Raw genomic sequence first — 52,837 nt, 5'->3', positions numbered from 1 at the left:
CGGACGGATAAACGACGCGCGCGTCCGCGCCGCGCTCGACCGACTCTCGGGCCGTCACGACTTCGCGAACTTCACGCCCGACGACGAGGGGACGGTCCGCGACCTCTCCGCGAGTGCGACCCGAGAGGGGGACGCGCTGGTGTGCTCCTTCGCCGCCGACGGCTTTCCGCGGGCGTTCGTCCGGCGCGCGGTCACGCTGGTCCGTGCGGTCGGGACGGGGGACGCCGACCTCGCGGACGTGGACCGAGCGCTCGACCCCGAACCGCTGACGGGGCGACGGGCGTTCGGCGCCGCGCCGCCCGAACCGCTGGTGCTGTGGAACGTCGGCTACGACGAGGCCGCGGTCAGAGACGGCCTCCCGCGTCCCGACTTCTCCGTCGACCGCGAGGCCGCCGAGAGCGCCCGAGCCGCGTTCGCGGAGCGCCACGTCGACGCCCGGACCGCGGCCCGAGTCACCGGGGCGATCCGGGACCGCGTCGGTCGCGGGCCCGGCGACGGATAGCCGCCTCAGTCCGCGCTCAGTCCGCGCCCAGCCCGACCCGCCGCGGGTCGGCGGTCGGCGACGCGGTCGTGACCGCCGAGACGGCGACCGTGAGGGCCGCGGCCAGAACCATCAGCGCGAGCGCGTAGTCCCACCCGGCGTAGCTCCGGGGGAGCGCGGGGACGAGAACGAGCAGGAGATACGCGACCTGCGGGACGACGATGCCGGCGACCATCCCCCACAGGGTCGCGCCGCGCCAGTAGAGGGCGAGGATGACCGGCGGGGCAAGAAGCGCGAACCCGGAGAAGGCGGTGTCGCCGACCTCCACGAGCGTGCCGGGGCGCGTGAGGCTCGCGAGGAACGCCAGCGTCGCGAAGAGGGCGACGCCGACCCGGGCGACCCACGCCTCGCGCCGCTCGCTCGCGGCCGGGTCCACCAGCGGCCGGTAGAGGTCCCGCGTGAGGTACGACGACCCGGACAGCAGCATCGAGTCGGAGGAGGACATCATCGCGGCCATCGCGCCCGCGACCACCAGCGCCGCGAACCACGTCGGGGTGTACGCGTTCAACAGCACCGGGAGCACGTTCGCGCCCTCGGGCACCTCGACGGGAAGCCCGGCGGCCCACGCGCCGAGCATGAACGCGGGGACGAAGAGCAGCAGCACGAGGACCGGCCACAGCGCGAACGACCGCTTCAGCACGCGCTCGGACCCCGCGACGAAGAACCGCTGGTTGATCTGCGGGAACATCGTCACGCCGAACGCGATGGTGATCGCCGAGGAGACGATGAACCCCGGCGTGTACGTGCCGCCGCCGAGGCTCGCGAAGTCGGGCCGGGCCTCGACCATCGCGCCCGTCGCGGCGCCGAGGCCGCCGACCGAAGAAAGCACCCAGACGACCGCGACCCAGACGACCGAGAGCATGAACAGCCCCTGGATCGTGTCGGTCCACGCGACGCCTCGCATCCCCGCGATACCGACGTACGCGACCATGAACGCGGTGATCAGCGCCGCGCCGCCCCAGTAGGGAATCGCGCCGCCGGTGAGTCCGGCGATGGCCTCGCCGGCGCCCATCTGCTGGAGCATCACGTACGGGAACAGCCACAGCAGGCTCACGCCCGCGACGAGCGCGCGGAGCCCCGCCGAGCCGAACCGGTCCCCGAGCAGTTCGCCGAGCGTGAGGTAGCCCTGCGCTCGCCCGATCAGCCACTGGCGGTAGCCGATGACGTACCACAGCACCGCGAACAGGACGCCGTCCATGACGCCCATCACGAGGATCCACTCCGGCCCGGCCGCGTACGCGAGGTCCGGCCCGCCGAAGAAGGTGAACGCCGACAACAGCGTCGCGAACGTGGTGAACAGCAGCACCACGGTCCCGAGCGACCGCCCCGCGAGGTAGTAGTCGGCGGCCGTCGACTCCGCGACGCGGTAGGCGGCGAGCCCGACCGCGAGCGCCACCAGCAGGTAGCCGACGACGACGCCGAGTTGCACCGCGAGGCTCACGCGCGCTCACCCCCGTCCGGTCGGTCACCGCCGCGGTCGCCGGTCCGCCCCCCTCCGGAGGCGGGCGCCTCCGCGCCGGACCCCCCGTCCCCGTCCGCGCCCGCGGTCGGTCCGAAGTCCACGGTCATCCCGCGGTCCCACGCGCCCCCGGCGAACCGCGCGAACAGGACCGCACACAGACACATCCAGCCGACGTGCCACCAGACCCACACCGGGAGGCCGGCGACCACGCGGTCGACCCCCCAGAGGAACCAGGGCACCGCGAAGACGATCAGCACCGCGAACGTCGGAATCCAGACGAGATCTCGATTCAGATCTGCCATCGTCGACGGGAAACACACCAACCAGTAATAAATTCTGCTGAAGTCCACCGAATAGCTCATTCGAAGAAATTTTTTCTTCGGACGGGGCGATCGGTGGCCGACACGATAGCTATTTCCCCGGCTCGGACCAACTTTACGAGGTGGCGGCACGGCCGCCATTCATCATCATCAACACGCCCCGGAAGGGAATCTCACATGGAAGACACAGCAAAATATCTCATTCACGCGACCATCGCGGCCGACGGGGTGGTCGAGCGGTCCGACGTGGTCGGCGCGGTCTTCGGACAGACCGAAGGCCTGCTCGGCGACGAGTTGGACCTGCGCGACCTCCAGCAGTCGGACAAAGTCGGCCGGATCGACGTTGCGATCGAATCGGAGAACGGACAGTCGTTCGGAGAGCTCACCGTCGCCTCGAGCCTCGAGAAGGTCGAGACCGCCATCCTCGGCGCCGCCCTCGAGACGATCACGCGGATCGGCCCCTGCGAGGCCTCCGTCGAGGTGACGAGCATCGAGGACGTCCGCGCGGCCAAGCGCCGCGAGGTCGTCGACCGCGCGAAGGAGCTGCTCGCGTCGGGCTTCGAGGAGACCTCGCTGTCCAGCGACGACGTGCTGGAGGAGGTCCGCGACGCCGCACGCGTCGAGGGCGTCACCGAGTACGAGGGCCTGCCCGCGGGCCCGCGGGTCGGCGACTCCGACGCGGTCATCGTCGTCGAGGGGCGCGCGGACGTCTCGGCCCTGCTCGACGCCGGCATCAAGAACGCGGTCGCCGTCGAAGGGACGAACGTCCCGGACGCGGTCTCGGACCTGACCGCGGACCGCACCGTCACCGCGTTCCTCGACGGGGACCGCGGCGGCGAGCTGATCCTCCGCGAGCTGGGACAGGTCGGCGACGTGGACTACGCCGCGTTCGCGCCGGCGGGCCGGTCCGTCGAGGACCTGGACCGCGGCGAGGTGCTGGAGGCGCTCCGCGCGAAGGTGCCGTACGCGACCGTCGCCGACGAGCCGAACCTGCGCGAGGCCGCCATCGAGGCGGACGACGGCGGTTCGGCGGCCGACGGGTCGGACGCGGGGGCCACCGAGGAGCGCGGGGACGGAGCGTCGGCGAACGATCAGCACGCGGCCCACGATGCCGACGAACGGAGCGACGACGACCGCCGCGCCGAGGAACGGGATGCTGACGAGCGGAACGCCGAGGGATCGGCGGCGAGCGACTCCGAGGCGACCGAAGGCGGTGCGACCGAAGACGACGCGACCGAAGGCGACGCAGTCGAACCCGACGCGACCGATCGGGAGGAAGAGCGGTCCACGGCGGGCGAGTCCGAGAGCACCGAGACGCCTGCCGCGACCGGATCGGCCGACGACGGCGCGCGCTCCTTCGAGGAGCACGTACAGGAGGTGGTCGACTCGGGAAGCGGCCGCGCACGGCTCCTCGACGCCGACGGAGGCGTGCTGGCGGAGGTAGACGCCGAGGACGCCTTCGATGCGGTCGCCGACGCCGCGGAGCCGCCCCACACCGTGGTGCTGGACGGCACCGTGAGCCAGCGCCTGCTCGACGTGGCGGCACAGCGCGGGGTCTCGGAGCTGTTCGGCACCGCGACCGGCGACTTCGTCAAGAAGCCGGTCGGGACGCGCGTCCGGACCTCGGGCGACCTCCGCGCCGAGGCCGCCTGAGGGCTTACTCTTCGTCGATCCGGTACAGCAGCGCGTCGCCGTCCGGGTACGCGTCCGCGCGACGCCCCGCGATCTCGAAGCCCGACCCCTCGTAGAGCGCCCGCGCCGCTTCGTTCTCCGGAGCGACCAGGAGCGTGACGGGACCGGCCGCCGCGGCTATCGCGGTTTCGAGCAGACCGCGGGCCCGACCCTGTCGCCGGAAGTCAGGTGCGATCGCGATCTCGCCGATGTGGAGCGCGTCCGGACCGTTGACGGGCAACAAGTAGCCGACGGGCGTGTCGGGTCCCGCCCCGGCGTCGGCGTCGGTGGCCCCGGCGGATTCCCTCCCCGCGACCGAGACGAGCACGTCGCCCATCGCGAGCCCGTACGCCAGCAGGTCCGGGCTGGGGTCCCGAAGGTGCGTCTGGAGGCGTTCGACCGCCGCGGCTTCTGCCGGCCGGGCGTGTCTGACGCGCGGGTCCGCGGTCGCCTCCGCGGCGGTCACGACAGCATCACCCCGAACGCGAGGGCGACCGCGACGAGCGCCCCCGAGAGCGTCGCGAGGAAGTTGACGGTCTGGTTGCCGATCCGGTCGCCCTCGACAAGCGCGCCGAGAAGGCTGTCGACGGTCATCCCCGCGAAGCCGGCCCCCACGACGACTCCGCCGCCGACCAGGGGGTCGCCGACGGGCATCCCTATCGCGGCGAGCGCGCCGACGAGCCCGGCGCCGGCGATGCCCGCGAGTTCGCCCTGCAGGGTGATCGCGCCGTCGGTCCCCGGCGGCACGCGTTCGAGCGTGGTGACGAGCCGAGGGTTGTCGAAGAGGCCGCCGATCTCCGAGGAGAGGGTGTCCGCCATCGCGGTCGCGACCGCGCCCGCGAACGCGAAGACGAAGGGGTCGGCGGGCATCGCCGCGTGGTCGGTCGCGGCGTAGCCCACCACGGCGACGAGCGCGACCGCGGAGTTGGCCAGCACGTTGCCCGTGCCGCGGGCACCCTCGTTCTCCTGTGCGACGCCGCGCTCGGCCTTCTCCTCGAAGCGGAACTTGGAGGCGAGCCCGCCCACCGCGTAGAAGGCGATAAGCGCCGCGAACCAGCCGAACCCGCCGAGCACGATGGTGACGAGGCCGAGCAGCACGCCGGTGAGCATCCCCGCGACCGAGGCGGTGCCGAGCGCGTAGGAGACGTAGCCGAGCGCGGCCGTGACCGCCAGCGCGACGCCGATCCTCGCGAGCGTCACGTCGCCGACGAGCGCCGCGAACAGCCAGCAGAGCAGCCCCACGGAGACCATCACGACGGGGTCGTCCTGCTCCAGCAGGACGCTCCGCAGCAGCGCGGCCGCGAGCGCTCCCGAGGTGGCGAGGAAGACGAACGCCGGCAGCCGGACCGCCTCGCCCGCCCCCGCGGAGACGACGACGAGCGCGAGGAGGCCACCGAGCGACCCGAGCAGCACGAAGCCGGTCGCGTGGAGGAACCCCTCGTCGGTGTACTCGCGGGACGCCTGCGTCCCGAGGTTGCCGACCCCGACGATGAGCACGGCGGCCGCGAACACCGAGGGCGAGAGCGAGACGGCCGGGATGCTCGCGAACACCGCGAGCCCGGTCGCGCCGAGCGCGAAGCCCGCCAGCCCGTTGAGCCGGCGGTCCCGGCGGTCGCCGGGGCGCGCGAACAGCTCAAACAGCCGACCCTCGCGGACCGCGAACGCCGCGAGGACGGCCACGGCCGCGAACGGGGCGGGGGTCGCCGGACCCAAAAGGGGGGCGGCGAGCGCGAGCAGCGACACCGCCGCGAACGCCGCGGCGCGCCGTGTCCTCCGATTCACACCCCGGGATTCCCCCGACGCGCACTTAACGGTCCCGAACCGCACACTCCGTGCGGCCGCCCGGATCCGGCGGACGGACGCCGACGCCGGGATCAGGACCGGACTCGCGAACTCCGGGATCCGGACCGGACCCGCGAACTTTTGGCCCGGGGTCGCCACGAGTCGAGCGTGGGAATTTACGACGCGTACCTCGCCCTCCGCCACCGGTTCCACGACGCCGCCCCGCCGGCCCACGTCGCGGTGGTGATCACCGAGCGCGACCTGCTCGAACAGGGCGCCTACGAGACGCTCTCGGACGCGCTCCGATGGGCCGTCGAGTACGGGGCCGAGCGCGTGACGGTGATGGTCTCGGTCCTCGACGAGGCGGTCGTCCCGACGCTCGAACGCGAGCTCCGCGGGGTCGACGCGCCCCGCGAAGTCGCGGTCCGCGCGCCCGACGACACCGAGCGCGCCGACGCGCCGATCCGGATCAGCATCGGGCTCGGCGGCAAGCGGGAGTTCGCGGCCGCGGTGCAGTCGATCGCCGAGGACGTGGCGGCCGGTGATCTGTCCCCCGACGCCGTCGACGAGGCGGAGATCTCCGACCGGCTCGTCTTCCCCGCGGAGCCGGACCTGGTGATAAAGACCGGCGCCGAGCGCCTCTCCGACTTCGCCATCTGGCAGTCGGTCTACTCGGAGCTCTACTTCACGGACGTGAACTGGCGGGACTTCCGGAAGCGGGACTACCTGCGGGCCGTCCTCGACTTCCAGAACCGCCAGCGCCGGTTCGGCCGCTGATCGGAGCGGTCGACTTTTCACCCCGAGTCGCCCATCCGGAAGCGTGGAGCTTCACGTCCGGTACGAGGGCGACGACGACCCCGACAAGTGCACGGCGCGCAAGCTGGCGCGCTTCGACCTGGCGACCCTCCACCGGTCGGACCGTGCGACCCCCTACGGCGTCGTCCTGAACCCGCACGCCGAGCGGGCGCTCTCGCCCGCGGACGCCGACGCCGGCGAGGGAGTCCTCGTCGCGCTCGACTGCTCGTGGGAGTCCGCGGGCGAGAAGCGGTTCTCGATGCCGGGCGAGCACCGCGCGCTGCCGTACCTCGTCGCCGCGAACCCGGTCAACTTCGGGCGCCCGATGCGGCTCACGACGGTCGAGGCGCTCGCGGCCGCGCTCTGCATCTTCGGCGAGCGCGACCACGCCGAGCGGGTCCTCGCGAAGTTCACGTGGGGCGAGACGTTCCTCGAGTTGAACGAGGAGCCCCTTCGCCGGTACGCCGAGTGCGAGGACTCCGCCGAGGTCGTGGCCGTCCAGCAGGAGTACCTCGACCGCGGCGAGTGAGGCGTCCGGGACGGCGCTTTGCCCCCGAGAGTGCGGTTTATCCGAGCGGTCAGTCGAACATCCCGGTCGACATGTAGCGCTCGCCGCTGTCCCAGAACACCGTCACAACGAGCGGCTCGTCGCCGGCGTATCGGCCCTCCTCGCGGAGGTCCTCGGCGACCGCCGTCGCGGCGAGGTTCGAGGCGCCGGAGGACTGCCCGACGAGGATCCCCTCCTCGCGGGCGAGCCGGCGGCACTCGGCCTCGGCCTCGTCGACCGTCACGGCGTGTAGCTCGTCGATCAGCTCCACGTCCAGGTTCGGCGAGACGAACCCCGGCCCCATCCCCTGGAACTCGTCGCCGGTCGGCTCCTCGCCGGCCAGCACCGCGCTCTCGGCCGGCTCGACGGCGTCGATGCGCACGTCGGGGAACGCCTCGCGGAGTCGGCGCCCGACGCCGGTGAGCGTGCCGCCGGTGCCGACGCCGGCGACGAGCGCGTCCACCGTCCGGTCGCCGACCTGCTCCAGTAGCTCCGCGGCGGTCGTCTCGTAGTGGGCGCGGGGGTTCGCGGGGTTCTCGAACTGGTGGAGCTGGACCGCGCCCCGCTCCGACTCGATCTCGTCGGCCCGAGTTCGCGCGTCCGAGATGTCTCCCTCCACGAGCTCGATGTCGGCGCCGTACGCGCGCATGATCCGGCGGCGCTCGGGCGACTTCGAGGCCGGCATCACGATGATCACGTCGTAGCCCTTCGCGGCGCCGGCCATCGCGATCCCGATGCCGGTGTTGCCGGAGGTGGCCTCCACGATGGCGTCGCCCGGACGGAGATCGCCGGCCTCCTCGGCGGCCTCGATCATGTACGTCGCCGGGCGGTCCTTCGCCGAGCCGCCGGGGTTGCGCGACTCGACCTTCGCCGCGACCGTCGTTCCCGCAGGCGACCCGACCCGGACCAGCGGCGAGCCGAGGCTGTCCAGGATGTCGTCGTTCATCGGTTCACCGTTCGCCGCCGCGACGTAAACGCCCACCGGACCGCGGCAAACGCGTGGGAGACCCGCCCGCGGTCGGTCCGTGGCGACCCCCGATAGACCGGCTCACACCGGCCCGGATTCGCCGGGACTGCCGGGTTCGCCGGCGCCGCGTTCCTTTTGAGGGTCGGCCGCGTACTCGCCGACATGAGCCTGCAGACGCTTCAGCCGAGCGAGTCGTGGGACGCGGCCGGACAGGAGGGCGTCCTCGACGCGCTCGCGGCCGAGGAGTACGTGTTCAAGGTGTGGGGCGGCGACTGGTGTATCGACTGTCGCCAGCAGCTCCCGCAGTTCGCGGCCGCGCTCGAGGCCGCGGGCGTGCCCGAGGAGCGCATCGAACACCACCCGGTCGAGAAGACCCCGGAGGGAAAGGCCGGCCCCGGCGTCGAGGAGTACGGCATCGAGCTGATCCCCACCGTCGTCGTGGAGCGCGACGGCGAGGAGGTCGCGCGGTTCGTCGAGGAGGAGGACGAGCCGATCGCGGCGTATCTCGCCGCGCGACTGTCCGAGACGGCCGAGGCGGAGTAACCCCCGAGAGAGCCGTTTCGCCTATCAGGGCCAGTTGCCGCCCTGCTCGTAGGCGTCGACCACGCGCTCGATGGCGACGACGTACGCGGCCGTCCGGAGGTTCGGGAGGTCGTACTCCTCGTAGGCGTCGACCAGTCCGTCGAACCCGTCCGAGATGACCCGCTTCAGCTCCGAGTTGACGCGGTCCTCGGTCCACGAGAAGCGCTGTCTGTTCTGGACCCACTCGAAGTACGAGACGGTGACGCCGCCGGCGTTCGCCAGCACGTCCGGCACGACCCAGACGTCGCGCTCGGCGAGCACGTCGTCGGCGTCCGGCGTCAGCGGTCCGTTCGCGGCCTCGACGACAACGTCCGCCTCCACGCGCTCGGCGAGGTCGGCGTCGACCGCGTTCTCCAGCGCCGCGGGGACCAGCAGGTCTACGTCGAGCGTCAGCAGCTCCTCGTTGCTGATCGCCTCGGTGTCGCCGTAGTCGGCGACGGAGCCGGTCTCACCTTTGTGCGCCTTCACGGCGCGCGTGTCGAGGCCGCGGGGATCGTAGATCCCGCCGGAGGAGTCGGAGACCGCGACGACGTTCGCGCCCACGTCCTCCAGCAGTTTCGCCGCGACCGAGCCGGCGTTGCCGTACCCCTGTACCGCGACGGTCGCGCCCTCGATCTGCTCGCCGATCCAGTCGAACACCTCGCGGGCCGCGAGCATCACCGACCGACCGGTCGCCTCGACGCGGCCCGCGGAGCCGCCCGATCCGGGCGCCTTCCCCGTGATGACGCCAGGCGCCGTGGTGTTCTCGAGCGTCTCGTAGGTGTCCTTGATCCAGTTCATCTCCCGCTGGCCGGTGTTGACGTCCGGCGCGGGGATGTCCCGGTCCTCACCGATCATCGGCCGGAGTTCGGTCGCGTAGGCGCGCGTCAACCGCTCCAGCTCCGCCTCGGAGTAGTCGTCGGGGTCGATCTCGATCCCCCCCTTCCCGCCGCCGTAGGGGATGTCCACGACCGCGCACTTGTACACCATCCAGCCCGAGAGCGCCTTCACCTCGTCGCGCGTGACGCCCGGGTGGTACCGGATGCCCCCCTTGTACGGCCCGCGGTCGCCGTTGAACTGCGCTCGGTAGGCGCGAACCGTCTCCAGCGACCCGTCGTCGCGCTCGACGGTGAGGTTCGTCTCGAGGACCCGCTCGGGGTTGCTCAGGCGCTCGATGACCCCCTCGTCGGCGTCGAGATACGCGGCCGCGTCCGCGATCTGCTCCTGCAGACTCTCGAACGGATTGGCTTGGTCCGACATACCGAAATCGGCTTTTGCCGCGGAGTTAACTGTGTCGTCTCAGCGTCGCACTCGCCGCAATATCTGCGTCCAGCGTGGTCTCCTCGGTATCCGTGCGCCGCCGGCGGGGATCAGCGCAGTCCCGCGGCGCGAGCGCTCTCCAGAACGCGCTCCGCCTGCGCGATGAGGGGCGCGTCGATCATCTCGCCGTCGACCTCGAAGACGCCCTTCCCTTCGGCGGCCGCCTCCTCGCGGGCGTCGAGGACGCGCTCGGCCCACGCGACGCGCTCCGGGTCGGGCGTGAACGCCTCGTTGATCGGCGTCACCTGAGCCGGGTGGATCGCCAGCTTGCCGTCGTACCCCAGCTCGACCGCGAACCGTGTCTCCTCGCGGAGCCCCGCCTCGTCGGAGAAATCCGTGAACACGGTGTCGATGGCGTCGACGCCCGCGGCGCTGGCCGCGAGCAGCACGTGCTGGCGGGCGTACAGCACCTCGGTTCCCTCGTCGGTCCGCGTCGCGCCCACGTCGGCCGCGAGGTCCTCCGCGCCGAAGACGACCGCCGCGGTGGCGTCCGCGGCCGCGATCGCCTCCGCGTGGAGCACGCCCGCGGCCGTCTCCAACAGCGCGAACACCGCGGGGTCGAGGTCCCGCTCGGCACAGAGGGCGGCCGCGTCGTCGACGCGCTCGGCGGTCTCCACCTTCGGGAGCATCACCGCGTCGAGCCGGAGTTCGCGGTCGGGGGGCGCAGCTTCGTCGGCCGTCGACTCCGTGCCCACGAGCGCGTCGAGGTCCCGCGCCGGCTCCTCGGCGGTCAGCCGGACGCAAACCTCGGCGTCGGGATCGAAGTCGGGCGCGGCGAGCACCTCGCGGACGGCCGCGCGCGCCTCGTCCTTTCGCGTCGGCGCGACCGCGTCCTCCAGGTCGAAGCAGATCACGTCCGCGCCCGCGGCGGGCGCCTTCCGCATCAGGTCGGGACTGTCGCCGGGTGAGAACAGCAGGCTTCGTCTGGCCATACCCTGTCTGTCGCGCGAGACGACAAAAAAGGTCGAACCGCGGCGCGCGCGGCCGCGAGCGGTCGCGGTCCCGATGGCCCTCGCACGTTTCGGGCCCGCGGAGGCGACAGACATTTGGTCCGCTCGGGGGACCTGCCGGGCATGAGCGGACGCTACTACGAGGAGTTCACGGTCGGGGAGACGATCGAGCACGCGCGACGGCGCACGGTGAGCGAGGCGGACAACCAGCAGTTCTGCGACATGACGATGAACCAGCAGCCGCTCCACCTCGACGCCGAGTTCGCGGCCGACACGCAGTTCGGCGAGCGGTTGGTCAACGGGCTCTACACCATGTCGCTCGCGGTCGGCGTCTCCATCCCCGAGACGACGGACGGCACCATCGTCGCCAACCTCTCGTACGACGCGGTGGAGCACCCGAACCCCGTCTTCCACGGCGACACCATCCGCGCGCAGTCGACGGTGACCGACAAGCGGGAGACCAGCGACGGCGAGCGCGGCGTCGTCACGATGCACGTCGAGGCGTTCCGCGTGGAGGACGGCGAGGAGGACACCCTCGTCTGCGAGTTCGACCGCACGGTGCTGTCGCTGAAGCGGCCGGACGGGGACTGATACTGATCCGGCGGCGTTCTCGGCAGGCTCAAAAGGAACGGTAACGGGGACGGTCGGCTCGTGTGGCGGGTTTGCGGTTCGAGCGCTCTCGCCGGCTCTCTGTACGACGATTTTTCTGTGTCTGTTGGAGATGCTGCTGCTGGGGGCAGCAACGTCCAGAAAGCCCCAGCCCGCTCTCCGTACGACGTTTCTGCGATCCCTGTTGATCCTGCTGATCGGGACGGCAACACCCAGAAAGCCCCAGCCCGCTCGACCGGCCGCGGCACGCTCTGCGCTCCTCGCTCTCCGCACAGCCCGCTGCGGTGCTTGAGGCGCCGGGGCGGGATCGAGCCGGCTGCCCCTTTCAGTCCCACCCCGCGACCGCACCACAGCCTCGCACCTCCCCAACCTCGGCGGCGGCGCGGCCGCGGAACAGCACCGCACCGCAGGCGGCCGCGCCGCCGCCTCCCTCGCGCGCGTTGCTCGCGCGCGCCGACCGCTATCAGGGTTGTTGCCGATCACTGAAATCAGGGTTGTTGCCGATCACTGAACGGGCAGCCGGTGCCGAACGCTCGGTATTTCTGTTGGGTGCGGTGAACGCTCCCGCTCGCGAGTCGGGGAGCGGCTCAGGCGTCCTCGCGCGAGGGGAGGTCCGGCTCGAAGCCGACCGCCTCGACCGCGGCGTCGAGGACGGCCTCGACGTTCTCGCCCTCGGCGACGCTCATGTAGTGGTCCGCCTCGACGTCCGTCGAGCGGTCGCTCTTGTTACAGACCGTGATGACGGGCACGGCGTCCCCGAACAGCTCCTCGACCTCCGCGAGGAGCTCGAGCTGCGACTCGATGGGGTAGCCGCAGTCGCCGGAGGCGTCGAGCACGAACAGCACGCAGTCGGCGAGGTGTTCCAGCGCGGAGACCGCCTGCCGCTCGATGTCGTTGCGGTCCTCGACCGGCCGGTCGAGCACGCCCGGCGTGTCGATGATCTGGTAGCGGATGTGGTCGCGCTCGAAGTGTCCGATCTGGACGCCCTTGGTCGTGAAGGGGTACTCCGCGATCTCGTTGGACGCGCGGGTGACGGTGTTGACGAACGAGGACTTCCCCACGTTCGGGTAGCCGGCGACGACGATGGCCGGCTCGTCGACGTTGATCTCGGGGAGTCCCTTCAGGTCGTCGCGGGCGTCCCCGACCGCGCGGAGGTCGTCCTCGATCTCGTCCATGATGTCCGCCATGCGCGCGAACGCCTGCTTGCGGTGTTTGCGCGCGACCTCGAGGTTCGAGTCGTTGATCTTCGACTGGTACTCGCTGCGGATCTCCGCGATCTGTCGCCCCGCCCACGTCACCTCCGAGAGCGCCTGGCGGAGGCGGTCGACGTCGACGATGGCGTCGGCCAGCTCGTAGTAGAACGGGTCGACGTCGTACTCGAAGTCCGGCCACGACGTGGACACGTTCTGGAGGTTGTCCGAGAGGATGTTCGCGGCGGTGGTGAGCATCGACAGCTGCGCCTCGTGGCCGCTCTTGGCGTGCCCGGCCCGGGCCGCCCGCGAGAAGGCCTTGTCGAGGAGTTCCTCCGAACGAGGGGTCGTGGGGAGGTCCTCAAATATCATGTTGCCCGGTTTTGACGGCCGCCGCGTATAAGACCGTCCGTTTGGGGCCCGCGCGGCTTCTCGGAACCGAGCGCCGCGTTCGACGGGCGAACGCACTCGCCGCGTGACCGTCGGTCCCGTGGGTTCCGTTACCGCGAGTCATGCCCTACGCGCATGATTCAACGAATACTTATGCGCCAATGGCATATATGCGGTCGATGACACGCGAGTTCACGCCGACCACCTACGAGGACATCGACCCGGACCGCCGGCCGTCGTTCCGGCTGGCGCTGGTCCCGGTGCTCGCGGTGGTCGCGTTCCTCGGGATCGGGTCGGCCGTGCTGGGGTTGGACCCGCACGTGCCGCTGCTGTGGAGTATCGTCTTCGTCGGCGGCGTCGGGCTGTACGCCGGCTACGAGTGGGAGGAGCTGTTCGAGGGCGTCGCGAACGGCCTCCTGATGGGGCTGCAGGCGCTCCTGATCATCTTCACGATCTACGCGCTGATCGCGACGTGGATCTCCGCGGGGACGATCCCCGGCCTGATGTACTACGGGCTGTCGATCCTCACGCCGCGGACGTTCCTGCCCGCGGCCGCGCTGCTGGCTGGCGTCGTGGCGTTCGCCATCGGCTCCTCGTGGACGACGGTCGGGACCCTCGGCGTGGCGTTCGTCGGTATCGGGACCGGGCTCGGCGTCCCCGCGCCGATGACGGTCGGCGCGGTCATCTCCGGGGCGTACGCGGGCGACAAGCAGTCGCCGCTCTCGGACACGACCAACCTCGCGGCCGGCGTCACCAACACCGACCTCTACGACCACATCGACCGCATGCAGGCGGGGACGCTGCTGGCGTTCGGGATCGCGGTCGCGGCCTTCGCGGTCCTCGGCCTCCGCGCGGCCGGCGCCATCCCCGAGGGGCAGGTCGCCGCGATCCAGACGGCGCTCGCGGGCACCTACGAGGTTTCGGTGCTCGTGTTCCTGCCGCTTCTGGTTACGTTCGGCCTCGCGCTGCGAGGGTACCCCGCGCTCCCGACGCTCGTGGCGGGCGCGTTCGCGGGCGTTCTGACCACGATCCTCCTTCAGGGCGCCGGCTTCGTCCCCGCCTGGGAGGTCTTCATGTACGGCACCGCGCCCGAGTCCGGCTCCGAGCTGGTGAACGAGCTGCTCGCCTCCGGCGGGCTCACCGGCTCCGCGTGGACGATCACCGTCGTCGTCGCGGCGCTGTCGCTCGGCGGCCTGCTCGAACGGACCGGCGTCCTCGCGGTGCTCTCGCACGGTCTCGTGCAGGGGATCCGCAGCCCCGGCGCGCTCGTGGCCGGGACCGGGTTCTCGGCCATCGCGATCAACGCGCTCACCGCCCAGCAGTACATGAGCATCGTCCTGCCGGGCGTGACGCTGCGGAACGCGTACGACGAGTTCGGGCTCGACAGCGACCAGCTCTCGCGGGCGGTCGAGGCGGCCGGGACGCCCACCGGCGCGCTGTTCCCGTGGCACGCCGGCGCCGTCTACATGGCGGGCGTGACGGGCGTGCCGACGCTGGAGTACGCCCCGTTCTACTTCTTCGGCTTCCTCTCGCCGCTGGTGCTGTTCGGCATCGCCGCGACAGGGATCACGATCCCCGACGTGGTGTACACCGGAACGACCGCGCCGGCGGACGACTGACGGGACCGACCACGACGGGAGTGGTGAGCGCTCACGCGCCGGGGGCACACGATCCGACGGATCCGCACGTTTTTGCCCCCGGCGGCGAAGGGTGAGACATGAGCAGCAGGCGGCGGAAGCCCGACTGGCTCAAGATGCGACCGCCCTCGGGCCGGCGGTTCGCCGAGATCAAGTCGACGCTCCGCGACCGGAACCTCAACACGGTCTGTGAAGAGGCCAACTGTCCGAACCTCGGGGAGTGCTGGTCCGGCCGCGACGGCCCCGGTTCGGGACCGGGAACGGCGACGTTCATGCTGATGGGCGACCGCTGCTCGCGCGGGTGCAACTTCTGTGACGTGGAGACCGGCGGGATGGAGGCGTTAGACCCCGACGAACCCGAAAACGTCGCGGACGCGGTCGCGGAGATCGGACTGGAGTACGTCGTGTTAACCTCCGTCGACCGCGACGACCTCGCGGACGGCGGCTCGGCCCACTTCGCGGAGACGATCCGCGCGATCAAGGAGCGCGACCCGGAGATCCTCGTCGAGGTACTGATCCCCGACTTCGGCGGCGACCCCGAGGCGGTCCGCCGGATCATCGACGCGGAACCGGACGTGATCGCTCACAACGTCGAGACGGTCGAGCGCCTCCAGTGGCCGGTCCGGGACCGCCGCGCGGGCTACGAGCAGACGATGGCGGTGCTCGACCAGGTCGACCGCGAGTCCGACATCTACACGAAGACGAGCGTCATGCTCGGCCTCGGCGAGTACGACCACGAGGTGTACCGGACGATGCGGGACCTCCGCGAGGTCGGCGTCGACATCGTCACGTTCGGCCAGTACCTCCAGCCGTCCCGCTCGCACCTCGACGTGTTCGAGTACGTCCACCCCGACGTCTTCGACACCTGGGAACGCGTCGCCGAGGAGGAGCTCGGCTTCCTCTACTGCGCCTCGGGGCCGATGGTCCGCTCCTCGTACAAGGCCGGCGAGCTGTTCGTCGACGCGCTCGTCCGCGAGGGAGCCACCGTCGACCAGGCCCGGTCGCGGGCACGAGCGGGCGACTGAGCGGGCGGTCGGGGGGTTCCCCGGAACGCCCCAGCCGGCCGACACGGACTCGCCGCGGCGGCGACAGCACCGCAACGGCACTACGACCGCGACAGCACCGCGTCCGCGACAGCGCCGCATGTCCCGCGAGCGCGCCGCTCGGACCCGATCCCGTGGAAGGGACGCCCGGATCGGTGAGCCTTTTCTCCCGTGAACGTCAGGGGCAGGCATGGTCAGGCGCCGCGTCTACACGAGCCTGTACGCGAGCCTGCTTTTCACCGTGCTCGGGCTGGTCGCATGGGCGACGGGACAGGCGTTCGTCTTCCCGAGTTTGGGCCCGTCGGCGTACCTCCTCGCGTTCGATCGACGGGCCGACCGCGCCCGGAGCTATCGAGTCGTCTGGAGCCACCTCATCGGCGCGGCTGCGGGGTTGCTGGCGTACTCGTTCATCGCGGAGGGCGTCACGCTCACCGCGTCCACACCGCCGTTCTCGCCCGCGGGGCTCCGGCTGGCCGCCTCCGGTGTCGTCTCCATCGCGCTGACCACCTGGGCGATGATCGCTACCGACGCCAACCACGCGCCCGCCTGCGCGACGACGCTCATCGTCTCGCTCGGCCTGCTGTCGACGCCGCGGGCCGCCGCGGTCATCGTCGCTGCGGTCGTCCTGCTCGTCACGATCCACCACGCGGTCGTCGCAGCCGCCGGAACCGTCCGTAGCCGGCTGGAGTGACGCCGACGACCCGGAGCGACCGCCGCGTCGGGACCCCCGCGTATCCCGCCGACACCGGGCGATTTATTGTCGTGTGAACGCGTATCACGACCGTGCCGAAGGTTCTGTGTCCCGACTGCGAGCGTCGGATCGCCATGCACGAGCTCGAGACGAACACCGTCGCCCAGTCGAGCGGGTTCGCGACGACGTACCGCTGTCCCTTCTGCCGCCACGAGGTCGAGGACGTGACCGAGCACCTCGTGTAGCGGGGGGCAGTGACGGCCGCGCGGTCGCTCCCCTTTACTTATAAATGGGGACGCACCGAGGGGCCGAGTATGCAGACGATCTACCTCGCCGCGGCCGGAGGTGTGGCTCTCGTCGCTCTGCTGGCGTTACTGCTGTGGCGGCGCCGGTCGAGCGGAGCCAGCGAGTCGGCGCGCGCACACAAGGCAGCACAAAAGCGGGAGCCGCCCGTGGAACTCGGCGAGACGGTCGAGTTCGGCGTCACGGAGATCACCGACCACCACTCGGGCAGCGAGGTCGCGGTCGGCAAGGTGGAGGGGTTCGTGATCTTCGCGGAGGAGATCCCCGGCGACGTGAGCGAGGGCGACGTGATCCGCGCGACGGTGCTCTCGTTCAACGAGGGGCGCACGTCCGCGGACGCCACCTTCGAGGGGATGGCCTGACTCGCGGTCGGCACGTCCGGCGGGCGCCCGCGAACGGCCCTACTCCTGGAGGTCGAGTTCGAACTGCTCGTTCTCCGTCACCGCGTTGAGCACGACGGAGGTGTTCGACTCGCGGATGTCCGCGTCGGTGAGCAGCGTCTTGATCTGGTCGTTCATCCCGTCGGTGTCGGTGAACTTGCCGATGGCGATCACGTCGTAGTCGCCGGTCACCTCGTAGACGCTGACCATCTGCTTCTCCTGCCGGAGGCGCTCGGTGATGTCCGGGAGCGCGCTCCCCTCGACTTTCAGCTGGAGGATGGCGGTCACGTCGTAGCCGAGCTTGTCGTAGTCGACGACGGGAGTGTACCCCTGCACCACGCCCTCGTCCTCCAGGTCGCGGAGGTGGTTGGACACCGTAGTCACCGACACGTCAAGGTCTTCCCCGAGGCTGCGGAGGCTGGCGCGGCCGTTTCCGAGGAGTTCGTTCACGAGTTCCGCGTCGAGGTTTTCGTACGTCATTACATCTCCCGAGGCGCGGAGGGGTTTAGAACTTTACGAACATCCAATTTCGATTTCTGCTCGGCGGTTCATGCACCAATCGATAAGACCTTTATATTGGGTATACTGTGTCTATCCGTCCAGAACATGACGGACGACCACGCCAAACCCGACGGCGGGCTCACCGACAAAGAGCAGGCCGTTCTCGACCGCATCGACGAGGAGAACATCGACTTCCTGCGGCTCCAGTTTACCGACATTCTCGGTGTCGTGAAGAACGTTTCCGTGCCGGCCCACCAGGCCGAGAAGGCGTTCACCGAGGGCATCTACTTCGACGGCTCCTCCATCGAGGGGTTCGTCCGGATCCAGGAGTCGGACATGCGGCTCGTGCCCGACCCCGAGACGTTCGCGGTGCTCCCGTGGCGTAGCGAGGCCGACGGCGACGGCGGTGCCGCGCGGCTGATCTGCGACATCGTCACCACCGAGGGCGAGCCGTTCGTCGGCGGTCCGCGGCAGGTGCTCAAGTCCGTCCTCGAGAAGGCCGACGACATGGGATACACCGTCTCCATCGGCCCGGAGCCGGAGTTCTTCCTGTTCGAGACCGACGAGAACGGCAACGCGACGACGATCCCCCACGACAACGGCGGCTACTTCGACCTCGCGCCGAAGGACCTCGCCTCGGACGTCCGCAAGGAGATCATCTTCACGCTGGAGAAGATGGGCTTCGAGATCGAGGCCAGCCACCACGAGGTCGCGGAGGGCCAACACGAGATCAACTTCAAGTACGACGACGCGCTGACGACCGCGGACAACATCGCCACGTTCCGCGCGGTCGTCCGCGCGGTCGCGAGCCAGCACGACCTCCACGCGACGTTCATGCCCAAGCCCATCGCGGAGATCAACGGCTCGGGCATGCACAGCCACATCTCGCTGTTCGACGAGGACGGCAACAACGCCTTCGCGGACGACGACGACGAGTTCAACCTGAGCGAGACGGCCTACCAGTTCATGGGCGGCATCCTGAACCACGCGCCCGCGTTCACGGCCGTCACGAACCCGACCGTCAACTCCTACAAGCGCCTCGTCCCCGGCTACGAGGCCCCCATCTACGTAGCGTGGTCCGACACGAACCGCTCGGCGCTCGTCCGCGTCCCCGACGCCGCGGGCGTCTCCGCGCGCTTCGAGGTCCGCAGCCCCGACCCGTCGTGTAACCCCTACCTCGCGATGGCGGCGCTCATCGGCGCCGGCCTCGACGGCATCGAGAACGAGGCCGACCCCGGCGACCCGGTCCGCGAGGACATCTACGAGTTCGACGAGGCGAAGCGCGAGGAGTACGGCATCGAGACGCTCCCGCCGAACCTCGGCGCCGCCGTCGAGGAGCTCGAGAGCGACGACGTGCTTCAGGACGCGCTCGGCCCGCACGTCTCCGAGAAGTTCGCGGAGGCCAAGAGCCAGGAGTTCGCGGAGTACCTCACCCAGGTCTCCGAGTGGGAAGAGGACCGCTACCTCGAGACCTTCTGAGCGGGCCGCACCGCCGGACCGGCGGTCCCCCGGTTCGATTTTTTCTCCGCCGAACGGCGTCGCCGCGACCCGGCACCGTGCGCGTGCCGTCTCGGCCAGGCATTTATGAGCGCCGCGGGAGTGCGTGATGGCGATGAACGCCCGGACGCGACTGGGGTACAACCTGATCGCCGAGTCGGAGGCGTACGGTTACACGCTCGCGGTGTGGGGCGCCGGCGCGCTCCTGATCGACGCGTTCGGCGTCCCGGACGTGTGGGGCGTGCTGGCGTACGTCGGCGGCGCGCTCGCCGGCTTCGCGCTGCTCGCGGAGGTCGCGTGGGGCGGCATGGCCGACGAGATGACCGTCGAGCGCTCGCCGACCTCGCGGGTGGCGTCCGCGATCCACCTGCTGTCGACCGGCGGGACGCTGCTTGTCGCCCGCGGCCTCATCGTCGCCGTCGGGAGCGCCGGCGGCGGCGGACGCCTCGCCTTCCTCCTCGTCGGCGTCGCCGTGACCGTGACGTACAACCTGCTGTTGCTCGTCGAGGAGTTCCTCGGCGGGCGACTCGACTGAGCGGCGCGCCCGCGCGGCGGCGATCCGGGGCGGCCGACTTACGCGTCGAGCCCCGTTCCGCGGCGGTCCGCGACGCGCTCGCCGACGGCGGGCGCCGCGAGGATTCCCGCGGTCGCCGCGGTCGCCATGGCGGCCGCGAGCGGGAGGGGCGGTTCGACGGCGAGCACCCCGAGCCACAGCGCGCCGGTGATGACGAGCGCGGGGACGGCGACGGGGAGCGTCACGGCCGGCTCGTCGCCGTCACAGACCCGCCAGCCGAGCGCGCCGCCGAGCCCCGTCCCGAGACCGACCGCGCCGTCGAGCACGCTCCCGGGGTGGCCGGTCGCGGCGGCGACCGCGGCCGCGGCGGCACCGGCGCCGGCCGCGACCAGGAAGACCGGCGTGGGGTCGAGCGCGTCCGGGTTCGGATCGGAGCGGCCGGCCGAGGCGGTCTCGGCCCCGGCGCCCGCGCGCCGCATCAGCCACAGGCCGCCGAACAGGACGCCGGTCCCGAGCGCCACGCCCGCGACCACGTCGACGAGGTAGTGGACTTCGATGACGACGCGCGAGAGCGCGACCGCGCCCGCGAGGCCGCCCCCCACGAGCAGGCGCGTCCGCCGATCGGGCCGGTCCAGCAGGGTCGCCAGCCCGAGGTAGGTGATCGTCGCGCCCGTCGCGTGGCCGCTCGGGAAGCCGAACCCGTCCGAGGCGGTCGTCCCCTCGAACCACGCGCCGGCGGCCCCCGGGAGCCAGCCCGGTGCGGGCGTCGGGGTCGCCGCGGCCGGCGGGCGGGGGAGGCCGAACCCCACCTTCAGGAAGGTGAGGATCGCCAGCGCGCAGGTGGCCAGCGCGACGAGCGCGGCCCCGGTGCGCCGCGGCGCGGGGGCGTACTCCGCGGGCAGGAACCAGTAGACGAGCGCGAGCAGGCCGAAGACGAACCACGTGTCCGCCAGCGTGGTGACCGCCGCCCCGAGGACGACCGCGACCTCGGGGAGCGCCTCCACGACGACGAACTCGCCGACGCTCCGCATCCTCAGTCCTCCCCGCGGTTCCGCACGTAGTCGAGGGCCTTGCCGGGCGTCTCCAGCGCGTTGAGCCCGACGCCGACCATCACGAACAGCGTGTAGAGCCCGAGCGTCGAGAGCCCGAGGACCACCATCGCGGCGATGGCGTAGATCCCGTCCATCCAGTAGAACGCGCCGAGCGTCAGGACGGTGCCGTACAGCAGCACGAGATACGGCCCCCAGCCGCGGGCGTGTCCGCGCCGCATCCGCTTGCGGACGTAGGCTTTCAGCTCCGTCTCCAGCCGCGGGCGGTCGACGGTGCGGCGCTCGACGTCGTCCTCGAACTCGTCGAACTCCGCGCGGAGCCGCTCCACCTCGGCCTCGAGCGCCGAGACGTCGGGCGCGCCGCGGGGGCGCTCCCCGTCCTCGCCCGCGCCGGCGTCGCCCTCGCTGCGTTCGCTCATAACCGGGGGTCGGCCGGGACCGTCAAGGGCGTGTCGGTCGGCGAGTCCCGCGGGCGCGAGCGGCGACGCGACCGGGTCGTGCGTGAAGCCCGGTTCGCGGCCGGCCGCCAGCACCACGTTGACGACCGCGCCGACGATGACGACCGTGGCGGCAAGGTAGAGCCACGTCACCAGCAACAGCACGCCGCCGATGACGCCGTACACCTGATACTGGCCCGCGCTCGCGGCGTAGAGCTGAAACCCCGCCTGCAGCGCGGTCCACCCGACCGCTGCGAACGCCGCGCCCGGCACCGCCTCACGCAGGGTCACGGCGGGGTAGGGCAGGATGAAGTACATCGGCAGGAACACGAGCGTCAACAGGCCGGGAAGGACCGCGATGCTCAGCAGGCGGAGCACGGGGACCACGTCGAGCGCGGCGACGGCGGTACCGGTCACGACCATCGCCGCCATCCCGACGCCGACGCTGAGCGCGACCGTCGCGGCGTCCCGCAACTGGTCGAGGAAGGAGACCGACTCCTCGACGCCGTACACCTGCAGGAACGCCGTATCGAGCCCGCGAAACACCTTCAGCGTCGACCACAGCAGGACGGCCGCGCCGAGCACGGTGGCCCCGCCGCGCCCCGCCGCGGACGCGAGCGCGCTCTCGATCACGTCCTGGCCCGAGGGCGTCAGGAAACCGCTCGTCACTTCGAGCACCGCGCTCGCGAACGTCTCTCCGAACAGCGCGCTCGCCAGCGCGACCAAAAGCAGCAGCGCGGGGATCAGCGAGATGAACGCGTAGTAGGCGACGCCCGCCGCCAGAAACGTCACGCGCTGCTGTTCGGTCACCTCGACGATCCGACGGCCCGTACTCACGAGGGCGGCGAGTTCGGCGCGCACGTCGACCGGTTCACGGCACGCGGTGAAAAATCGGCCGGGTGTCGTCGGAGCGTGCGGTCCCTCGGGCCGCCGACGCTACCCGTCCAGCGCCGCGGCGCGGATCTCCGGGACCGACGCCGGCGTCTTGAACGCGGTGCCGTGGTAGTGGGCCCGCGTCGCCTCGTGGCCCGCCTCGCGGAGCCGGTGCAGGAAGTCGTCCATGCCGATGGCCGGCTCGCTCCACTGCTTGTAGAGGCGGTGCTGGTCGTAGTGGGTCGGCGTGTCGAGCTCGGTCGCGACGCCGTCGAGCAGCTTGCGCGCCCGTTTCGCCTCGCCCATGTCGTCGGTGACGGCCGCCCGCGTCGCCCGCGCGAACTCCGGGTCCGCGACCGCGCCGAGCCAGAGCGGGCCCGCGGTCAGCACGCGCTCGGAGTCACAGTTCGGACACGTCTCCGGGGGGGTCGGGATGAGTCCGAACTCGTGCTCCCGGACCAGACAGTCCTCGCAGTGGTGGACGAAGCCGAGTTTCTCTATCTGACCGTCCGCGGCCTGCGCGCCCGACTCCAGCTCGAGGTAGGTGCGCGCGTAGTGTCTGGAGACGTGCGAGAGGATCGGTCGCGCCGCCTTGTCGTAGCGCGCCGCGGTCCGGACCATCGCGGACAAAAGCGTCCGCAGCCCCATCTCGGGGTGGTAGTCGGTGTTGCGCGGCACGGCCCCGTACTTCCGGATACCGCTGTTGAGGTGGGCGCCACACAGCGGCGCGGTGTCGGTCGCAGTGATACAGACCAGGTTCCGGCCGTTCGCGAAGGCGGCGTCCGCGAAGGGGACCGGCGTCCCGTAGGGGTCGACGTCGATCACGTCGAAGACGCGCTCGTGCATCAGCGCGTTCACGTCGCGGTGGACGACCTCGCCCTCGAGGTCGTTGCGCGCGAGGTTCTCGCGGGCCAACTCGACCGCGTCGGGGTCGACGTCCGCGCAGGTGACGTCGTACCCCGCGGCGGCGGCGCGAACCCCGCGGATCCCGGAGGCGGCCATCGCGTCGAGGTACGACGCGGCCCGCGGTTCGCGGTCGGCGTACGCCCGCAGGACCGCCACGGTCACGTCCCGGTTCAGCTCCTGCGTCGGGTTGAAGAAGACGCCCTCGCCGGTCCCCTCGCTGGCGCCGTCGCGCGACTCGGGCACCTCGACGGTCACGCCGCCCTCCTCGACGTTCATGGGACGACGTTCGCGGATGCGGGTGAAAAGCACCGCGCTCCGCGTCGAGAACCGTCGCCTCGCCGGGCGCCGGTCGCCCCTATCGGCCGCAGGACTCCGCCGTGTCACCGCCGACGCCCCGGAAGCGGAGCGCCGTCAGGACCAGAAACGGCGCGAGGAAGACGGCGGCGACCGCGGCGCCGTAGGGAACGCCGACGGCGCCGAGCGGCGTCGCGGCCGCGTCCGCGACGAGGAACCACGCCATCATCCCGAGGATCGCGGCGGCGCTGCGGGCGCTCTCGCCCGCCTCCCAGTCCGTCAGGAGAACGAACGGGGCGACGAGCGCGACGCCGAAGGCGATCAGGAAGACCGCGACGAGTGCCCCCTCGCCGCCGGCCCCACCGCCCGCGCCGACGCCGACCCACTCGGCGACGCGGACGGCGTCGCCCGCGAGGTACTGCGCGCCGAGGACCCACAGCAGGACCCCGAAGATGCCGAGGAGGATCCGGAGCCCGCGGGGGAGCGCAGCGGCGCGCGTGCGGACGGTCGCCCGGAGGCCGTCGAACATGCCTCCGGCTACGGAAACCCGGGCCAAAGGGCTGACGCTCGGGAGGCCCCCCTCGGGAACGCCGACCACCGCACCGACGGGGTTTAGGAGCGCCCGGCAGAAGCGGAGGGCGTGGACCCAGTCGACGACTGGCGCGAGGCGCTCGAGGCGGCCGGAGAGCTGACCGGCCCGATAGCCGCCGCCATCGTCGACACGCACGGCGACCGCGGGAAGCGCGCCATCGAGGCGGTCGCCGAGGAGCGGGTGAAGCAGTACCGCGACTTCACCGTCGTCGTCGGTCACGAGGACGAGTACGTCGTGGAGGAGGGCGAGTGCGACTGCGCGGACGCCACCTACAACCTCGACGCCGAGGACCCCGACCAGCGGTGCTGGCACGCGCTCGCGGTCGACGTCGCCGAGCGCGTCGGCGCGGTCGACCACCACGACATGTGGTACTCCGAGGTCCGCGAGTTCCTCTGACCGCGGCGCTTTTACCCGCTACCGACCTACGCCCTGACAACTGTGGCCATCACGGACAAGATCTACGTGAAGAACCACCGCCAGCTCGCCTCCCAGCTGGAGACGTCCATTCCGAAGGGGGCGTTCTCGGGCGCGACGCTGGACCTGCTGTTCACGGGCGAGGGGCTCTCGAAGCTCGACAGCACCACCCGCGACCGCGTGCTGGACTTCGCGGAGGACTTCCTCGACTGCGACTGCGACCAGAACCCCTACTGCGGCTGTCCGGAGCGGAAGTTCGTCGCCTACCTGCTGGAACTGCGCGCGCAGGGGCTCGGCCCCGACGCCATCGTCGACGTGATGACCGACGACTACATGGTGTACGCCTACACGGGCGACGTGCGCTCGTTCCTCGACACCGCGATCCGCCGCATCGAGTCGGTCGAGGCGCTCGCGGACGTGGAGGGCGACGCGGAGATGGCCGAGAAGGCGCGGCAGGCGAAGCGGGCGCTCTCCGGGTAGCGAGGCGGCCGCGGGCTGAAAAACGGTCCGGCCGCGTCAGCCCAGCCGGAACGAGGGCTCGTCGGGTTCGCCGTCGAGCTCCTCCAGCTGGATCACGTCCTCGTCGTCCTCGTCGAGCTGTTCCTGCAGGTAGGTGACGTAGCGTTTGTGCTCCTCGAGCTGTTCGCGGAGGTGGTCCGCCTCCAGCTCCAGCCGCTCGTGCTCGCGGATGAAGCTCTTGGGGACCTCGACCTTCGGCGGGAACGACTCCGTCTCGTCGTCGCCCTCCAACTCGCCTTCGGGGACGATCCGGACGCGCCCGTCGTGGGCAACCAGCGTGTCCACGTAGTCGCGGAAGACGGCCGACAGCGAGATATCCCGCTCCTCGGCGATGTCGCGGAGGGTCTCGAACGCGTCCTCGTTGACGCGGAACGAGATGGTCTTGTTCTTGTTGCCCATTGGGCGACTATCTCAGCCCGTTCCACTTAATGGTTTGTCAGACGCTACCGCGGTCGCTCGGCGACCCGGCGTGGCGGTCGCACGGCTGCGGCACGGAGGCGTGTGCGAAAATCGGTGCGGCGGGGGAGAACGCGGCGGGCGTCGGAGCGCGCCGGCCGTTCCGGAGCGTTACGCCTCGGGGGCGTCGGCCGAGTCGGTCGCGTCGCCGGCGTCCGACTCCGCCTCCTCGCTCGCCAACTCCTCCAGCGCGGACAGGGCCGCGGCCTTGTACGTCTCGGGGTCGAGATCGTACTCCTCCTCGGCCATGCGCGCGTACTCGTTCCCCTCGTCGTCGAACCGGGCGACGCGTTCGAGCGTGCGCTCGGCCGCCTCGGCGACCCAGCGGTCGCGGACGGTCGCGTCGACCTCGGTGATCGACTCCGGGCGGACGGAGACGTTGATCGAGCCGTCGTCCGTCTCGTACGTCCGGGGCTTGCCCACGACTGCGACGTAGGCGGGCGGTTCGAGATCGCGGAGCGTGGAGGCCGCCTCGGGCTGGTACTGGCCGGCGTAGACGAAGAACGTCCCGGTGGGGTCGACGATCCGACCCTGCCAGTACTCGCTGTCGTCGCCGACGTCCTCCTTCTCGGTCAGCGTGCCGACGAAGAAGACGCGGTTCGCGCTCTCCCCGGTCGGGAGCAGCGAGTAGACCGGCGCGCGCTCGTCGTCGGACTCCTTGAACGTGTAGCCGGCGTCGTTGAACTCGCGGGCGAAGACGCGCCGCGCGACCTCGCGGGTGGGTGCGCTACCGCTCATCTCAGATCGACCTCGCTTTGACCAGCGCGGCCTCGGCATCGATCTGCCCGGGCTCCTCGGCGTCGTTGACCAGCACGTAGCGTCCGAGCGTCGGGCCGCTGACGCGGTAGTAGCGCCCCAGCAGGTCGCCGGCCATGTCCTCGGCGACGACGGTGGTGTCGAGCGCGTCCATCGCCATGTCCTTGGCCTCCTCCAGCGTCATGCCGGTGAGCTCCTCGGTGGCCTCGCGGTCGAAGATGACCTCGTGGACCTCCTCGCCGTCGTCGAGCACGCCCTTGATGCGGAGGTCGAACTCGCCCTCCACCTGGCCGTGCTCGCTACAGCGGCCGTTCTGGAGGACGCGCGTGCAGTCCTCCTCCGGGCAGCGCTTGATCAGGCCGGAGCCGGACTGGATGTCGACCAGGGCGCCCTCGACCGTCTCGGCGTTGTCGCCGACCTCGATCTCCTCGTCGATCTCGGTGATGCCGGTCGTCCGGTTGAGCTTCACGGAGTAGCGGCCCTCGTACTCGTCGGTGACGACGTTCGTCAGCTCGTAGGCCTGTCCCTCCTCCAGCTCGGGGAGCTCGGAGGTGTCGAAGGAGACGAACTTGATGGTGCCCGACTCGTCGCCGAGCAGGCCCACCTGTGCGATGGCGTCGCTGCGGGGCTCCCACAGCTCGACCAGCGTCACGCGCAGGTCGACCCACTGTTCGTCCTCGTCGATGTCGTTCACCTGGACCTGCTCGCTGCCGCCGCGGCCGAGCTCCTCGCGCTCCATGCCGGCCTCGTCGAGGTAGCTGTTGATGACGCTGCGGCGCGCCTCGTCGACGGGCACTCTGTACTCCGTGACGAGGTTCTCCAGCCGCTCTTCAACCTCGTCCGGCGAGACGTCCAACTGGTCCGAAAACTGTTCCGCGATCTCGTCCGCGTGTTGTCGCAGTTCGCTCATGGGGTTCACTGCCTCCGGTCGTGTTTCAAGGGGAGGCACATGGCCGTTGGTGCGGAATGGCGTAAAAGGTTTCGCGACCGGGGTGGAAGTGGAAACCGACGGAAGGAGTCCGAGAACGGCGACGGCGTCAGACGGCCGTCGGCTCTCCGCGGGCTCCGTTTCGAGTGGAACCCGGTGCCACGGGTGGCGTTCGCACGGTCGGATCGAGAGGCCCGGCCGCGCCAACGGACCTTTGTCCGCGGCCGCCGAACGGTCGCGCATGGACGACCGGCTCGGGCGCGTCATCCGGCAGCAGCTCCGCAAGGCCGGCCGCCAGTTCGAGGAGGCGAAGCGGGCGTACGCGGAGGGGCGGGACGACGAGGGGGAGCCGGACCGCTCGGGCGCGGAGCGGTACGACCTGCCGACGGACGCGGCCGGCGACGCGCGGATCGTCTGCCGACGCCACGCCGAGAAGCGGACGGTCGCGGTCGGCGCGGACGGCCGCCCCGAGTGCTTCGAGGCGGGCCACCCCGACTGCGAGGGCTGCGCGGAGGACGTGCGGGACGGCTACGTGGAGACGTGGGCCGCGGACCGGTCCTGAGGGCTACTCCTCGGCCGGCGTCGCGGACTCGGCGTGCCGCTCGATGTTCGCCCAGACCTCGCTCATGCGCTCGCCGGTGAGGTCGATCAGCGCCTCGACCTCGGGCTCGCAGTCGCCGGGCGCACAGCCCAGGTCGCGGATCGCCTTCGTCGCGGAGACGTGGTGGACGTGGACGAGGTCGTCGTCCGCGCACTCGTAGATAACCGTCGTGCAGGGGAGCAGGCCCGCAAGCGTCGGGTCGATGGCGAGCGCGTCCCGGGCGATCTGGGGGTGACAGACCACCAGCAGCGCGGTCCGCTCCACCTCGTCGCCGAGCATGCCCGCGATCATCTCGTCGAGTCTGGTCACCTGCACCGTCTCGAAGTCCGCCAGCTCGTGTTCCAGTTGCACGAACGGGACGGCGTCCTCGAAGGGCGCGTCGAGGGTCGTGTGGAGCGCCTCCTCCACGGTCGGGGCGGGAGCGTGGCTCATAGCGGGGAAGCGGGCAGCAGGGACATAAGGACTGCGCCGGACCGCGGTCGGCGCTCGAGAAGCGTGGTCCGGAACCGCGCGGGACTTCGGAACACAAGGAGTGGGAACGAGCACGGAGGGATTCGAACCCTCGACCATCGGATTAGAAGTCCGACGCTCTATCCTGGCTGAGCTACGTGCCCTCGTCCGGTGTCTATCCCCGGCCGGTAAAAAGCGGTTAGGTTCCGCGGTCGACGCGCTCGGGTCGCGGCCGCGGGCGGCGCTCCCGTGGCGCGCCGCCGACGCGTCCGCGGGCGCCACCGGCCGCGGCGCGGCCCGCAACAGCAGACATAAGTCCGCGACGCGGGTAGCGGGACCGATGAGAGTCATCGGCACCGTCGGCCTGCCCGGCAGCGGGAAGGGGGAGGCCGCGGCGGTCGCGGAGGAGCAGGGGGTCCCGGTGGTCGTCATGGGCGACGTCATCCGGGCGGAGTGCCGCCGCCGGGGACTCGACCCCGCCGAGCACCACGGCGAGATGGCGGGGCGGCTCCGCGAGGAGGAGGGTGCGGACGCGGTCGCGGCCCGCACGGTCCCGCGGATCCGCGAGGCGGCCGCCGAGGACGACGCCGACGCGGTGCTGGTCGACGGCCTCCGATCGATGGTGGAGGCGGAGCGCTTCCGCGAGGCGTTCGGCGACGACTTCACGCTCGTGGCGATCCGCGCCCCCTTCGACCTCCGCGCCGAGCGCCTCCACGAGCGCGGGCGCGACGAGTCCGACTCCGACCTCGAGGCCCTCCGCGAGCGCGACGAGCGCGAACTCGAACTCGGCCTCGGCGAGACCCTCGACGCCGCGGACGTGGAGATCGACAACACCGGGTCGCTCGCCTCGTTCCGCGAGCGCGTACGCGAGGTGCTCGGCGTCGTGGACACCGCCGAGAAAGCGGAGGGCGAGCGATGATCTACAGCGTCGACGTGCGGATCGAGGCACCGGTCAACGACACGGAGGTGACCGACCGCGTGGCCGACGCCGTCCACAACGTCTTCCCGGAGGCCGACCTGACCCACGAGCCGGGACTGCTCGTCGCGGAGGCGCACACCCTCGACCCCTTCTCGGACGTGCTCCACGAGCAGGAGATCCTCGACACCGCGCGGCGCGTCTTCCGCGACAACGCCACCGAGACCGGGTTCTCCTTCCGGCTCAAGAAGCAGGCCGCCTACGAGGGCGTCGTCAACTTCGCGGTGGGCAACCCCGACGAGTTGGGCGACATCTCGGTCGAGGTGACCGTCCGCGATCCCGAGGTCGGGGCGTTCATCGACTACGTCGCCCCCGAGACGGAGGAGGGGGCGCCCGTCGACCCCGACCGCGAGTACGGCGACCGCTACGACCCCGACGCCGACGACTACTGACGTCCCGACGGGGCAGCCGTCCCGAACTTTTCTCGCGAGGAAGATGCGCTACTTCGCGTTCTCGACCTGCTCGCGCGCCTCGGCGGCGAGGTCGTGGGCGCGGTCCGCGTCGCGCGCCTCGGCGTAGATCCGGACCTTCGGCTCGGTGCCGGAGGGCCGCACCAGCACCCACGCGTCGCCGTAGTCGAGCCGGTAGCCGTCCTTCGTGTCGAGGTCGGCGTCCGCGTTCATCGCGTACTCGGCGGCCGCGTCGAGCATCCGGTCCAACTCCGGTTCCGCGTCGTAGCCGACGTTCTCGCGGACGTTGTGGTAGTCGGCGAACGGCTCGACCACCTCGCTGGCAGTCCGGCCGTCCGCGAGCAGTTCGAGGAACTTCGCGCCGATGTAGGCGCCGTCCCGCGTGAGCCGGTACTCGGGGAAGAAGACGCCGCCGTTCCCCTCGCCCGCGACCGGGACGCGCGTGCCCGCCGCCTGTAGTTCGCGGGTCCGGGTGATGATGCTCGTCGCGCCGATGGGCGTCAACTCGAGGTCCGCACCGACCGCCTCGCAGACGTCGACGAGCCGCTGGGAGACGTTCACCGCGGCGACGGTGGCGTCGCCCGGCTCCAGGGCCGCCTTCGCCAGCGCGGCGATGGAGGCGTCGCCCTCGATGTACCGACCCCGCTCGTCGACGAACACCGCGCGGTCCGCGTCGCCGTCGTGGGCGATCCCCACGTCCGCGTCCGCGGCCCGGACCAGCCGTCGGAGGTCGTCGAGGTGCTCCGGCACCGGTTCGGGCAGCCGCCCGGGGAAGTGGCCGTCCGGCTGGGCGTTCGTGGTGACGACCGCACAGCCCAGCCGGCGGAAGACCTCGGGGTTCGTGAGCGCGCCCGCGCCGTGGCCGGGGTCGACCGCGACGGTGAGGTCCGCCGCGTCGATGGCGGCGCGGTCGACGCTCGCGACGACCTCGTCGACGTAGCTCTCGGTGACGCCGTCGACGCGCGTCTCCTCGCCGACCGCGTCCCACGTCGCCTCGTCGTACTCCTCGCCGAGGATGTGGTTCTCGACGCGTTCGAGCGCGTCGACCGAGAGCTCCACGCCGTCGTCGCCGACGAGCTTGATGCCGTTGAACTCCGGCGGGTTGTGCGAGGCGGTGACGAGCACGCAGGGGACTCCCTCCGCCTCGCAGTAGCGGCTCACCGCGGGCGTGGGCGCGACGCCGAGCCGGTCCACGTCACAGCCGACCGCCGCGAGCCCCGAGGCGACGGCGTTGGCGAACAGTTCCCCCGTGGTTCTGGTGTCGCGGGCGACCGCGACGCAGTCGGCCTCCCACACCGTCCCGGCGGCCTTCGCGACGCGCAACGCGAACGTCGGCGACAGGTCCGAGATGGCGACCCCGCGCGTGCCGCTGGAGCCGAACAGCTTCATGCCCGAGAGGTGACCGGCCCGGGGGAAAGCCGTTCCGAAGGCGCCCGCGTGAGCTCCCGTCGGACCGCCCGTTTCCCGTCGGACCGGACGGCGTGTGCTAATCCTTCACACTCATATACCTGCGGTGCGTATCTCGCGACATGGACGCGAAGCGTCTGGAGGCGGCGCTGGCCGAGGAGTTCGGCGGCACGGACGCGGAGCAGCGCGTGGTGGCACGACAGGCGCGCGACCTCGCGGACTCCGGCAAGCCGAAGCGCGACCGCGGCCACGCCCTGACCGTCCCGGACGTGCTGCGGCACCTCTCGGACGCGCCCGACGACGCCTCCCTCCCCGAGCGCTGGAACTGGTGGATGGGCGCGCTCGACACCGCCTACGGCGGCTACGCCCCCTTCACCGTCCGCGTCGTGGAGGACGACGGAACGGCCGGCGTGAACCGCTAGGGGATCGACCGCCGGTCGCGGCGCCGACCCGACGCCCGCCCTTACTTTCACTTTCACTCCGCCCTTGGCTCGGTTATAGGTAGCAACGCGGGCATCTCGAGGTATGGACTCCCGAACGACCCCCTCGACGCGGTTCGCCGGCCGCGCACGACTCGACGTGACCGACTGCGAAGCCGACCGCCTTCCGGAGCGCGCCCGCGCGAACGACGTCCGCGGTGCCGAACTCCACCTAGAGCGCCGCGGGGGCAAAACGTACCTCGTCGCGGACGAGACCCAGCGGTAGGGCCGCTCGCTCCCCGGAACCGGTCCCCCCGCGGAAGTCGGCGGCATCCTTTTGTCCCGAGCGCGAGAGTCACGTATCGTGCCCCTCCGCCGCTTCGGCGGCCGACGCCGCGCCGCCGGCGCCGCCTCCCCCGCCGTCGCGCTCGGCGGGATCCTGCTGGCGACGGCGCTGGACCCGACCTTCTCGTGGACGGCCGACGCGCTCTCGGACCTGGGCGTCCGCGCGCCGAGCGCGCTCGCGTTCAACGCGTCGCTCGTCGGCGGCGGCCTGCTCGGACTCCCGTACGCGCACCTGCTGGCGGAGCGCGGCGGCCGTGCGGTCGGCGTCTCGTTCGGCGGCGGGACGCTCTGTCTGGCCGGCGTGGGGCTCTTCCCGAGCGGGACCGCCCTGCACGCGCCCGTCGCCGTCGGCTTCTTCCTGCTCGCGACGGTCGCGCTCGCGGTCGACGGCGCCGCTCGCCGCAACGAGTCGACCGGTCGCCTCACCCTCGCCCTCGCGGCCGGCCACGTCCTCGCGTGGGTGACGTGGGGCGCGGGGCTCTGGCCGGCCACCGGCCTCGCACTCCCCGAGTTCGTCGGCGCGCTGGTCGTGGCGGCGTGGGTGTGGCTGCTCGGGCCGGTCCCCGCGCTGGTGGACGGTCGAACCGACTGCGAGCGATGAGCGGGAGACCCGGACTCGACAGACACTAACGCCCTCGTCCGGTAGGGTCCGGCGATGGAGTTGGAGTTCCTCGGCGGCGCCCGCGAGGTCGGTCGGAGCGCGGTGCTCGTCGACGACCGACTGCTGCTCGACTTCGGCACGCTGGCCGCCGAGCCGCCGCAGTACCCGGTCCGGACGCCGGAGCCGGAGGCGGTCGTCGTCTCGCACGGCCACCTCGACCACGTCGGCTCCGTGCCGGCGCTGCTGTCGGGGCGGCGTCGCCCCGCGATCCACTGGACGCCGCCCACCGGGGAGCTCGCCCGCACGCTCGCGCGGGACACGCTCAAGCTCCGCGGCAACAGCCCGACCTGCCCGTTCACCGCCGAGCACGTCCGCCGGCTCGGCGAGGTCGAGCGGTGCCACGGCTACCGCGAGCCGTTCCCGGTCTGTGGCGGAATCGCCGCCGGCGGCTACGAGGTGACGCTGTACGACGCCGGCCACATCCCCGGCTCCGCACACGTCCTGGTCGACGACGGCGAGACGCGGCTGCTGTACGCCGGCGACTTCCACACCGACGACCAGCGCCTGCTCTCCGGAACGACGGCCCGCCCCGACGCGGACGCGGTCGTCTGCGAGTCGACCTACGCGGACGTGGATCACGAGCCGCGTGCGACCGTCGAGGACCGGTTCGTCGACCGCGTCGAGACGACGCTGTGGGAGGGCGGCACCGTCGTCGCGCCCGCGTTCGCCATCGGGCGCACGCAGGAGCTACTGCTGGTCTGTGCGGCCCACGACCTCCCCTGTTACGTCGACGGGATGGGGACCGACGTGGCGCGAATGCTGAAGAACCATCCGGGTTTCGTCCGCGACCCCGACGCCCTCCGACGGGCGATCGCCCACGCCCGGTTCGTGGACGGCCGCGACGGCCAGCGCGAGCGCATCGCCGACCAGCCCGCCGTCATCGTCACCACGAGCGGGATGCTCTCGGGCGGGCCCGCGATGACGTACGTCCCCGCGGTCCGCGCGAATCCGGTCAACGCGGTGACGATGACCGGCTATCAGGTCGAGGGGACGCCCGGTCGGTCCCTGCTGGAGACCGGCAGCGCGGAGATCGACGGCCGCGTGATGCAGGTGAGCGCGACCGTCGAGGCGTACGACTTCTCCGCGCACGCCGACCGCGGCGGCCTCCGCGAGTTCCTGGACCCCTACCGCGGCGCGGAGGTACTGGTCGTCCACGGCGACGACGCGCCCGGCTTCGCGGAACGGCTCTCCGCGGACGGCCACGACGCGAGCGCGCCGGAGTTGGGCGCGACCGTGACGGTGTGAGCGCCGCGGCGTTCGCTCCGTCGTCGGCCCGTCCATTTCTGTGATGGCGGTCCGCGGTGACTCCGCGGTCACCGTCCGTTGGTCACGCTACCGATCGCTCGTTCAGAAGGCGATCGGTGCGCCGAGTCACATCACTCCGGACGCGATCAGGACGTACAACAGCGTGAACAGCGTCGCGTTGTAAAGCCCGTGAGCGAGACTCGGAACGAGGATGTTGCCGGTGTACTCGTAGCTCGCGCCGAAGACGTAGCTCGGCACCAGAAGCACTCCCAGCGACAGCAGGTTCCCGGCCGGGTCGCCGCCGCTGAGCGCGAACCAGTGCAGGCCGGCGAAGACGGTGCCCGCGAGCACCACGGAGGCGACGGGACCGAACACCTCGCGGAGCCGTCCCTGGACGACGCCGCGGAACAGCAGCTCCTCGCCCGGACCGACGAGGAGGATCGAGGCCGGGATCATCAACAGCAGCAGTTCGGGGCTCTCCAGCGCGATCTCGACGGCGTTGTTCTGTCCCGTCTCGGCGCCGATGGACTGCGCGAGCAGCCCCGCGATCGTCCCGGCGATCATGGGGCCGCCGACGAACGCGGCGAGGTACGCGCCGACCGCGGCCGCGCCGTCCCGCAGGTTCGGCCACGCGAACCCGACCGAGAACGGGACCCCGGGCCCCCCATCTCCGAGCAGGTCGTTGACCGCGGCGCTGACGCGCTCGCGGTTGCGGACGTACGCCAGCGCGACCAGCACGCAGCCGACGCCCTGGACGAACGCCAGCGAGAGCACGATGTTGAGCGTCGGCGAGATGTCGACCCCGGCGATCACCAGGGCGAGCGCGGCGACGTTGAGGAGGAGGAACCCGAAGAAGAGCCCCCCGGCCCCGAGCACCAGGCTGCTCACGACCGCGAGCAGCGCGGGGAGGGGACCGGTGGCGGCGGTGGCACGACTCATGTCCCCCACTTGGGGTCGGCGAATGGTTAACGATTCGCCTGCGACCGGTCCCCGCCGGGTCCGTCTCGGCGGCCGCTTATCGCCGCGTTAGCTCGTACTGCGTCACCGCGAGCGCGGTGCGCCCGTCCCGACAGTCGCCGTCGACGACCGCCGCCAGCAGCTCGTCGTAGTCGGCCGTCCGCACCCGGATCGACTCGTTGTGGTCGAGCGCCTGTTCCGCGGTCGGCTCGCACCCGGTCGCGACGAAGTGATGGTGGACGGAGTTCGCGATGCCGTTCGACGGCTCCACGGAGATCAGGTGCTCGAACGCGTCGGCCTCGTGGCCGGTCTCCTCCGCGAGCTCGCGGGCGGCGGCCGCCTTCAGGTCCGCGAGCGACCGGTCGCCGTCACCGCTCCCGTCGCCGTCCTCGGGCTCCACGCCGCCGGCCGGAAGCCCGCGGTTGACGCGGTCGACCGCCTGCCGCCACTCCTCGATGACGACCACGTCGCCGTCGGGCGTGAACGGGAGGACCACGACCGCGGGCGGCTCGTCGACGTAGTGGTACTCGCCGGCGGCCCCGTCGGGGAACCGCACCTCGTCCCGGCGCACGTCGAAGCCGGGACACGCGTAGTCGATCCCGGTCGCGGTCGTCTCCCACGCCACCTCCTCCGTCGCGGACTCGTCGGTCATACGCGCCGCTCCGCTCGCGCCGGACATAAAACGCGGCGGGTCCGTCCGCGCGCCGGAATCGTTCGAAGGACGCTTGTACGCCGCGGTCGGTAGATCGGCCATGAACGTCCTCCTACACGAGGGGCACGAGCACACGGAAGCCGCGACCGCCGCGGTCGGCACGGAGACGATGGCCCTCGCCGCGGTCGGCGTCCTCCTGATCGCGGCCGCGATCGGGTACGCAGTGTTTCGGTTCGGGGAGTAAGCCGGTCGCGGACGGGTCGTCGCGGCAGTTGGGACGGACCAGTCGGTAGAGCGCGTAGAAATGCGGGAGAAGTGGGCCGGCACGAATTTGAATCGTGGTTACGGCCACCCGAAGGCCGAAGGATACCAAGCTACCCCACCGGCCCGCACTCTGAGTGACGGCGCACATTCCTTTAACCCTTCCGAAACCGAGAACTCCGCGACAGGCGATCCCACGCTCGCCGTGTCGCCCGCCCGCGGTTTCACGCCGAGTTCACTCCTCGCTTCGGGGCTCGAAGTAGCGGTCGCGATGGGCGCGACAGCCGGGGTTGAACGCGGCGCCACAGTCGGGACAGGAATCCCCGCAGGCGAAGTACTCCGGCGGCGTCATGGTCGCGCCGCAGACGCCGCACAGCACCGCCGGCTCCGAAAAGCGATCGCGGGGCCACGGCTCGGCGGGGTGGTCCGCGACCGCGTCGTGGCAGCGGTCGCAGGGGTAAAAGGCCCCACAGCAGCCGAACCGGAGCGCGACCACGTCCACGGGGTCGTCCCAGTGGGCGCATCGCGTCTCGGGATCGACCGCGACGCCGCGGAGGGGCACAGGAAATCGCGGGTCCGCGGCCGGGGGCTCGGTCGTGCGGCGGTCCGCGTTTCGGTCGTGATCGCTCACGCCGCTCGCGTCGGCGCCCGCGTCCTCGTCGGTCCGCTCTCCCATCTTCAGTAGCTCGTGTAGCCGTCGGTGTCCAGCCAGTTGTGCGCGACGGTGATCGCGTGGTCGGCGTGGAGCAGTTCCGGGCCGACGCGAACCCGGCGCTCGGCGGTCTCGGCGAGCAGGTCGGCCTCGGCGTCGGAGAAATCGAGGTGGTCCGAGAGGACGAAGACGGGGTCCGCGGGCGGTTCGGCGTCGACGAGCGGATCGCCGTCCTCGTGAAGCTGGACGACGGTCCCCTCGCTCGCGGCCGCCTCGAGCGTCTCCGCGACGCCCATGCGATAGAGTTCGACGCCGGGCGAAACGTCGGCTGGCATGTGGCCGATGGCGCCGTCGCGCTCCTCCAGCGCGCCGCGGACGCGCGCGGCGATGTTGCGCTCGTCGGGATGGAGGTGACGGAGGTCGCTCGCGTCGAAGCGGACGGTGAACTCGTCCGCGAGGACGAGGTGGACGCGCACGTCCTCGCGGATGCCGTGCGAGAGGAACACCGCGGAGCTGACGCACCGACACAAAAGGTCCAGCCGACCGGCCGCGCCCGCGAGGTCGTCCAGCGCGAAGTCGGGAGTCGTGGGGACGTCGTGGCCGATGACGAGGAACTGGCGCATGCGCGAGCGTCGGCCGCGGAGGACAAAAGGGGTCCGAAGAGGTCGGGCGGGAGGGCGCGAAGACGGGCTACCGGTACTGGTTCAGGCGGCGCTTCAGCCGCTTCGCGGCGTCGCCGGCGGCGCGGAAGTAGGCCGCCTCCTCGTCCCGGCCGGCGCTCGCGGCCGCGTCCTCGCCCGCGAAGATGATCCCGCGCGAGGAGTTGACGAGGCCGACGTCGACGCCGTGGCCCTCGCGCGGCGCGAGGCCGTGCTCGACCGCAGCCTCCGCGTCGCCGCCCTGCGCGCCGACGCCGGGGACGAGAAACGGCAGGTCCGGGACCGTCTCGCGGACCGCGGCCAGTTCGTCCGGCGTGGTCGCGCCCACGACGAGGCCGACGTTGCCCTTCTCGTTCCACAGGTCCGCCAGCGCGGCGACGCGCTCGTAGACGGGTTCGCCGGAGGCGAGTTCGAGGTCCTGTAAGTCCGCCCCACCGGGGTTGGAGGTCCGACAGAGCACGAACACGCCGGCGTCCGCGCGGTCGAGGAACGGCTGGAGCGAGTCGCGGCCCAGGTAGGGGTTGACGGTGATGGCGTCGGCGTGGTCGAGCAACTCGGCGTACTGCCGCGTCGTGTTGCCGATGTCGGCGCGCTTGGCGTCGAGCAGGACGGGGACGCCCTTCCCCGCCGCGTACGCGATCGTCTCCCGGAGCGCGCGCCAGCCGTCGGGGTCCTCGTAGAAGGCGGCGTTGGGCTTGTAGCAGGCCGCGTGTTCGTGGGTCGCGTCGATGATCCGGCGGTTGAACGCCCACCGCGGCAGGTCGGCGTCGCGCAGGAACTCCGGGATGCGGGACGGGTCCGGGTCGAGGCCGACCGAGACGACGCTGTCGGTCGCGTCGATGCGCTCGGCGAGGCGGTCGAAGAAGGGGTCGGTCATCGTTCCCCGGTGGTTCGGCCCCCGGAGTAAGCGTTTCTGTCCGGCGGCGCGGTCGGCCGGGACGGCCCACCGTCGCGGTCGTCCCTGCGCCCCGCCGCGGAGCCCGGAGCCGAACCCTTTTGCACCGCGAACGCCCCGGAAGAGGTATGACCGACGACGCCGCGGACGCCGCCGATGCCGCCGACGCGGACCGAGGAGGCGACGCCGAGACCGTCGCGGACGCCGAGGCCCCGACGGGCTCGCGGGACCGCTTCGCGACCCTCTGGGACCGCGTGGAGGCGGACCTCGAAGCGACCGCCGAGGAGTACCGCGAGGCGGACTGGGACGTGACGACGCTGGACGTGGGTGACGTGACGCCGCTCCCCTCCGCGCGCCCGAACGCCGACCGCGACCGGGTCGGCCTCGACGCGCTCGTCCCCGGGAAGCAGTTCGACGCGCTCCGCGAGACGGTCGACGACCACGCCTTCGACGAGTACGAGACCTACCGCGCGGCCGCGGGCGACGTGACGTTCCTCGTGCTCGTGATGCGCGACACGGACGCCGGCCTCGCCGTCATGCTCCCGCTGTTCTACGTGCGCGAGGAGGCCGAGGCGTGGCTGGAGGCCGCCCGCGAGGACGGCGAGACCAACACCTACGTCCGCCCGCTCACCGACGACGAGCGCGTCGTCTTCCACCACGAGGACCCCGAGCCCTTCTTCCCGCCCGAAGCGGGCGATCAGGCGTCGTAGGAACAGCGGTCGCCGCAGTCGCCGGCACACCCACAGTCCTGCTCGCCACAGCCGTCACAGCAGCCGGTCCGCCGGTAGAGGAGGGCGGCGACGGCGATTCCGGCGCTGCCGATCAACAGGCCGGGAACGGGACCGAGGATGGGGAGCAGAACCGTCCCGTCATCGATCACGCCGATACCGTATCCCGCGAAGCCGCCGGCGAGAAGCATCGCGAGGACGCGTCCGCTGGCGACGGTGTGGACCACGAAACCGGGATCGAATCGTCGCCCCGGTCCGTCCGTCTCGGAGGGCATGCGTCGCGGTTCGCCCGTTCGGTCTGAAAAATTGACGGTTCGCTGACGTGGATCCTCGTGGGTTCAGAACACGTCGCCGAGCGCCTCGGCCGCCAGGTCCACGCCCGTCTCCAGATCCGGGCCGAGCGGCGCGCCGACGACGATACCGTCCGCGTGCTCGGCCAGTTGCTCGCCGCGCTCGCGGACCTCCGCGGGCGTGCCCGCCAGACAGAAGGCGTCGACCATCGCCGGGGTTACCGTCTCGAACGCCGCGGAGAACTCGCCCGCGCTGATGCGGTCGCCGATGGCGCTCGCCGTCTCGCGGTCGACGCCGTGTCTGTCCAGCACCGGCGGCGCCGCGCCCGCGGCGATGAACGCGACCGGGGGCCGGGCGGCCTCGCGGGCGGCGTCGCCGTCCTCCGCGACGGAGACGGCGGCGTAGGCCACGAGGTCGAACGCGCCGCGATGGTCGGGCCGGTCCGCGAGGCCGTCCGCGACCTGCTCGCGCGCCCACTCGAGGTCCGCGGGATGCGCGCCGTTGAACAGCAGGCCGTCGGCGTGCTTGGCCGCCATCTTGCACATGTGAGGCCCCTCGCCGCCGACGTAGACGGGGAGGTCGGCGCCCTGCGGGGGTTCGTAGTTGAGCCCCGCGTCGGTCGCCTCGAAGGTCCCCTCGTGGTCGACGCGCTCGCCGGCCCACAGCTTCTGGGCCGTCTTGAACGCCTCCAGAACGGGGCGAAGCCCGCGCTCGTCGGCGAGGCCGAGGTTCGAGAGTGTCGACGGGTCGCCCGGTCCGATTCCGAACACCGCGCGCCCGCCCGACACCTCGTCGAGCGTCGCCAGCTTCGAGGCGAGCGTGACGGGGTGGGTCTCGACCGGGTTGGCGACGCCGGGACCGAGTCGCACGTCGTCGGTCGCGGCCGCGAGCCGCGAGAGCACAGCCCACGGGTCGCGGTTGTTGTAGTGACACGTCGAGAAGACGGCGTCGTAGCCCGCCGCCTCCGCGCGCTCGCCGAGCGCCACTAGTCTGTCCATCTCGTGTTCCGGGGTGAGTTCGATGCCGAACATTGTGATCAGTCTCGGGTCCCGCTCAGCCGTCGTACTCCCAGCCGCGGAGCGCCTGCCGCACGAAGTCGGTCTCGACCTCGCGGTAGTGCTCGTCCGAGCCGTCGTGGTCGCCGAATTCCCAGTCGCGGACGACGACGACCGGCGTGCCGTCCGCCCCCTCGCCGGCGACGAGGTTCGCGGCGCCCGCCAGTTCGTCGACCACGTTCTGGACCGTCACGCCCAGTTCCCGTCCGTCGCGGTCGTGCTCGCCGCGCCAGTCGCGGCTCGCGGGCATCCCCGCCCAGCCGAGCGCGACGCCGCGCTGGCCGTGTCTGAACGGGCGACCCGAGGTGTCCGTGACGACGACGCGGTCCGCGGACAGCCCCTCGCGGAGCCGCGCCGCGCTCTCGCTCGGGCGCTCGGGGAGCAGCAGCAGGTCGCCGTCGCGCACGTTCGAGCGGTCGATGCCCGCGTTCACCGTCACGTGGCCGAACCGGGTCGCGGTGAGGAGGAACGGCGCCTCCATGATCAGCTCCGTCGACTCCTCGATGACGGCCTGCGCGAACCGGGGGTCCTTCTCCTCGCCGGTCACCTCGGCCAGCCGGGCCGCGACCTCTCGGGCGCGGGGGCTCGCGGGGAAGTCCTCGAGGTCGACGACGCGCCCTTCCGCCTTCGAGACGACGGTGCTGGCGACACAGACCACGTCGTCCTCGCGGAGGTCGACGCGCGCCTCGACCATCGCCGCGAGGTCGTCGCCCGCCCTGATCTCGGGGAGGTCGGGGACGGCGAACAGCTCCATGCCCTCGTCTCCGCGCCCGCGCTCAAAAACCCCGCCGGTAGTGGCGCGTGCATCCGGTGTTCCCGGACGGCCCGAGCCGTCGACCCCCTCAGACCACGTCCCAGCGGTCGGTGATCAGCCCGTCCACGCCCGCCGAGCGCAGGGTCTCGGCGTCCGCGGCGGTCTCGACGGTCCAGCCGTTGACCGCCAACCCCTCCTCGCGGGCGGCCGCGACGACGCCCGTCCCCGTACAGAGGCGGAGCGAGGGATGGACCGCCTCGGCGTCGACCGCCCGCGCGGTCCGGAGCGCCGCGTCGGGGTCGCTCGAACACAGCACGGCGAGCCGCGCGTCGGGGTCCGCCTCGCGAACCTCCCGGAGCGCGGGCCGCGAGAAGGAGGAGAACAGCACCGGGTTGGCGGCGCGGCCCGTCGCGCGGAGCGCCGCGTCGGCCAGTCCCGCGGTCTTCAGCTCCACGTTGACGAGCAGGTCGTCGGGGACCGCCGCGAGCAGGTCCGACAGCCGCGGCACCGGCTCGCCGGAGTCGAGCACCTCCAGCCCGCGGAGGTCGGCGTAGCGCATCTCCGCCACGGAGCCGGTGCCGCCGGTCACCCGGCTCACGTCGGGGTCGTGGAGGACGACCAGTTCCCCGCTCGCGCACCGGCGCACGTCGACTTCCACCGCGTCAACGTGCGGGGCCGCCTGCCGGACCGCGGCCACCGTGTTCTCGGGATACTGCCCGGCACAGCCCCGGTGGGCGAACACGCGCTCGGCCGCGTTCTCGCCCGCGCTCTCACCCTCGGCCGCGTCCCCGGCCGCGTTCCCGTCGCTCATACGTCACGTTTCGTGGCAAACGGTATCAATCCTCGGCGGAACGGCCCGGAGGTCGCCGTCGACCCGGGACAGGACGCTTTTTACCGCCGAGCCCGTGGAACCGAACGGGCGGCGGTGACGAAGGGTTACCCCCACTGAGCCCCTTGTGACGATGGGTTTTCTCCCGAGCCGCCCGCGACAGTCGCCGAGCGGCGGCACTGTGCAACGGTTCCCTCTCCACCCGCGGAACCGCGGGACCGCGGCTCGACCGACCGGAGCGAACGTGAACGGTCTGGCCGCGAGCGCGCCGCAGTCGGCCGGTTTCCAGCGGAACCGAAGGGGCTCCGTCCGCGCTCCCGATCCGGCCGGGTCCAGCGTTCCGCGGCGGACGAGGCGCGGACCGTTCCACGAGCGCCGTCCGAACGTTCAAAGGGGATACCGCGGCATCCGCCCCGTGACCTGACCGCAGGCCGGGGCCGAACGAGACGGGCGCGCAGCGACCCGGTCCCGGAGCGAGGAGCCACGCTGCCTGTTCGCCATTGCCGTCGAGAAGTAGTTGGATCGGGGGACGCTCCCGCCGCCGCGCTCGGGGCCGCGGCCGGGAGCGACCGGGCCGCGAGGCGGTCGCGCTCAGTAGGTCGCCGCGCGCTTGTCGAGCCCGGCGGCCTCGATGTCCTCGCCGTCGACCGAGGAACGCAGGCTGTCCATCCCGTCGTCGCCGTCGATCTCGAAGTTCGCGTCGTACAGCTCCTGGACGCGCTCGTACTCCGCGTCCGTGAGCGGCGGCACGTCGCTGGCGGCCGCCCACTCGTCGATGTCCTCGCGGGTGCGGAACGTCGGCGTGACGGACGCCACCTCGTCGTGGGCGAGCAGCCACGCGATGGCCGCCTGCCCCATCGTGCGCTCGCCGCTTCGTTCGAGGAACCGCAGCGCCTCGACCTTCTCCCAGCCGGTCTCGTACCACTCGGCCGGCCGGTGCGAGCGGTGGTCGTCGTCGGCCAGCTCCGTCTCCGGCGTCACCTGCTCGTTCAGCAGGCCCGAGGAGTGCGGGACGCGCGCGATGACGGAGGTGTCCGAGCCCGTCTCGCGGATCGTGTCGATGAAGTGCGCGCCCGGCTCCTGCTCGAAGAGGTTGAAGACCGTCTGGACCGCGTCGAAGACGTCCATCTCGACGGCCGCGTCGCCCTCGGCCAGCCAGCCGATGGAGGGGCCCAGCGCCCAGCCCAGCGTGTCGACCTTCCCCTCCGCCTTGAACTCGCGGAGGACGTCGACGACCTCGGGGGTCACCTCGTCGACGTTGGCGTTGTGGAGCTGGAGGAACTCCACGTGGTCCGTCCCGAGCCGGTCGAGCGACTTCTCGAACGCCTCGCGGAGGTACGTCTCGTTCAGCTCCTTCGGGAGTTCGCCGTGACCAGCCTGCGGGTTGTCGTAGAAGTCGTAGCCGATCTTGGTCGCCAGCGTCACCTCGTCGCGGTGCTCCGCGAGCGCGCGGCCGATCAGCTCCTCGGAGTCGCCGTGCCCGTACACGTCGCCCGTGTCGAAGTAGGTTATCCCCTGATCGAGGGCGTACTGGACCATCTCGACCGCCTGATCCTCGGTGCGGTCGCCCCACCAGTCGGTGCCGACGACCCACGCGCCGAACCCGACCTCGCTCACCTCGACGCCGGAATCTCCGAGTTCGCGGTAGTGCATGGCTCACGGTTGGGGATCCGCCCACTTAGCGGGTACGGTTCCTCCCACGCGGTCGGTCGCGTCGGGGGGATTTATGTATCGGCGCGGGGCGGCGAGTCGCGTGCGACGGACCGCGGAGCGACGCGTCCGCGATGTCGTCGCACAACCGAACCCCTTTGAGGGTTCCCGGTCAACTGACGGCGATGACAAAGCGACACGTCTCCCTGCCCGACGCGGCCGAGGCCGGGGTCCGGGGCTTCATCGACGAGGTGGACGAGCGCCTTTCCTCGGACGAGGACACCTGTGAGGTCGTGCGCGACGTGTTGATCGATCTCCACGGCGACCGCGAGGCGTGGGAGGCGTGGCAGGCGGGCGAGTCGGTCTCGAAGGCCGAGCGCGTCCGGCTACAGGGGTACGACCCCTGTAACGCGACGCTGGAGTCGGAGTACTACGCCGAGAAGGACGAGGACCGGTTCCAGCGCTCGAAGCACCTCCAGTGGCTCTGGCGGCAGTTCGACGCCACGCCGATGGCGGACAACGTGGCGTTCGCGCTCCGGTTCCGCTCGATGCTCGCGGACCACCTCTTCGCCGACTGCGGGGACGACTGCCGCTTCTTCAAGGGGATCACGTTCACCTACGGCCACAACATCGAGGTCGGCGACAACGTCGTGGTCCACGACGACGTTCACCTCGACGACCGCGGGAAGCTTACGATCGGCGACCGCGCCTCCATCTCCGACGGCGTCCACGTCTACAGCCACGACCACGACATCGTCGACCAGACCGAGGTCCGCAACTTCCACACGGTCATCGAGGACGACGCCCGCGTCACCTACGACGCGATGGTCCGCGCCGGCTGCAGAGTCGGCGCCAACAGCGTCGTCGGCGCACGCGCGGTCGTCCAGGGGGACGTGCCCGCCCACCACATCGTCGTCGGGATGCCCGCCAAGAGCATCCGCGTCAAGCCGGGGTGGGAGTCCGTCGCGACCGAACTCGAGGACGGCCGCCTCCCCACCCGGCAGGACGAGCGCGAGATCCCCTACGACCTCGGCGACGACCTCGCGGTGTTCGACGAGTTCGGGCGCGACCTGAACCCGCCGGACGCCGGCGAGTAGCGGGCCGGGGCACCGACGAGCGCCGCGGCCGGCCACACGCCTTTTGCCCGCGGCCGCCCCAGCGAGGATCCATGACCGAGACGCCAGCGTGGCGGGACGACGCCACCGACCTGACGCTTCGCCTGCTCTACCAGTCCGGCATCGCCGTCTCCGTCGACGGCATCGTCGCGAACCTCGCGGCGCTCGCGGAGAGCGCCCCGCCGGCGGACGCGGTCGAGGAGGCGGTCGCGAAGCTCCGGAAGCGGGACCACGTCCGCGCGCTCTCCGAGGCCGACCGGTTCTACCTGCTGACCGACCGGGGCCGGGAGTACGTCGAGGCGGAGGTCGACGCCGAGGCGTTCGGCTACGTGGACTGATCGGGGGCCTGCGACCGCGACGGCGGCCCGCAAGGGCTACCTCTCCGGAGCCGTCAGGGTCGGACATGGACGAGGAGACGGTGGACGTGGCCGCGGCCTTCGACGACATCGAGGAGTTCTGGGCGCCGAAGATCGCCGCCGAGTTGAACGGCCAGCAGGTGAAGCTCGCGCGGCTCAGCGGGACGTTCGACTGGCACCGCCACGAGGCGGCTGACGAGCTGTTCTACGTGCTCGACGGCACGCTCCGCATCGAGTTCCGGGACCGCCCGGACGCGACGCTGACGGCGAACCAGCTCCGCGTCGTCCCCGCGGGCGTCGACCACCGGCCGGTCGCCGAGGAGGAGGTCCGCGTCCTGCTGTTCGAGCCGGCCGGCACGCGCAACACCGGCGACGTCGAGACCGAGAAGACGCGCGAGGCGGAGCGGCTCTGAGCGGCCGCGGCGCTCGCGGGTCGACAGTTCTCGAAGAATGCACCGTCCGGGAATTGAACCGGAATCAGGCGGTCCGGGCTGCCTGCGGTGGCGGGCTGCCGGGCTGCGACCGATAGGGTTCAATCCCGTCGGTGATCGTCTCGCTTCGCTCGAAGAATGCACCGTCCGGGAATTGAACCCGGGCTATTAGCTTGGGAAGCTAATGTCCTACCACTGGACCAACGGTGCGTGCACCACTGCGTACCCGACGCCCGCACTTGAACGTAGCGCTTCGGGGTGCTCCCCGGAGCCGGCGGCGCCCCCGAGTCGGCGCGCGTCACCGCGTCCCACATCCTTATCGCCGCCGAGGGCCACCACCGCCACATGTCGACCGACAGAGACGCCGACACCGGCGCTGGCGGCGATCCGGATCCCGAGCGCGTCCGCGAGCGCCTCGACGCGTTCGCGCCCGCGCTCGGCCGGACGTGGACCGGAACCGACCCGTGGGAGTTCCTCACCGAGTTGACCGCCATCGGGAGCCGGATGGGCGGCAGCGAGGGCGAGCGCGCGGCCGCGGACCTCGTCGCGGACGCCTTCCGCGAGGCGGGGCTCCGGGACGTCCACACCGACGCCTTCGAGATGAACGCGTGGCGCCGCGGCGGGACGACGCTGGAGGTGACGACGCCGGCGCGGACCGGCGGGGACGAGCGAACGCGCTCGTTCGAGGCGCTCGCGCTCCCGTACTCGCCCGCGGGCGCGGTCGATGCCGAGCTGGTGGACGCCGGCTACGGCACGCCCGACGAGATCGACGAGGTGGACGTGGAGGGGAAACTCGTCGTCGCCTCCACGACGACCCCCTCCGGCGGGCGGTTCGTCCACCGGATGGAGAAGTTCGGCTACGCGGTCGGGGCGGGGGCGGCGGGGTTCGTCTTCGTCAACCACCTCGACGGCCAGCTCCCGCCGACCGGCTCGCTCACGTTCGGCGAGGAGGCCGAGGCGCCCGCGGTCGGCGTCTCGAAGGAGACAGGCGCGTGGCTCCGCGAGTACGCCGCGAACACGCCCGGCGAGACCGCGTCGGTCCACTGCTCGGTCGACGCCGAGACGGTCCCGGGCGAGAGCCGGAACGTGGTCGGACGGACCGGCCCGGACACCGACGAGCGCCTCCTGCTCGTGGCCCACTACGACGGCCACGACATCGCGGAGGGCGCGCTCGACAACGGCTGCGGCATCGCCACGGTCGTCACCGCCGCGGGGATCCTCGCGGAGGCGGACCTCGAACTCGGGGTCGACGTGGTCGCGGTCGGCTGCGAGGAGGTCGGGTTGCTCGGCGCCGAGCACCTCGCGGCGACGACGGACCTTGATTCGGTCGCGGGCGTCGTCAACGTCGACGGCGCGGGGCGGTTCCGGGACCTGGTCGCGCTCTCGCACACCTCCGAGGCGACGGGCGCCGTCGCGGAGGCGGTCTCGCGGGCAACGCGGCACCCAATCGAGGTGGAGGGCGAGCCGCACCCCTTCTCGGACCAGTGGCCGTTCGTGCGCCGCGGAGTGCCCGCGCTCCAGCTCCACAGCGACTCCGGCGAGCGCGGCCGCGGGTGGGGCCACACGCACGCCGACACGCGAGACAAGGTCGACGACAGGAACGTCCGCGAACACGGGATGCTGACGGCGCTTCTGGTCGCGGAGCTCGCGGAGCCCGACACCGACCTCCCGCGGCTCGACGTGGACGAGTTGGCCGACGCCTTCCGCGAGGCCGACTTCGAGACCGGGATGCGCGCGGCCGACCTCTGGCCCGCCGGCTGGGAGTAGGACCGGCTGGGCGTCGTCGTCCGGTCAGTCGCCGTCCGCCGGCGTCGGCGGGCGCGCCCGCTTGTGGTCGCTCGCCGCGTGCCGGGCGAGCAGGTCCGCGACCGTCTCCTCGGCGACGCCGAGGCGGTCGGCGACGGCCAGGCCGGCGAGGCCCTCGTCGACCGCCAGCCGGAGCACGGGGTCGACGACTTCGTAGGGGGCGCCGAGCTCGTCGCGGTCGCACTGGCCGAGGAGAAAGCCCGCGGTCGCGGGGCGGTCGAGCACGAACGACGGCACGTCCAGCGCCGCGGCGAGCGTCCGCACCTGGGTCTTGTAGAGGTGGCCGAGCGGCAGGAGGTCGGCGGCGCCGTCGCCGTGTTTGGTGTAGTAGCCGAGCAGGCGCTCCGAGCGGTTGGTCGTTCCGAGCACCAGCCGGTCCGTGGCGTTCGCGGCGAGGTACGCGACCGCCATCCGCAGGCGTGCGACGAGGTTCCCGGTCGCCACCGGGTCGCCGTGGAGGTCGAACCGCTCCGGCACCGCCGAGCCGAACGCCGCGACGAGCGGTTGGAGGTGGACCGTGTCCAGCCGGATCCCGAGCGCGTCCGCGAGCGCCTCCGCGTCGCGAGCGTTCGCGTCCCCCGTCTTGTTGGAGGGAAGCGCCAGCCCGTGGACGCGCTCGGGACCGAGCGCCTCGACGGCCAGCGCCGCGGTCACCGTCGAGTCCAGCCCGCCGCTCATGTTGACCACGACCCCCTCGGCGTCCGCGGCCGCGACCGACCGCCGGAGGAACGCGCCGATCCGCTCGCGCTCGGCGTCGGCGTCCACCTCCGGGACCGGGTCGACGGCCGCGCCGCGGGCGCCGCCGTCGGCGCTCACGCCGTCACCGGCGGCCGCCGCGTCGCCCCCCACGGGGGTGGTTCCCCGAATCGGCTCGTCCATCGGAAGCCTCGATCGATCACTCATCTCAAAACGATCCAAACGTGCGTTTTCTTCTCACTCTTTTCGAATAAGTATCATCCATCTATATCGGAGTTGATGTCCCACTACGGAAAAATGTCCCGTACAAACGATTTAAGGACGTATCGCCGGCAGGGGCGCAGCAGTCGCGACCACGAGGACGGCCGGCGGTCGGCCCGCGAACACGGTCGACGGGCGGTCGGTTTCCTCCCGATCTCGGCGACGGATCGCCGGTTCGGCGTTTCGGACTGGCCGAAAGTTGAAAGATCGTCAAACGTCTTCCAAATCGTATTGAGCGTGTCCATATTTGTTCTTTCTCGGATTTCTCTTAGCTTGTTCAACAGTATAAGGCCGTATTATGCGAACGTTTATCTATTTCTGTCCGGTTCGTTCCTCCATGTCGACGGTACAGCTGAGTTCGACCCAGAAGCGGATCCTCTCGTCGCTCGTCAACCTCGCGGAGGGGGACGAACGGGCGGTTCGGGGGCGTGACATCGCGGAGGCGGTCGACCGCAACCCGGGAACGATCCGGAACCGGATGCAGAGCCTGCGCGCCCTCCAGCTCGTCGAGGGCGTTCCGGGTCCCAAGGGCGGCTACCGGCCCACGACGGAGGCGTACGAGACGCTCGACGTCGACCGGCTGGAGGAGACGGCGCCCGTCCCCCTCGAGCGCGAGGGCGAACCGGTCCCGGACGCGACCGTCTCGGAGATCGACTTCACCAGCGTCCACGACCCCGAGCGGTGTCGCGCGGAGGTCGTCGTCCGCGGGCCGATCGGCGCCTTCGGGATCGGCGACGAGGTGACGGTCGGGCCCACGCCCTCGGCGGACCTCCGCGTTTCGGGGATCGTCGAGACGACCGACATCGGGGAGAACGTCCTCCTGATCGACGTGGCGTCGATCCGGACCGAGCCGGACGACTGAGCGGTCCGGCTCCGACCGGTCCGCCACGCCGTGCCGCGCCCGGCGAGGGTTTATCACCGCTCGCGTGCCGGGAGGCGTATGGACACCGACGGAAACACCCTCCTCAACGCGGCGCTCGGCGCGGCGACCGCGGTCGTGCTCTCGTGGATCCCCTTCTCGCCGGTTCTGGGCGGCGCGCTGGCCGGATACCTGCAGGGCGGCGAGCCGACGGACGGGGCGAAAGTCGGGGCGCTCGCGGGCGGCATCGCGAGCCTCCCCATGCTGTTCGTGTTGGGCCTGATCCTGTTCGTCGTCCCGTTCGTCCCCGAGCCGGGGATCGCCGCGGCCGGCGTGCTGTTCGTCCTGTTCGCGGTCGCCCTCTCGCTGGTGTACGGCGCCGCGTTCGGCGCGCTCGGCGGCGTGCTCGGTATCTACGTGCGGGACGAGTTCTGATCCGACCCCTTCCGGCGAATCGCCGTCACACCGGTCGATAAATGCGGAACTGCGGCCGGAAGATAAATGCAGAAATGCGGCCGCGCGGTAATCCCCGAGCGACCGGTCAGTGCTCGCCGCCGGTGCCGCGCCGGGCGGAGGAGAGGTCGATATCGAGGTCCGCGAGCAGTTCCTCCGCCTCCGCGCGCTTCTCCTGGTGGTCCGCGAGGAACTCCTCCATCAGCTCCGCGGCCTGCTCCTTGCAGCCGCCGCAGAGCCGCTCGCCGCCGGCGCACTCCTCGTACACCTCCTTCGCCAGCCCGTCGTCGTCGGCCGCCAGCAGGTAGGCGTACAGCTCGTAGACGGGGCACTCGTCCGGCTTGCCCCCCTTCTCACGCTGTTCCTCGGCCGTGGACCGGCCGCCGGTCGTCGCGGCCTTCACCTTGTCGTAGCCGTCCTCGGGGTCGTCGAGCAGCGAGATGTGGCTCGCGGGGATGGAGGAGGACATCTTGCCGCCCGTCAGCCCGGACATGAACCGGTGGTAGATGGAGGAGGGCTGCCGGAAGCCGAAGCCGCCGTGGTCGAGTTCGACCTCGCGGGCCAGCTCCTCGGCCTCGACCCGCGAGAGGTCGAACGCGTCGACGTGGCCCTCGAAGACGCGCTTGTCGCCCTCGACGGCGTCGATCAGCGCCTCGAACGCCTCGTCGGTCGCGTTCCGGTTCAGGAACCGCACCCGCGGCCGGAGCGGCTCCTTCCCGCCCGCCTCCAGCTTCCGGAGCGCGCCCTCCTTCGCGTCCGCGAGTTCCGGGACCGGGCCGTACTCGCCCAGCCACTCGACGGCGTCCTCACACCTCACGTCGGCCCCGTCTCCGTCGGTCTCCTCGCCGTCCTCGTCCCCGGCGCCCGCGGCGAGCGCGTCGTAGGCCGCGCGCACGAGCTGGCGCTCGTCGTCGTCCAGTTCGAAGCTCGCGAACGCCTCGGTCACCTTGAAAAAGCGCATGCGGACCGCCAGGTCCCGCGTGAGCCGAACGTGCGGGTCCTGGTCCGGCCCGACCGGGATGACGGTCGGCTTCGGCTCGTCGACGAGCTGGGGGTAGAGGATGTCCGCGGTCTGGGTGATCACGCTCTGCAGGTGCGAGATGTTCGTCTCGCCGTCGAAGCCGTAGATGGCCTCGAACTCCGAGAAGTTGGCCTTCGAGCCGAGTTCGAAGCCGAGGTCCTGCACCTCGCGGTTGTCGGACTGGCGGTAGAGCTCGCCCTCCTCGGCGTCGAACCCGAGCGCGAGCAGGCTCAGCAGGTAGTTGCGCGCGTGCTCGTCGATCTCGTCCCACGACATCCCGCGGGCGGAGTGCGCCTCGAGGTCGGCGATCAGCCCGAAGGCGTCGCCGCCCTGCTTCTGGTGCCAGATCAGCTCGTCGAAGACCAGCTTGTGGCCGATGTGCGGGTCGCCGGTGGGCATGAAGCCGGACAGCGCCGCGAACGGCTCGTCGTTGGCCATCGCCTCGGCGACCGCGTCGTACTCGCGGTGGCCGAAGATGACCCCGCGGCGCATCAGGTAGTGGGGGGTGGACACGTCGGGGAGCACGTCGTCGAACTCCTCGATGCCGAACTCCTCGAAGAGGTTCCGGTAGTCGGCGACGGTCGACGACCCCCAGGGGTCCAGCTCCACGTCGTCGGCGCCTGCTGCGGTGTCGGTGCCTCCGTCGGTCGCGGCCGGCCGGTCGGCGGTGGCGGGGTCGGAGACCTCGCCCTCCGGGACCGCGGTCGCGTCCTCGCGTGGGTGGGTGTCGTCGGTCATGGCGTCACTCGTGCTACCGAACGGTAGTCGATGGAGTTCGCTCCGGCCAGCGCAAAAACCATTCGCTTGCGGACCCCGCCGGCGAGCCGCACGTCCAGCGACAGCTCCCGCGGCGCGAAGACGTGGTCCGGCTCCACCACGCGCACGAGGTGTTCGGAGTGGGGCAGGTCCTCGACCGTCTCCACGTCCAGGTACGTCCGGAAGTCGGCGCCGAACTTGAAGCCGGTCTTGGGGACCATCTCGCGGGCGCGGAGGTCGACGTAGGTCCGGAGCCGGCGGTCGAACCGCTCGCCCTCGACGGCTCGTCCGCGCGCGACCACGGCGTCGTAGTCGGTGTCGGGGGACCGCTCCCGGCCGTCGGAGCCGCCCCCGTCCGAGACCGCCCGGTCGAGCGTCAGCCGCCCCTCCGCCGCGAGCGCCGCGGCCTCGACCAGCGAGAGCTGGAGGGCGCCCTCGACCGCCGCGTCCCGCCCGGAGAGCGGCTGGCCGTAGAAGCCCCGCTCGTGGAGGCGCTCGGGCGCGTCCCAGACGATCACGCGGTCGGACAGCAGCGTCCCGGCCAGATCGCCCGGCGGCTCGAAGTCGGTCACGCCCGACAGTTCCGGCTCGGTCGCCGCGAAGTACGTGATGTCGCTCTCCTCGTCGACGACGGCGAGCGTCTGGCCCGCGATCTCGGCGACCGGGATCGGTTCGCGCTCGCCGACGACGCGAACCCGGTGTTCGACCGACTCGGTCCCGTCGCCGGGGCCGGAGCCGCGCTCGAAGACGACGAAGTCGATAGCGTCCGCGTCGCCGGCGTGGTTGGGGTCGGCGGCCGCGAGTCGCCCGCCCGGCCACTCCTCGCGCGTCGGCGAGAGATAGAAGCCGCGGTCGCGCAGTTCCGCGTAGACGAGGAATCGGACGGCGAAGCGGTCGGCGGCGGCCGCGGCGTCCGCGAAGAACCGCTCGAAGCCGAGTTCGTCGCCGTCGACGATGACCGCGTCGAGGTCGCCCCGGAACAGCAGGTGGGCCGCCTCCACGCGCGAGAGCGCGATCTCGTTGCCCGACAGCGGGCGGCCGTACCCCCGGGAGTCGTGGAAGCGCTGGCGCGCGTCGCCGCCGACGCGGACGGCGTCGCCCCGAAGCGTCCCCTGTGGTTGCATGCCCGAAACGGCGGCCGGGCGGCGTAAACGGGTTGCGGTCGCGCGTCGGTCGGGACGGTCGCTCAGAGCCGCGGTCGCCCGCCGTCGGTCGCGGTCTCCCACCGGTCGCAGGTGCCGTCCAGACACCGCCGGCCGGTCGGCGTCTCGAACACCGGCAGTCCGCAGGGGCAGTCGTCGACGACGGTCCCCGAGGGGACCGAGAACGTCGTCTCGCAGTCGGGGTACTCCTCGCAGCCGAGGTAGACGCGTCCCGGCGCGGTCCGGACGCGGAGGTCGGCGCCGCAGTCCGGGCAGTCCCAGACGCGGTCGAACCGCTCGGTCACGGCGTCCGCGAGCGACTCGCACCCCGGGTCCAGACAGAGCCGGAAGACCTCGCCGCGCTCGACGCGGATCCGGGGGAGGCCGCAGTCCTCGCAGGTCCCCTCCGTGACGGTCGCGCCCGCGGGGAGACCCCAGCGCTCCGCACACCCCCCGCAGACCACGTCGCCGCCGGTTCTAACGAGCGGGCCGCCGCAGTCGGGGCAGGTGCCGACCGGGGTGCCGGCCTCCGTGACCGGGAGCGCGCGGGCGGCGGTCGCCTCCTCGGCGACGACTCGGAGCGTCGACCCCCCGTCGCGCGCGGTGACGGTGAAGGCGTCGCCGTCGCCCTCGACGGTGACGGAATCGGGGCGGGTGAGCCACTCGACGGGCTGGTAGCCGTCGGCGTCGTGGACGAGCGTGGTGTCGTCGGGCTTGATCAGGACGACGACGCGGCCGCGCTGGGTGCGCTGTCGGTCGCCCGAGAAGGTGACGGTGCAGTCGCCGGCGAGCACGCGGAGGCGTTTCGGCATGCGACCCCTTCGCCGCGGTACCCGACTTCAGCGTTCGCACGAACGCGGAAATACGGGGACGAGACGAACTGGAGGGTCACGAGGGCATGGTGGCGGAACGCGTCGACGACCGCGGTACTGTAGCGGTCGGCGCGCGCGAGGAACGCGCGCGAGGGAGGCGGCGGGCCGGGCGCGATGCGGTGCGGTTTCCGCGCCCGGCCCGCGGCCAAGGCTGGGGAGGTGTGAGGCTGCTGTGCGGTCGCGGTGCAGGGTGGGACTGAAAGGGGCAGCCGGCTCGATCCCGCCCGGACGAAGTAAGCACCGCAGCGGGCGGTGTCTCCAGCGTCGCCGTGAGCGC

At 71.5% G+C, this 52,837-nt stretch carries 62 protein-coding genes and 3 tRNA genes (1 of these 65 cut by a window edge); 30 read left to right on the top strand and 35 right to left on the bottom strand.

The annotated features are described in order from the left end of the window. Positions 1-502, top strand: partial view of a tRNA pseudouridine(38-40) synthase TruA gene (gene truA, locus ACQE3L_RS05910; protein WP_426962848.1) — the 3' portion only. The gene continues 377 nt to the left of window position 1, outside the view; the window shows 502 of its 879 coding nt (coding positions 378-879); the start codon falls outside the window, past its left edge; its stop codon occupies positions 500-502. Between the two features lie 16 nt (positions 503-518). On the opposite strand, the gene ACQE3L_RS05905 is transcribed toward truA, so the two are convergent. Both ACQE3L_RS05905 and ACQE3L_RS05900 read right to left on the bottom strand, forming a co-directional pair. Continuing rightward, on the bottom strand, positions 519-1,982 hold the full coding sequence (locus ACQE3L_RS05905) for a sodium:solute symporter family protein (RefSeq protein WP_426962847.1): 1,464 nt from the start codon (positions 1,980-1,982) through the stop codon (positions 519-521). Next, a complete protein-coding gene (locus ACQE3L_RS05900) occupies positions 1,979-2,305 on the bottom strand; it encodes a DUF3311 domain-containing protein (protein ID WP_426962846.1) in 327 nt (108 codons plus the stop codon). Before ACQE3L_RS05900 ends, ACQE3L_RS05905 begins: the two co-directional genes overlap by 4 nt. A gap of 195 nt (positions 2,306-2,500) precedes the next feature. On the opposite strand from ACQE3L_RS05900, the gene dnaG reads away from it, so the two are divergent. Then, a complete protein-coding gene (dnaG, locus tag ACQE3L_RS05895) occupies positions 2,501-3,976 on the top strand; it encodes a DNA primase DnaG (protein ID WP_426962845.1) in 1,476 nt (491 codons plus the stop codon). Between the two features lie 4 nt (positions 3,977-3,980). On the opposite strand, the gene ACQE3L_RS05890 is transcribed toward dnaG, so the two are convergent. Together ACQE3L_RS05890 and ACQE3L_RS05885 are read right to left on the bottom strand one after the other, a co-directional pair. Then, the gene (locus ACQE3L_RS05890) at positions 3,981-4,460 is read right to left on the bottom strand and encodes a GNAT family N-acetyltransferase (protein WP_426962844.1); all 480 of its coding nucleotides are present in this window, start codon (positions 4,458-4,460) and stop codon (positions 3,981-3,983) included. After that, a complete protein-coding gene (locus ACQE3L_RS05885) occupies positions 4,457-5,776 on the bottom strand; it encodes a DUF92 domain-containing protein (protein WP_426962843.1) in 1,320 nt (439 codons plus the stop codon). The genes ACQE3L_RS05890 and ACQE3L_RS05885 overlap by 4 nt, the downstream gene beginning before the upstream one ends. A gap of 168 nt (positions 5,777-5,944) precedes the next feature. On the opposite strand from ACQE3L_RS05885, the gene ACQE3L_RS05880 reads away from it, so the two are divergent. Then, on the top strand, positions 5,945-6,553 hold the full coding sequence (locus tag ACQE3L_RS05880; RefSeq protein WP_426962842.1) for an undecaprenyl diphosphate synthase family protein: 609 nt from the start codon (positions 5,945-5,947) through the stop codon (positions 6,551-6,553). A gap of 43 nt (positions 6,554-6,596) precedes the next feature. Further along, positions 6,597-7,100: a DUF367 family protein gene (locus tag ACQE3L_RS05875; RefSeq protein ID WP_426962841.1), complete on the top strand. Its 504-nt coding sequence runs from the start codon at positions 6,597-6,599 to the stop codon at positions 7,098-7,100. Between the two features lie 49 nt (positions 7,101-7,149). On the opposite strand, the gene ACQE3L_RS05870 is transcribed toward ACQE3L_RS05875, so the two are convergent. Further along, complete coding sequence (locus tag ACQE3L_RS05870) at positions 7,150-8,064, bottom strand: PLP-dependent cysteine synthase family protein (RefSeq protein ID WP_426962840.1); 915 nt, start codon at positions 8,062-8,064, stop codon at positions 7,150-7,152. Between the two features lie 183 nt (positions 8,065-8,247). Here ACQE3L_RS05870 and ACQE3L_RS05865 point away from each other — a divergent pair, with 183 nt between their 5' ends. Further along, a complete protein-coding gene (locus ACQE3L_RS05865; protein WP_058366217.1) occupies positions 8,248-8,628 on the top strand; it encodes a TlpA family protein disulfide reductase in 381 nt (126 codons plus the stop codon). Positions 8,629-8,652: 24 nt separating this feature from the next. Here ACQE3L_RS05865 and ACQE3L_RS05860 read toward each other — a convergent pair whose 3' ends face one another. Together ACQE3L_RS05860 and ACQE3L_RS05855 are read right to left on the bottom strand one after the other, a co-directional pair. After that, a complete protein-coding gene (locus ACQE3L_RS05860) occupies positions 8,653-9,906 on the bottom strand; it encodes a Glu/Leu/Phe/Val family dehydrogenase (protein ID WP_058366216.1) in 1,254 nt (417 codons plus the stop codon). 110 nt (positions 9,907-10,016) lie between these two features. Then, a complete protein-coding gene (locus ACQE3L_RS05855; RefSeq protein WP_426962839.1) occupies positions 10,017-10,898 on the bottom strand; it encodes an HpcH/HpaI aldolase/citrate lyase family protein in 882 nt (293 codons plus the stop codon). A 141-nt stretch (positions 10,899-11,039) separates the two neighbouring features. Here ACQE3L_RS05855 and ACQE3L_RS05850 point away from each other — a divergent pair, with 141 nt between their 5' ends. Then, positions 11,040-11,507: a MaoC family dehydratase gene (locus ACQE3L_RS05850; protein WP_058366214.1), complete on the top strand. Its 468-nt coding sequence runs from the start codon at positions 11,040-11,042 to the stop codon at positions 11,505-11,507. Between the two features lie 605 nt (positions 11,508-12,112). Here the strand turns inward: ACQE3L_RS05850 and ACQE3L_RS05845 are convergent. Further along, entirely contained in the window at positions 12,113-13,087 is a 975-nt protein-coding gene (locus ACQE3L_RS05845) for an NOG1 family protein (protein ID WP_426962838.1), read from the bottom strand. A gap of 197 nt (positions 13,088-13,284) precedes the next feature. Here ACQE3L_RS05845 and arcD point away from each other — a divergent pair, with 197 nt between their 5' ends. From arcD to ACQE3L_RS05820, 5 genes are all read left to right on the top strand, one after another. Continuing rightward, positions 13,285-14,724 (top strand): arginine/ornithine antiporter ArcD, encoded by a 1,440-nt coding sequence (gene arcD, locus ACQE3L_RS05840; protein ID WP_426962837.1) that lies wholly within the window; start codon positions 13,285-13,287, stop codon positions 14,722-14,724. A 98-nt stretch (positions 14,725-14,822) separates the two neighbouring features. Continuing rightward, positions 14,823-15,767, top strand: coding sequence for a lipoyl synthase (gene lipA, locus ACQE3L_RS05835; RefSeq protein ID WP_426962836.1), 945 nt, complete (start codon positions 14,823-14,825; stop codon positions 15,765-15,767). A gap of 208 nt (positions 15,768-15,975) precedes the next feature. After that, positions 15,976-16,476, top strand: coding sequence for an HPP family protein (locus ACQE3L_RS05830; RefSeq protein ID WP_426962835.1), 501 nt, complete (start codon positions 15,976-15,978; stop codon positions 16,474-16,476). Between the two features lie 92 nt (positions 16,477-16,568). Continuing rightward, a complete protein-coding gene (locus ACQE3L_RS05825) occupies positions 16,569-16,721 on the top strand; it encodes a hypothetical protein (protein WP_426962834.1) in 153 nt (50 codons plus the stop codon). Between the two features lie 69 nt (positions 16,722-16,790). Further along, positions 16,791-17,141 carry a hypothetical protein gene (locus ACQE3L_RS05820; protein ID WP_426962833.1) on the top strand — a complete coding sequence of 117 codons (351 nt, stop codon included), beginning with the start codon at positions 16,791-16,793 and terminating at the stop codon, positions 17,139-17,141. A 39-nt stretch (positions 17,142-17,180) separates the two neighbouring features. Here the strand turns inward: ACQE3L_RS05820 and lrp are convergent, their stop codons facing one another. After that, entirely contained in the window at positions 17,181-17,639 is a 459-nt protein-coding gene (gene lrp, locus ACQE3L_RS05815; RefSeq protein ID WP_426962832.1) for an HTH-type transcriptional regulator Lrp, read from the bottom strand. 126 nt (positions 17,640-17,765) lie between these two features. On the opposite strand from lrp, the gene glnA reads away from it, so the two are divergent. Next, on the top strand, positions 17,766-19,139 hold the full coding sequence (gene glnA, locus ACQE3L_RS05810; protein ID WP_426962831.1) for a type I glutamate--ammonia ligase: 1,374 nt from the start codon (positions 17,766-17,768) through the stop codon (positions 19,137-19,139). Between the two features lie 133 nt (positions 19,140-19,272). Then, entirely contained in the window at positions 19,273-19,692 is a 420-nt protein-coding gene (locus ACQE3L_RS05805) for a hypothetical protein (protein WP_426962830.1), read from the top strand. A 38-nt stretch (positions 19,693-19,730) separates the two neighbouring features. Here ACQE3L_RS05805 and ACQE3L_RS05800 read toward each other — a convergent pair whose 3' ends face one another. From ACQE3L_RS05800 to ACQE3L_RS05785, 4 genes are all read right to left on the bottom strand, one after another. After that, positions 19,731-20,702, bottom strand: a complete 972-nt coding sequence (locus tag ACQE3L_RS05800) for a phosphatase PAP2 family protein (RefSeq protein ID WP_426962828.1) — start codon at positions 20,700-20,702, stop codon at positions 19,731-19,733. 2 nt (positions 20,703-20,704) lie between these two features. Then, positions 20,705-22,018 (bottom strand): YihY/virulence factor BrkB family protein, encoded by a 1,314-nt coding sequence (locus ACQE3L_RS05795; protein ID WP_426962827.1) that lies wholly within the window; start codon positions 22,016-22,018, stop codon positions 20,705-20,707. Positions 22,019-22,093: 75 nt separating this feature from the next. Next, entirely contained in the window at positions 22,094-23,212 is a 1,119-nt protein-coding gene (locus ACQE3L_RS05790; RefSeq protein ID WP_426962826.1) for a tRNA (guanine(26)-N(2))-dimethyltransferase, read from the bottom strand. A 79-nt stretch (positions 23,213-23,291) separates the two neighbouring features. Beyond that, positions 23,292-23,759, bottom strand: coding sequence for a hypothetical protein (locus ACQE3L_RS05785; protein ID WP_426962825.1), 468 nt, complete (start codon positions 23,757-23,759; stop codon positions 23,292-23,294). A gap of 111 nt (positions 23,760-23,870) precedes the next feature. Here ACQE3L_RS05785 and ACQE3L_RS05780 point away from each other — a divergent pair, with 111 nt between their 5' ends. Beyond that, positions 23,871-24,218, top strand: a complete 348-nt coding sequence (locus ACQE3L_RS05780) for a hypothetical protein (protein WP_058366257.1) — start codon at positions 23,871-23,873, stop codon at positions 24,216-24,218. 42 nt (positions 24,219-24,260) lie between these two features. Then, a complete protein-coding gene (locus ACQE3L_RS05775) occupies positions 24,261-24,716 on the top strand; it encodes a DUF5814 domain-containing protein (protein WP_426962824.1) in 456 nt (151 codons plus the stop codon). A 36-nt stretch (positions 24,717-24,752) separates the two neighbouring features. Here ACQE3L_RS05775 and ACQE3L_RS05770 read toward each other — a convergent pair whose 3' ends face one another. The 3 genes from ACQE3L_RS05770 to ACQE3L_RS05760 form a co-directional block, all read right to left on the bottom strand. Continuing rightward, the gene (locus tag ACQE3L_RS05770) at positions 24,753-25,154 is read right to left on the bottom strand and encodes a DUF8146 domain-containing protein (protein ID WP_426962823.1); all 402 of its coding nucleotides are present in this window, start codon (positions 25,152-25,154) and stop codon (positions 24,753-24,755) included. A gap of 168 nt (positions 25,155-25,322) precedes the next feature. Continuing rightward, positions 25,323-25,949 (bottom strand): RPA family protein, encoded by a 627-nt coding sequence (locus tag ACQE3L_RS05765; protein ID WP_426962822.1) that lies wholly within the window; start codon positions 25,947-25,949, stop codon positions 25,323-25,325. Between the two features lies 1 nt (position 25,950). Continuing rightward, on the bottom strand, positions 25,951-26,877 hold the full coding sequence (locus ACQE3L_RS05760; RefSeq protein WP_426962821.1) for a replication factor A: 927 nt from the start codon (positions 26,875-26,877) through the stop codon (positions 25,951-25,953). Positions 26,878-27,136: 259 nt separating this feature from the next. On the opposite strand from ACQE3L_RS05760, the gene ACQE3L_RS05755 reads away from it, so the two are divergent. Then, complete coding sequence (locus ACQE3L_RS05755) at positions 27,137-27,457, top strand: DUF7091 family protein (RefSeq protein ID WP_426962820.1); 321 nt, start codon at positions 27,137-27,139, stop codon at positions 27,455-27,457. A gap of 3 nt (positions 27,458-27,460) precedes the next feature. Here the strand turns inward: ACQE3L_RS05755 and ACQE3L_RS05750 are convergent, their stop codons facing one another. Continuing rightward, positions 27,461-27,928: a DUF302 domain-containing protein gene (locus ACQE3L_RS05750; RefSeq protein ID WP_426962819.1), complete on the bottom strand. Its 468-nt coding sequence runs from the start codon at positions 27,926-27,928 to the stop codon at positions 27,461-27,463. A gap of 107 nt (positions 27,929-28,035) precedes the next feature. Beyond that, positions 28,036-28,110: transfer RNA gene (locus ACQE3L_RS05745), tRNA-Arg, on the bottom strand. Between the two features lie 176 nt (positions 28,111-28,286). Here ACQE3L_RS05745 and ACQE3L_RS05740 point away from each other — a divergent pair. Both ACQE3L_RS05740 and ACQE3L_RS05735 read left to right on the top strand, forming a co-directional pair. After that, the gene (locus ACQE3L_RS05740; RefSeq protein WP_426962818.1) at positions 28,287-28,865 is read left to right on the top strand and encodes an AAA family ATPase; all 579 of its coding nucleotides are present in this window, start codon (positions 28,287-28,289) and stop codon (positions 28,863-28,865) included. Further along, positions 28,862-29,314 (top strand): RNA-binding domain-containing protein, encoded by a 453-nt coding sequence (locus ACQE3L_RS05735; RefSeq protein ID WP_426962817.1) that lies wholly within the window; start codon positions 28,862-28,864, stop codon positions 29,312-29,314. Before ACQE3L_RS05740 ends, ACQE3L_RS05735 begins: the two co-directional genes overlap by 4 nt. Positions 29,315-29,362: 48 nt before the next feature. Here ACQE3L_RS05735 and glmM read toward each other — a convergent pair whose 3' ends face one another. After that, positions 29,363-30,721 (bottom strand): phosphoglucosamine mutase, encoded by a 1,359-nt coding sequence (gene glmM / locus ACQE3L_RS05730; RefSeq protein WP_426962816.1) that lies wholly within the window; start codon positions 30,719-30,721, stop codon positions 29,363-29,365. A gap of 140 nt (positions 30,722-30,861) precedes the next feature. Here glmM and ACQE3L_RS05725 point away from each other — a divergent pair, with 140 nt between their 5' ends. The 4 genes from ACQE3L_RS05725 to ACQE3L_RS05710 all read left to right on the top strand — a co-directional run bounded on the left by ACQE3L_RS05725 (position 30,862) and on the right by ACQE3L_RS05710 (position 33,409). Beyond that, on the top strand, positions 30,862-31,161 hold the full coding sequence (locus ACQE3L_RS05725; protein ID WP_426962815.1) for a WNWW family protein: 300 nt from the start codon (positions 30,862-30,864) through the stop codon (positions 31,159-31,161). Between the two features lie 103 nt (positions 31,162-31,264). After that, complete coding sequence (locus ACQE3L_RS05720; RefSeq protein WP_058366268.1) at positions 31,265-31,444, top strand: hypothetical protein; 180 nt, start codon at positions 31,265-31,267, stop codon at positions 31,442-31,444. Between the two features lie 78 nt (positions 31,445-31,522). Next, positions 31,523-32,104 (top strand): DUF998 domain-containing protein, encoded by a 582-nt coding sequence (locus ACQE3L_RS05715; protein WP_426962814.1) that lies wholly within the window; start codon positions 31,523-31,525, stop codon positions 32,102-32,104. A gap of 54 nt (positions 32,105-32,158) precedes the next feature. Beyond that, positions 32,159-33,409 (top strand): MBL fold metallo-hydrolase, encoded by a 1,251-nt coding sequence (locus tag ACQE3L_RS05710; protein WP_426962813.1) that lies wholly within the window; start codon positions 32,159-32,161, stop codon positions 33,407-33,409. Between the two features lie 126 nt (positions 33,410-33,535). Here the strand turns inward: ACQE3L_RS05710 and ACQE3L_RS05705 are convergent, their stop codons facing one another. Together ACQE3L_RS05705 and ACQE3L_RS05700 are read right to left on the bottom strand one after the other, a co-directional pair. Beyond that, entirely contained in the window at positions 33,536-34,348 is an 813-nt protein-coding gene (locus tag ACQE3L_RS05705) for a CPBP family intramembrane glutamic endopeptidase (protein WP_426962812.1), read from the bottom strand. Between the two features lie 76 nt (positions 34,349-34,424). Then, entirely contained in the window at positions 34,425-35,018 is a 594-nt protein-coding gene (locus ACQE3L_RS05700) for an NUDIX hydrolase (protein WP_426962811.1), read from the bottom strand. A gap of 100 nt (positions 35,019-35,118) precedes the next feature. Here ACQE3L_RS05700 and ACQE3L_RS05695 point away from each other — a divergent pair, with 100 nt between their 5' ends. Continuing rightward, positions 35,119-35,262 carry a hypothetical protein gene (locus ACQE3L_RS05695; RefSeq protein ID WP_176696664.1) on the top strand — a complete coding sequence of 48 codons (144 nt, stop codon included), beginning with the start codon at positions 35,119-35,121 and terminating at the stop codon, positions 35,260-35,262. Between the two features lie 72 nt (positions 35,263-35,334). Here ACQE3L_RS05695 and ACQE3L_RS05690 read toward each other — a convergent pair. The 4 genes from ACQE3L_RS05690 to pyrF all read right to left on the bottom strand — a co-directional run bounded on the left by ACQE3L_RS05690 (position 35,335) and on the right by pyrF (position 37,467). Next, positions 35,335-35,407, bottom strand: a tRNA-Pro gene (locus ACQE3L_RS05690). 107 nt (positions 35,408-35,514) lie between these two features. Next, entirely contained in the window at positions 35,515-35,955 is a 441-nt protein-coding gene (locus tag ACQE3L_RS05685; RefSeq protein WP_426962809.1) for a CHY zinc finger protein, read from the bottom strand. Positions 35,956-35,957: 2 nt separating this feature from the next. After that, positions 35,958-36,554 carry a tRNA (pseudouridine(54)-N(1))-methyltransferase TrmY gene (gene trmY, locus ACQE3L_RS05680; protein WP_426962808.1) on the bottom strand — a complete coding sequence of 199 codons (597 nt, stop codon included), beginning with the start codon at positions 36,552-36,554 and terminating at the stop codon, positions 35,958-35,960. Between the two features lie 67 nt (positions 36,555-36,621). Further along, the gene (gene pyrF, locus ACQE3L_RS05675) at positions 36,622-37,467 is read right to left on the bottom strand and encodes an orotidine-5'-phosphate decarboxylase (RefSeq protein ID WP_426962807.1); all 846 of its coding nucleotides are present in this window, start codon (positions 37,465-37,467) and stop codon (positions 36,622-36,624) included. 146 nt (positions 37,468-37,613) lie between these two features. Between pyrF and ACQE3L_RS05670 the strand changes: the two genes are divergently transcribed. Continuing rightward, positions 37,614-38,195 carry a DUF7529 family protein gene (locus tag ACQE3L_RS05670; RefSeq protein WP_426962806.1) on the top strand — a complete coding sequence of 194 codons (582 nt, stop codon included), beginning with the start codon at positions 37,614-37,616 and terminating at the stop codon, positions 38,193-38,195. Here the strand turns inward: ACQE3L_RS05670 and ACQE3L_RS05665 are convergent. The 5 genes from ACQE3L_RS05665 to ACQE3L_RS05645 all read right to left on the bottom strand — a co-directional run bounded on the left by ACQE3L_RS05665 (position 38,183) and on the right by ACQE3L_RS05645 (position 42,795). Next, positions 38,183-38,488 carry a hypothetical protein gene (locus ACQE3L_RS05665; protein ID WP_426962805.1) on the bottom strand — a complete coding sequence of 102 codons (306 nt, stop codon included), beginning with the start codon at positions 38,486-38,488 and terminating at the stop codon, positions 38,183-38,185. The two genes, ACQE3L_RS05670 and ACQE3L_RS05665, sit on opposite strands and share 13 nt — an antisense overlap. Before the next feature lie 63 nt (positions 38,489-38,551). After that, positions 38,552-39,535, bottom strand: a complete 984-nt coding sequence (locus tag ACQE3L_RS05660) for a 5,10-methylenetetrahydromethanopterin reductase (protein WP_426962804.1) — start codon at positions 39,533-39,535, stop codon at positions 38,552-38,554. Positions 39,536-39,557: 22 nt separating this feature from the next. Next, positions 39,558-40,313: a coenzyme F420-0:L-glutamate ligase gene (locus tag ACQE3L_RS05655; protein ID WP_426962803.1), complete on the bottom strand. Its 756-nt coding sequence runs from the start codon at positions 40,311-40,313 to the stop codon at positions 39,558-39,560. An 88-nt stretch (positions 40,314-40,401) separates the two neighbouring features. Next, positions 40,402-41,124, bottom strand: a complete 723-nt coding sequence (locus ACQE3L_RS05650; RefSeq protein ID WP_426962802.1) for a glycerophosphodiester phosphodiesterase — start codon at positions 41,122-41,124, stop codon at positions 40,402-40,404. Between the two features lie 609 nt (positions 41,125-41,733). After that, the gene (locus tag ACQE3L_RS05645; RefSeq protein ID WP_426962801.1) at positions 41,734-42,795 is read right to left on the bottom strand and encodes an aldo/keto reductase; all 1,062 of its coding nucleotides are present in this window, start codon (positions 42,793-42,795) and stop codon (positions 41,734-41,736) included. A gap of 182 nt (positions 42,796-42,977) precedes the next feature. Here ACQE3L_RS05645 and ACQE3L_RS05640 point away from each other — a divergent pair, with 182 nt between their 5' ends. The 3 genes from ACQE3L_RS05640 to ACQE3L_RS05630 all read left to right on the top strand — a co-directional run bounded on the left by ACQE3L_RS05640 (position 42,978) and on the right by ACQE3L_RS05630 (position 44,676). Next, on the top strand, positions 42,978-43,889 hold the full coding sequence (locus ACQE3L_RS05640; protein WP_426962800.1) for an acyltransferase: 912 nt from the start codon (positions 42,978-42,980) through the stop codon (positions 43,887-43,889). Positions 43,890-43,960: 71 nt separating this feature from the next. After that, positions 43,961-44,245: a hypothetical protein gene (locus ACQE3L_RS05635; RefSeq protein WP_426962799.1), complete on the top strand. Its 285-nt coding sequence runs from the start codon at positions 43,961-43,963 to the stop codon at positions 44,243-44,245. Between the two features lie 65 nt (positions 44,246-44,310). Further along, positions 44,311-44,676 carry a cupin domain-containing protein gene (locus ACQE3L_RS05630; RefSeq protein ID WP_426962798.1) on the top strand — a complete coding sequence of 122 codons (366 nt, stop codon included), beginning with the start codon at positions 44,311-44,313 and terminating at the stop codon, positions 44,674-44,676. 157 nt (positions 44,677-44,833) lie between these two features. Here ACQE3L_RS05630 and ACQE3L_RS05625 read toward each other — a convergent pair. Continuing rightward, positions 44,834-44,904, bottom strand: a tRNA-Gly gene (locus ACQE3L_RS05625). A 135-nt stretch (positions 44,905-45,039) separates the two neighbouring features. Here ACQE3L_RS05625 and ACQE3L_RS05620 point away from each other — a divergent pair. Then, positions 45,040-46,461 carry a M28 family peptidase gene (locus ACQE3L_RS05620; protein WP_426962797.1) on the top strand — a complete coding sequence of 474 codons (1,422 nt, stop codon included), beginning with the start codon at positions 45,040-45,042 and terminating at the stop codon, positions 46,459-46,461. 24 nt (positions 46,462-46,485) lie between these two features. On the opposite strand, the gene ACQE3L_RS05615 is transcribed toward ACQE3L_RS05620, so the two are convergent. Then, positions 46,486-47,379 (bottom strand): NAD+ synthase, encoded by an 894-nt coding sequence (locus ACQE3L_RS05615; protein WP_426963103.1) that lies wholly within the window; start codon positions 47,377-47,379, stop codon positions 46,486-46,488. A 415-nt stretch (positions 47,380-47,794) separates the two neighbouring features. Between ACQE3L_RS05615 and ACQE3L_RS05610 the strand changes: the two genes are divergently transcribed. Further along, positions 47,795-48,319: an Rrf2 family transcriptional regulator gene (locus ACQE3L_RS05610; RefSeq protein ID WP_426962796.1), complete on the top strand. Its 525-nt coding sequence runs from the start codon at positions 47,795-47,797 to the stop codon at positions 48,317-48,319. Positions 48,320-48,397: 78 nt separating this feature from the next. After that, positions 48,398-48,751, top strand: a complete 354-nt coding sequence (locus ACQE3L_RS05605) for a DUF5518 domain-containing protein (RefSeq protein WP_426962795.1) — start codon at positions 48,398-48,400, stop codon at positions 48,749-48,751. Positions 48,752-48,857: 106 nt separating this feature from the next. Here the strand turns inward: ACQE3L_RS05605 and ACQE3L_RS05600 are convergent, their stop codons facing one another. The 3 genes from ACQE3L_RS05600 to ACQE3L_RS05590 all read right to left on the bottom strand — a co-directional run bounded on the left by ACQE3L_RS05600 (position 48,858) and on the right by ACQE3L_RS05590 (position 52,500). Continuing rightward, positions 48,858-50,528 (bottom strand): tryptophan--tRNA ligase, encoded by a 1,671-nt coding sequence (locus tag ACQE3L_RS05600; protein WP_426962794.1) that lies wholly within the window; start codon positions 50,526-50,528, stop codon positions 48,858-48,860. Then, positions 50,525-51,670, bottom strand: coding sequence for a tRNA-intron lyase (gene endA / locus ACQE3L_RS05595; RefSeq protein WP_426962793.1), 1,146 nt, complete (start codon positions 51,668-51,670; stop codon positions 50,525-50,527). The genes ACQE3L_RS05600 and endA overlap by 4 nt, the downstream gene beginning before the upstream one ends. Positions 51,671-51,732: 62 nt before the next feature. Then, the gene (locus ACQE3L_RS05590) at positions 51,733-52,500 is read right to left on the bottom strand and encodes a topoisomerase DNA-binding C4 zinc finger domain-containing protein (protein WP_426962792.1); all 768 of its coding nucleotides are present in this window, start codon (positions 52,498-52,500) and stop codon (positions 51,733-51,735) included. Positions 52,501-52,837: the final 337 nt, after the last annotated feature.

This window comes from Haloparvum alkalitolerans, assembly GCF_050122995.1.
Lineage (GTDB): Archaea > Halobacteriota > Halobacteria > Halobacteriales > Haloferacaceae > Haloparvum > Haloparvum alkalitolerans.
Note: the sequence above shows the minus strand (reverse complement) of the source record. Positions and strands in the feature narration are given on the sequence as shown.

Coding starts and splice junctions, on each gene's coding strand:
- ACQE3L_RS05790 (WP_426962826.1), bottom strand. CDS start 23,212: ATGAACGTCGAGGAGGGCGGCGTGACCGTCGAGGTGCCCGAGTCGCGC.
- ACQE3L_RS05725 (WP_426962815.1), top strand. CDS start 30,862: ATGGACGCGAAGCGTCTGGAGGCGGCGCTGGCCGAGGAGTTCGGCGGC.
- lrp (WP_426962832.1), bottom strand. CDS start 17,639: ATGACGTACGAAAACCTCGACGCGGAACTCGTGAACGAACTCCTCGGA.
- ACQE3L_RS05760 (WP_426962821.1), bottom strand. CDS start 26,877: ATGAGCGAACTGCGACAACACGCGGACGAGATCGCGGAACAGTTTTCG.
- ACQE3L_RS05630 (WP_426962798.1), top strand. CDS start 44,311: ATGGACGAGGAGACGGTGGACGTGGCCGCGGCCTTCGACGACATCGAG.
- ACQE3L_RS05735 (WP_426962817.1), top strand. CDS start 28,862: ATGATCTACAGCGTCGACGTGCGGATCGAGGCACCGGTCAACGACACG.
- ACQE3L_RS05900 (WP_426962846.1), bottom strand. CDS start 2,305: ATGGCAGATCTGAATCGAGATCTCGTCTGGATTCCGACGTTCGCGGTG.
- ACQE3L_RS05820 (WP_426962833.1), top strand. CDS start 16,791: ATGCAGACGATCTACCTCGCCGCGGCCGGAGGTGTGGCTCTCGTCGCT.
- ACQE3L_RS05700 (WP_426962811.1), bottom strand. CDS start 35,018: ATGACCGACGAGTCCGCGACGGAGGAGGTGGCGTGGGAGACGACCGCG.
- ACQE3L_RS05670 (WP_426962806.1), top strand. CDS start 37,614: ATGACCGACGACGCCGCGGACGCCGCCGATGCCGCCGACGCGGACCGA.
- ACQE3L_RS05855 (WP_426962839.1), bottom strand. CDS start 10,898: ATGGCCAGACGAAGCCTGCTGTTCTCACCCGGCGACAGTCCCGACCTG.
- ACQE3L_RS05805 (WP_426962830.1), top strand. CDS start 19,273: ATGAACGCCCGGACGCGACTGGGGTACAACCTGATCGCCGAGTCGGAG.
- ACQE3L_RS05710 (WP_426962813.1), top strand. CDS start 32,159: ATGGAGTTGGAGTTCCTCGGCGGCGCCCGCGAGGTCGGTCGGAGCGCG.
- ACQE3L_RS05750 (WP_426962819.1), bottom strand. CDS start 27,928: ATGAGCCACGCTCCCGCCCCGACCGTGGAGGAGGCGCTCCACACGACC.
- ACQE3L_RS05655 (WP_426962803.1), bottom strand. CDS start 40,313: ATGGAGCTGTTCGCCGTCCCCGACCTCCCCGAGATCAGGGCGGGCGAC.
- ACQE3L_RS05720 (WP_058366268.1), top strand. CDS start 31,265: ATGGACTCCCGAACGACCCCCTCGACGCGGTTCGCCGGCCGCGCACGA.
- ACQE3L_RS05605 (WP_426962795.1), top strand. CDS start 48,398: ATGGACACCGACGGAAACACCCTCCTCAACGCGGCGCTCGGCGCGGCG.
- ACQE3L_RS05830 (WP_426962835.1), top strand. CDS start 15,976: ATGGTCAGGCGCCGCGTCTACACGAGCCTGTACGCGAGCCTGCTTTTC.
- endA (WP_426962793.1), bottom strand. CDS start 51,670: ATGCAACCACAGGGGACGCTTCGGGGCGACGCCGTCCGCGTCGGCGGC.
- ACQE3L_RS05610 (WP_426962796.1), top strand. CDS start 47,795: ATGTCGACGGTACAGCTGAGTTCGACCCAGAAGCGGATCCTCTCGTCG.
- ACQE3L_RS05615 (WP_426963103.1), bottom strand. CDS start 47,379: ATGGACGAGCCGATTCGGGGAACCACCCCCGTGGGGGGCGACGCGGCG.
- ACQE3L_RS05755 (WP_426962820.1), top strand. CDS start 27,137: ATGGACGACCGGCTCGGGCGCGTCATCCGGCAGCAGCTCCGCAAGGCC.
- pyrF (WP_426962807.1), bottom strand. CDS start 37,467: ATGACCGACCCCTTCTTCGACCGCCTCGCCGAGCGCATCGACGCGACC.
- ACQE3L_RS05770 (WP_426962823.1), bottom strand. CDS start 25,154: ATGGGCAACAAGAACAAGACCATCTCGTTCCGCGTCAACGAGGACGCG.
- ACQE3L_RS05860 (WP_058366216.1), bottom strand. CDS start 9,906: ATGTCGGACCAAGCCAATCCGTTCGAGAGTCTGCAGGAGCAGATCGCG.
- ACQE3L_RS05640 (WP_426962800.1), top strand. CDS start 42,978: ATGACAAAGCGACACGTCTCCCTGCCCGACGCGGCCGAGGCCGGGGTC.
- glnA (WP_426962831.1), top strand. CDS start 17,766: ATGACGGACGACCACGCCAAACCCGACGGCGGGCTCACCGACAAAGAG.
- ACQE3L_RS05665 (WP_426962805.1), bottom strand. CDS start 38,488: ATGCCCTCCGAGACGGACGGACCGGGGCGACGATTCGATCCCGGTTTC.
- ACQE3L_RS05645 (WP_426962801.1), bottom strand. CDS start 42,795: ATGCACTACCGCGAACTCGGAGATTCCGGCGTCGAGGTGAGCGAGGTC.
- ACQE3L_RS05590 (WP_426962792.1), bottom strand. CDS start 52,500: ATGCCGAAACGCCTCCGCGTGCTCGCCGGCGACTGCACCGTCACCTTC.
- lipA (WP_426962836.1), top strand. CDS start 14,823: ATGAGCAGCAGGCGGCGGAAGCCCGACTGGCTCAAGATGCGACCGCCC.
- dnaG (WP_426962845.1), top strand. CDS start 2,501: ATGGAAGACACAGCAAAATATCTCATTCACGCGACCATCGCGGCCGAC.
- arcD (WP_426962837.1), top strand. CDS start 13,285: ATGACACGCGAGTTCACGCCGACCACCTACGAGGACATCGACCCGGAC.
- ACQE3L_RS05600 (WP_426962794.1), bottom strand. CDS start 50,528: ATGACCGACGACACCCACCCACGCGAGGACGCGACCGCGGTCCCGGAG.
- ACQE3L_RS05650 (WP_426962802.1), bottom strand. CDS start 41,124: ATGAGCGACGGGAACGCGGCCGGGGACGCGGCCGAGGGTGAGAGCGCG.
- ACQE3L_RS05620 (WP_426962797.1), top strand. CDS start 45,040: ATGTCGACCGACAGAGACGCCGACACCGGCGCTGGCGGCGATCCGGAT.
- ACQE3L_RS05800 (WP_426962828.1), bottom strand. CDS start 20,702: ATGCGGAGCGTCGGCGAGTTCGTCGTCGTGGAGGCGCTCCCCGAGGTC.
- ACQE3L_RS05845 (WP_426962838.1), bottom strand. CDS start 13,087: ATGATATTTGAGGACCTCCCCACGACCCCTCGTTCGGAGGAACTCCTC.
- ACQE3L_RS05705 (WP_426962812.1), bottom strand. CDS start 34,348: ATGAGTCGTGCCACCGCCGCCACCGGTCCCCTCCCCGCGCTGCTCGCG.
- ACQE3L_RS05850 (WP_058366214.1), top strand. CDS start 11,040: ATGAGCGGACGCTACTACGAGGAGTTCACGGTCGGGGAGACGATCGAG.
- ACQE3L_RS05695 (WP_176696664.1), top strand. CDS start 35,119: ATGAACGTCCTCCTACACGAGGGGCACGAGCACACGGAAGCCGCGACC.
- ACQE3L_RS05865 (WP_058366217.1), top strand. CDS start 8,248: ATGAGCCTGCAGACGCTTCAGCCGAGCGAGTCGTGGGACGCGGCCGGA.
- glmM (WP_426962816.1), bottom strand. CDS start 30,721: ATGAAGCTGTTCGGCTCCAGCGGCACGCGCGGGGTCGCCATCTCGGAC.
- ACQE3L_RS05785 (WP_426962825.1), bottom strand. CDS start 23,759: ATGTTCGACGGCCTCCGGGCGACCGTCCGCACGCGCGCCGCTGCGCTC.
- ACQE3L_RS05740 (WP_426962818.1), top strand. CDS start 28,287: ATGAGAGTCATCGGCACCGTCGGCCTGCCCGGCAGCGGGAAGGGGGAG.
- ACQE3L_RS05660 (WP_426962804.1), bottom strand. CDS start 39,535: ATGTTCGGCATCGAACTCACCCCGGAACACGAGATGGACAGACTAGTG.
- trmY (WP_426962808.1), bottom strand. CDS start 36,554: ATGCGCCAGTTCCTCGTCATCGGCCACGACGTCCCCACGACTCCCGAC.
- ACQE3L_RS05685 (WP_426962809.1), bottom strand. CDS start 35,955: ATGGGAGAGCGGACCGACGAGGACGCGGGCGCCGACGCGAGCGGCGTG.
- ACQE3L_RS05765 (WP_426962822.1), bottom strand. CDS start 25,949: ATGAGCGGTAGCGCACCCACCCGCGAGGTCGCGCGGCGCGTCTTCGCC.
- ACQE3L_RS05870 (WP_426962840.1), bottom strand. CDS start 8,064: ATGAACGACGACATCCTGGACAGCCTCGGCTCGCCGCTGGTCCGGGTC.
- ACQE3L_RS05635 (WP_426962799.1), top strand. CDS start 43,961: ATGACCGAGACGCCAGCGTGGCGGGACGACGCCACCGACCTGACGCTT.